Below are 53,907 nucleotides of genomic sequence, written 5' to 3'. Positions count from 1 at the left end.
CTCGATGCGCGGCTTGCCGGCGTCGTCCACGTAGGTGTGATAGACGAGGTCCCCGGGCATCAGGTCGACGGTGCCCTCCACGCGCTCGAACTTGCCGCCCACGGCGCGGGCGAAGGCGCGCAGCACGGTGGTCTTGCCCACGCCCACGTCGCCTTCGAGCAGCACGTGGCCGCGCGCGAACAGCGCCACGTTGATCATGCGCAGCGCCTGCGGCTGGCCGATCACCGCGCGCGCCACCGCGGCCTCGACGCGCAGCGCGCGCTCGCGCCAGCCGTGCAGCATCTCCTCAGCGTGGGTCATCGAGGAGGCAGCTCTTGCGCGCCTGCGCCTGCAGCTGGCGGAACTTGCGGATCTGCACCTGCAGGGGCTCGACGTCGCGGATGTAGGAGCCGCGCTCGCCGCCGATGCTGGTCGCCTTGGCCGCCGTGCTCATGGTCACGAAGTCGTCGTAGGGCACCTCGCGCGCGATCGTGTCGATCACGCAGGAGCACTTGTTCAGCATCTCGTAGTGCCCGCCGGGGTGGTCGTGCATGCACGCCTCGACGTAGACCACGCGCTCGGAGGTCGGGTAGTCGTGGGCCTGTACGCAGGCGGGGACCGCCAGCAGGGCGGCGGCGATCCAGTGGACGGTGGGGATGCGCATGCCTGGGTTCTCCCTGGATGGACGCCTAGTTGGAGGCGTCGATGGTGAGCGTGCGCGATGCGCGCGGTGCGGCGCCGGCGGCATCCCCCGGCAGCATGGCGCGCAGCTGGTACACGCCGCCCGGCACCGCGTCGGACAGCACGATCGCGTACTCGGTCGCGGCCTGGTCCTGGAAGCGGGCGCGGAAGGGATCGTCGAGGAAGGGGGCGATGCGCACCAGCCGCGCCGGCGCTGTCTTGCCGGCCCACGTAATGGTCGTCTCCGACACCGTGGCCGCGTCGGCGAACGACTGGCGGATGCGGCGGCGGAAGTGCGCCGCCTGGCCGGTGGTCGTGCGCTGCAGCCGCCGCACTTCGCCTTCGAGGAAGTACAGCACCACCGGATTGCCGCGCGCCTCGGGGATGTCGGGCAGGTTCACCGCCTGCGCGCCGGAGAGGTAGTCGCCGTGCACGTCGCAGCAGCGCCCCGCGGCGCCGTTGCTCAGGGTGATCAGCGCGCGGTCGGTCACGCGCGGCTTGCCCTCGGCCTCTTCCACGTACGCATAGCGCAGCGTGCGGGGCTGGCGCGTGTTGGCCAGGTGGTCCTGCTGGAACACCAGCCGCTCCGCCTCGGAGGGCGGCGGGGAGGGAGCCTGCGGCTGCGCGAACGCGGGCAGCGCGCCCACCGCCAGCAGGATCGCGGCCAGCCGCCGCTTCATTGGCCTGCCGTCGCGGTCGTCGGTTCCTCCACCAGCGGCACGCCGTACTCGCGCAGGATCGCGAGGATCTCGCCGCGGTGCCTGGCGAGCAGGTCCTCGATCTGCTTCTTCCACTTCGGCTCGCCGTAGCGCACGCCCATGGCCATCGAGAAATCGAACGGCAGCCCGGGCTCGGACTTCATCGGCGCGACCTGCAGTTCGGCGGACTGCACGCGGCGGGCGAAGAAGCTGGCGATGGGCCCCCACACGATGGCGGCGTCGATGCGGCCCTGCGCCAGCTCGCGTTCGATGATCTGGCCGGGGTACTGCTCCGGGTCGGGGCTCATCATGGGATAGGGCACGCCGCGGTCCACCAGGCCATGGCGGGCCAGCCACATCGAGGCGGGCGAGCGGTCGTACACGCCGATGCGCAGGGTGCGCAGGCGCTCCGGCGGCAGCGCCAGCAGGTCGTCCGAGGAGCGCACCTGGTCCAGGCCCTTGCCGCGCGCGAACACCAGCGCGTAGGTGGAGCGGTAGTACGGCTTGGTCGCGGAGACCTGGTCGAAGCCGGCGGGCACCCCCAGCACCACGTCGCAGCGGTAGGCCTCGTCGGGCAGCTTGTAGCGCAGCGTGTTGCGGATGAAGGCCAGCCGGTTCGGGAACGAGTAGTAGGTGACCGGCAGGCCGAGGTCGCGCCCGAACAGTTCGGCGATCTTGTTCTCGAACCCCTCGCCCGCGAGGTTGGAGAACGGCATGTTGTTCGGGTCCTGGCAGACGCGGAAGGCCGTGCGCGGCGAATCGTCGGGCAGGGCCTGCGCCCGCGCGTCCCCGCCCGTGCAGGCGAGCAGCGCGAGCGCCAGGGTGAGGACGGGACGTGCACCCATGTCAGCCCCCGGCCGCTTCCATCGGCTCGACCCTGGCGCGCGTGATCGCGCCGTCGGACCGGCCCTTGAGGTAGGCGTAGAGAGCGTCGATGTTCTTCATCACCGTCTCGTTGGTGGCGAAGCTGACCATGCCCTTGTCGAGCCGGCCGTCGCGCACCGTCTTGACGAAATCCTCCTTCGTGAGGGTCTTGAGGCTGTTGACCAGCGAGGGACCGACCAGCCCTTCCTGGTTGGCACCGTGGCAGCGGTCGCAGGCCGCGGCCCGCCAGGTGCGGAAACCGGTCATGGTGAAGGCGTCGACCTTGTAGCCGTCGACGACCTTGTAGGTTTTGTCGCCAGCAGCGGGCGCCGGGGCCTGGGCCGCGACGCTGGCCGCGGCCAGGGAAAGCGCCAGCAGGAGGGCGCGGGCAATGTTGGACTTCATGGTTGGACTCCGCCTTCCGGGGACTGCGTCGAAGCGAGGAAAGGCGATCGCGCGAACGAGTCGCGCGATCGCCTTGGCTGCGCCAGCTTAGTTCGGAAGCGTGAAGACGGTCAACGAGCCGCCCAGTTCCGTGTACTGGTTCAGTTCGCGGTAGCCGCCCACCGCGCCGAGGCCGTCGGTGTCCTTCTCGAGACCCGCGGCCATGCCGATGCCGGCCCAGCCACCGATGCCCGAGAACACGCCCATGTACTGCTTGCCCTTGTGTTCATACGTGAACACGTTGCCGATGATGCCCGAGGGCGTCTTGAACTTGAAGAGCTCCTTGTTGATGTTCTTCGCGTCCACGCACTTCAGGTAGCCCTCCAGCGTGCCGTAGCAGGACAGTCCGCCCGCGGTGTTGAGCGCGCCGCTCCAGACGGAGAACTTCTCGGCCTTGGTCTGCACGATCTTGCCGGTGCCGGCATCCCAGGCGATGTAGTTGCCCAGGCCGCCGTGGCTGCCGGGCGCCGGGTACATCGACAGGGTGGCGCCGACGTACGGCTGGCCGGCGGTGTACTCGACCTTGAACGGCTCGTAGTCCATGCAGACGTGGTTGGTCGGCACGTAGAACAGCTTGGTGTTCGGGTCGAACGAGGCCGGTTGCTGGTCCTTGGAGCCCAGCGCCGCCGGGCAGACACCCTTGGTGTTCACGTCCGGTCCGTTGGCCGCGGTCGAATACTTCTTGACCGCCATCGGGCGACCCGACTTCATGTCGATGCCGGTGGCCCAGTTCACCTTCGGGTCGTACTTCTCGGCGACCAGCAGTTCGCCCGTCGTGCGGTCCAGCGTGTAGCCGAAGCCGTTGCGGTCGAAGTGCACCAGCGCCTTGCGCGGCTGGCCCTTGACGTTGATGTCGGCCAGGATCATCTCGTTGACGCCGTCGAAGTCCCACTCGTCATAGGGCGTCATCTGGTAGACCCACTTGGCCTGGCCGGTGTCGACGTCGCGCGCGAAGATGGTCATCGACCACTTGTTGTCGCCGGGGCGCTGCGCCGGGTTCCACGTCGACGGGTTGCCCGTGCCGTAGTACATGGTGTTGGTGGCCTTGTCGTAGCTGTACCAGCCCCAGGTGGTGCCGCCGCCGATCTTCCATTGGTCGCCCTGCCAGGTCTTGAGCGACGAGTTCGGTCCGACCGGTGCCATGCGCCCGTCGGTCCAGGTCATCGTCTTCTGCGGGTCCATCAGCATCTCGGCGTCCGGGCCGGTGCTGTAGGCGCGCCAGACCTGCTTGCCGGTGTTGATGTCGTAGGCGGTGATGTAGCCGCGCACGCCCCATTCACCGCCGCTGATGCCGGTGATGACCTTGTCCTTGAAGACGTGGGGCGCGTTGGTGTTCACGGCGCCGAGCTTCGGGTCGCCGTTCTTCACCGACCAGACCACCTTGCCGGTGTTGGCGTCGAGCGCCACCAGCATGCTGTCGGCCTGCTGCAGGAACACCTTGCCTTCGGCATACGCCAGGCCGCGGTTCACCGTGTCGCAGCACATCTGCGGGATCACGGCCGGATCCTGCTTCGGCTCGAACTTCCACTTGAGCTTCTGGGTGTTCAGGTCCATCGCGAACACCTTGTTGGGGAAGGGCGAGTGCAGGTACATCGTGTCGCCGATCACCAGGGGCGAGCCCTCGTGGCCGCGCAGCACGCCGGTGGAGAATGTCCATGCGACCTGCATCTTGCCGACGTTGCCGGTGTTGATCTGCTTGAGCTTGCTGTAGCGCTGGTTGAACATGTCACCAGCCTGGGTCGCCCAGTTCTTCGGGTCGGCGATGTTCTTCTCGACGTCCGCGTTGGCATGGGCCAGCGCGGGCAGGACGAACATCGCGGCGGCGGCGAGGAACTGCCGCCACGGGACACGGGGTCTTGCCATCATGAGTATGTCTCCTTGGTTTGACGCGGACAGCGAGGGGGGTTCAGGCCTGGAACGGGTGGGCGGCGGTCGCCTTGCGCGCCACGACGTCGGCGGCCGAGGGGTCGTTGTTCACGGCGCGCTTGATCGCTTCCTTGGTGGCGCGGTAATTGAAGTCCTGGATCTTCTTGTCGTCCTCGGCCTGCCAGTGGATGAAGACGCCGACGCAGATGAACAGGTTGTCGGCCTCGTTCTTCGGGATCGTCTCGTCCTCGACGCAGTCCGCCACGGCCAGTGCCACAGCGTGTTGCGCGGGGCCGAACATCTGGACCGCCTGCTTGGCGCCCTTGATGGTGACCTTGTTGAACATCACCGTGGCCGGCTTGGTCAGCAGGTTGGGAGCCACCACCGCCAGCAGGGAGGTGAAGCCGTCCTTGTTGTTCACCAGGGCGTTGGCGAAGGCGGTTTCGGCGGGCGATCCGCGCGGCCCGATGATGAGGTCGATATGGGCGACTTCGTTGCCCTCGCCGACGAGGGATTCTCCAACCAGCATGCGGTCGATCTTGGCCATGTGCGTTCCTCCGTTCCGTTGTGGGGGATGGGATACGCCCGGCCCGAAGCCGCGGCGCACGAGTCCGCTCACATATTCCATGCCGGATCGACTCAGTAGAAACGCGGAGATGCCGGCTGCGCCTGCGTCAGGGCCGCGGCCAGCGCGACGGCCACGCAGAGATCCGCGCTCGTGCCGGGGTTCAGGCCGCGGGCCTTGAGCTGCTCGTCCCATGCGGCGAAGGCGGCATCCTCGTCCAGGACCGCCCCGGCGCGGGCCCGCGCGCGCCACTGCGCCGCTTCGCCGATGACACATTGCGCCACGGCGTCCCCGTGCTTTCGCACAATGTGTGAGTCGGGCATGCCGGCGACGAACTCCAGGAAGACGGCCTGCATGGCGCGGCCGGCCGCAGCGCCGGCACCCAGGCCCTGGGCGGCGCCGGCGCTGCGCGCCACCGTGAAGGCCGGCAGCCCCAGCTCGAACACGTCCGGATAGGCGTGCAGGTACTGCCAGGCGATGCGATCCCGGTGGGCCGCCAGCGCCATCGCCTCGCGCAGGCCCACGCTCGGCGCCTGCGCCACGTCCTGCTCGGGCGCGCTCCCCAGGCCGCCGGGGCGGGCGAGGGCGATCGCGCGGTAGGCGGCCCGGGCGTCCTCCACGTCCAGCGCTTCCAGCACCTGGGAGACCGCAGCGCGCAGCGCGTCGGGGCCGCCGGCGCCGCAGCGCTCGAAGGCGGCCAGCAGCGGCGCGCACAGCAGCACGATGCCCAGGTTGGTGTTGCAGCGCGTCGCCTGCCAGGCCGCGCGCACGGCCACTTCGATGCGCTCGCCGACCCGGGCACCGGCCGAGCTGATGGGGCCCGCGGCCGCCGCCGCACTGGCCTTGAAGTGGGCGGCCTGCATGCCGTGGCCGGGGGAGGCGATGCTCACGTTGCCGGGCTTGCGCACCTGCACGTCGAGCGCGCAGGCGCGCAGGAAGGCGCGCCGGCCGAATTCGGCCCGGGGGCAGGTGGGGAAGGCGTCGCCCGCCCTCACGCCTGCCGGCGCAGCGACAACCCCGGGCATTTGCGGTCCAGCAGGTCGCGCACGAGGGCCTGCGCGATGTTGAAGGGCGTGACACGCTGCAACCCCTGCCATGCGGCCACGCCGTTCACCTCGATCACCTGGGCGCCGTCGCCGGCGGGCAGCAGGTCGACGCCGGCGTAGTCCATGTCCAGGGCGCGGCTCGCCGCTTCGGCCAGGCGGGCCAGTTCCGGCCCGCGGCCTTCGGTCAGGGACTGCGGCTCGCAGCGCGCGCCCCGCGCCACGTTGTGCACCCAGTCCTCGCTCACGCGGCGCATCGCCGCCACGGCACTGCCGCCGACGACCAGCACGCGCCAGTCGTGGCTGGGCGCGGCCACGAAGCGCTGGAGGTACGCGAGCCCGCCATAGGCGCCCTCCAGCGGCGGCAGCGGCACGTGCACGCCATCGACCCAGCCGATGCGCTGCAGCCCCTGGCCCTGCGAGCCGAACAGCGGCTTGAGCACCAGCGAGCGGCCGGCGGCGCTTTCGCGGGTGACCAGTTGCTGCGCCGCGGCGGCCGATTCCGTCGCCCACGTCGGCGGCGTGGGAACGCCGGCCGCGTGCAGCAGCAGGCTGGTCATGGACTTGTCGACGCTGCGCTCGATGGCCCGCGCGTCGTTGTAGACCGGCACCCCGAACTCGCGCAGCGCATGGAGGATGCCCAGGCGCTTGGTCACCTGCTCGAAGCTGCCGGCGGCGATGCCGCGCACGATCACGGCGTCGGGCAGCGAGTCGCCGAACCCGGGCAGGACCAGGCCATGCCAGGCCTGGGAGGTCGCAATGCGGCACTGCGCCAGGTCGATGCAGCGGCCGGTGCAGCCGCGCTCGCGCAGCGCCCGCAGCAGCTGGCGGGTGTGCCAGCCGGTCTCGTCGCTCATGATCGCGACGCGCAGGCCGGCGCGCAGCGGCACGATAGGGGTCATGTGCTCTGCCACAGCTCGCGCAACAGGCCGATGCGCACGCCGCCGGCATGCCAGGTCTGGCCGGAGCCGACATGGCTGACCCAGACCTCCGCCGGGGCGAACAGCGCGCCATCGAGCTGGTAGAAATCGTAGCCGGCGGCCTCGAACAGCTCGCCGAAGGAGCGCCCGTAGTCGCGCGAATTCTCGGAAGGCAGCTTCAGCGCGAGCTCGCGCGCCGCATCGGCTTCGCCGGCGACCGTCAGGTGCACCTGCCCGCCGTAGAGGATGGCGTCGTTGGTGCGCGCCATGGCCTGCAGGCCATCGGCGCCGACGGCCGGCAGCGGCGCGCAGGCGCTGCCTTCCAGGATGTGGTGCACGGGAAATCCCAGGTCGTGCGCGCGGTGCAGGGCGACCTCCAGCACGCGGGCCACGACCTGCGTCGTGCCGGCCAGGCTGGCCGTGGGCGTGAGGACGATCGACAGGCCCGCCGGCTGCAGCGCGCAGTCGCGCAGCACCTTGTCGATCACCACCGGCGGCGGCGGCCGGTCGACTTCGAGCACCAGCACGCCGCTGTTGCTGCGGTCGCGATAGGCCAGCTCCTCGAACAGGGGCTCCTTGCACGCGAGCGCGCGGGCCGGCCCGGAGCCGAGCGCGAAGAACTTCTTGCCGCCCGTCTCCTCCTTGCTGGCCGCGAGGCTCCAGCCGGCGTACTGGCTGGCCAGGCAGGCCAGCACCGGCTGCGAGCTGCGCACGTGCAGCCAGGTCGGCCAGCCTTCGCGCGGCAGCGCCGCCAGGCGCACTTCGCCCAGGCCGCCCATGCACAGGGCGCCGACCTGCAGGCCTGCCGCGATGCTGCCCGGCACGGCGATGCCGGCGTCGACCAGGGTGAGCCCGGACGCCTCGCGCGTGACCGCGATGCGCAGGCGATCGGCCTCGGCCACGAGCCGCGCGAGCAGCGGGGCGGCGAGGGCATTGACGCTCGTGGGAGTCGTGTTCATGCGGCCAGCTCCTCGCAGGGACTCAGGCGCTGCAGCACCTGGCGCGCGCGCGCATCCAGTTCGGCCAGCACCGCTTCGCCGGTTGTGCCGCCCGCGCTCACGGTGCACACCGGTTCGCCGCGGCGCAGGCGCAGGCCGGGGGCCGGCAGGTCGTGGCAGTGGGGCGACTGCGCCAGTTCGGCCGCCAGCGCAAGGCCCACGCGGCATTCGCGTTCGGCGAAGACGGTGAGGCTGCCGCGCAGCCCCACCGGGTGCGTGGGCGGGGCGGCCGGCAGCTCGCCCCGCAGGGCGTGCACGTGGGCGCGCAGGAGCCCGCCCGGCCAGGCGCGCTCGTGCAAGGCCATGGTCGCCGACGGCCGTGCGTTGAGCTCCAGCAGCCAGGGCTGGCCTGCGTGCGCCAGGAAGTCGAGGCTGGCGAGGCCTCGCAATCCGAACGCCGGCACCAGGGCCGCCAGCATCCGTTCGAGTTCGCGCGCGAGCGCATCGTCGCGCACGGGGCCGACCGCACCCGCATACACGTAGGGCAGCCCGCCGAGCGGGCGCACGACCAGCCGGTTCAGCGCGACGAGCCGCGCGCGCGCGCCGTCGGCCAGGAACAGCGCCGACATCGGTTCGCCCGCCTGCTCCCGCTGCCAGTACACGTGGGCGCCGCCTGCGCTGTCGCGGGCGGGGCGGACCTGCCAGCCGCCGCAGCCGCGCGCGCTCTTGGCCAGCCAGCCCTCGGTGCCGAAGGGTGCCTGCAGGGCGACCTCGGGGTGGCGCAGCCCGAGCGCGTCCAGCCGGGCGAAGAAGAAATCCGGCTCGCGCACGCGCCGCAGCGCCGCCCCCGCCATGCCCAGCAGCGGCAATCCCGGGGCCTGCGTCTCCAGCAGTTCCGGCGCGGCCTCGAATCCGCTGCCCGCGATCCAGCCGATCGCGTCGGACTCGCGGGCGGCGCGCTGCAAGGCGTGGCGCAGCAGCGCCGGCTCGATCGTGCAGGTGCCCGGATCGCCGATGCGGTGCCAGCGCAGGCTGGCGCGCCGCGTGTCGGCGTCGCCGAACAGGTCGAGGGCGATCGCCTGCCAGCCGGCCTGCCGGGCAGACTCGGCGAGCAGCCGCGCGCTCAGGGACGCGACGACGACGGTGGTGCTCATTGGGTACCTCCCTCAGGATCCGTCCGCTGCGCGGACTCCTCCTCGCCCCTCCGCAAGCGGAGGGGGCGAGCGCCTTCGGGCGGCCGTGCGGCGCTCATTCCGCGGATTTCAGCGGTTCTTCTCGGCCACCACTTCGCGCGCGGTGGCGAAGGCCTCGGCGAAGCCGTAGGCGACCGGCTTGTCGGCCTCGCGCATGCGCGCCAGCAGCCGGTGCTGCACCTGGTACTTGACGTTTCCCACTGCCAGCGCGCCGATGCCCAGCGCCGACGTTCCGGCCAGCGGCTTGCCGTCGTCCATCGCGCCGAGCCCCGCGATGCCGGCCGGCGGCACGGCATTGATGTCCACCGCCACGCGCAGGCGCTTCGCCAAGGCCAGGTCGGCCTCGCTGGCCACCTGCACGCCGGCCGCTGCGACGCCCATCACCACGTCGGCCGTGGCGAGCGCCGCACGCAGATCCTCGGGGCTGCCGGTCGCCACGCCCTGCAGCGTCACGCCGAAGCGCTCGCCGGTCTCGCGCGCCGCCTGCTGCGCGTCGGGTCCCTTGCGGCTGCCCAGGCTCACGCGCGCGCCCTCGCGGGCGCACAGCACGCCGGCGATGCGGCCCACCGGGCCCGTTCCGCCCAGCAGCAGCACCTGCACGTCGGCGAGGCCGCCCTTGCCGCCCTGGCGCAAGGCGGCCTCGGTGCAGGCCACCATGGCCGCGGCCGTCGTGTACGCCCCGCTCGGGTCGGCGCAGACCGAGACGACGAAGGGCGGCACCATGGCCTTGCGCGCGCGGTCCAGCATCTGGTCGGCCAGCATCACGTCGCGCCCGCCGATGAACAGGCCGGTGCGGGTCGCGCCCTTGGGGCCGCGGGAGAAGATCGCGTCCTGCGTCAGCCCGGCGATGCCCTCCAGCGTGACGTGGCAGTAGGGCGTGAGGATCTGGTAGCCGGCGTCGGCGGCCATGTTGACGTCGAACGGGCTCATCTGCGGGCCCGGGGTGAACATGTGCAGGATGTAGGGGCGTTCCATGGTCTCATCCTCCTGCGCGCTGGTCGGCCACGACGGCGCCGTGGTTGCGCGCGCGGATCACTTGCACCTCGAGGGCCGGGTCGACCACGCCGGCGGCGCGGGCAGCGGCCAGCAGCGCGTGCGCCTGCGACTCGGAAGGCAGGAAGGCGAAGCCGGTCGGCCCCCAGGAGCTCTGGCCGATGCCGGTTTCGGTGTTGCGCGCGATCCAGTGCAGCAGCCGCCCCACCGCCTCGCTGGTGAAGGCGCGGCCTTCCTGCGCCGGCGCGAAATGCTCGCCCAGCAGTTGCTGCATGCGCGTGAGGCCGGCGGCGAAGGGCGCGAATTCGGCCCCGGCGGCGCCGGGCAGTACGCGCAGCAGCACCTCGTGGCAGATCTCGGCGGCCGCCGTGCGGGGCAGCGGGGCGATGCGCGCCAATGCCGCCTTCTCCTGCGCGCCGCTCAGCCCCTCGGCACGCGGGTCGAGCACCAGCAGCACCCGCCACTCGTCGGGCAGCGCGATGCGCGCCAGCAGGGCGGCCGGCGAGCCGTCCGCGCGCGGGCCGCCGTCGAGGAGCAGCCCGCCCAGGTCGAAGCCCGCCACGCCGACGCCGGAGCGCGCACCGCGTCCCAGCACGAAGGCCAGCTGCGGGGTGGTGATCGGGACGTCGAAGGCGGCGCAGAACGCGCGGCCGACGGCCAGCGCGAGCTGCGTGCCGGAGCCGAGCCCGGCGTGCGCCGGCAGCGCGCTGCGCAGGCGCAGCACCAGGGGCGTGTGGCAGCCGGTGGCGCGCCGCAGGGTTTCGACGTGGCCGCGCGCGCGCTCCAGCGCGGCGCCGCCCGCCAGGCCTTCGAAGCTGTCCGATTCCGCCCGCCCGATGTCGACCAGCGTCTGCGGCCCGTCGATCACGAGCCCCAGGCTGCCGAAACGTCGCCCCAGCGTGCCCGCCGGATCCAGGAAACCCAGGTGCAGCCGCGCGGGCGCCTGCACGCGCACGCGGCCGAAGGGCCAGGCGCGCCTGGCCGCCGCGACGCGGGTGTCGAATGCGCTGTGCATCGGTCGGCCGGGGCGGTCAGCGGCTGCCGGGCACCAGCCCCTGGCCGATCAGCCGCAGGGCGGCGCTGCGCGAAGGCAGCGGGCGCGGCTCGCGCCGGCGCTCGATCATCACGCCCACGGCGGCCGTGTCCTCGAACTTGCGCGGCTTGGCGATGCGCACCCGCACCCAGTGGGCATGGAATTCGTCGATCGCGATGCGGGCGATCTGCTCCGCCAGCGCCTCCAGCAGCCGCACGCGGTGGTCCTGCAGCAGGCCGCACAGGCGCTGGCGGAGCTCGCCGTAGTCGATGGTGTCGGCGATGGAGTCCGTCTCGCAGGCGCGCACGTGCGGCACGCCGGCGCACACGTCGATCGTCAGCGGCTGCGGCAGGTGCAGTTCGTTGTCGTGGATGCCGATCACCGTCTGGCCGGTGAAGCCTTCGATGAAGACCAGGTCCAGCGGCTGGGCCGCCGCCACGCCGTCCAGGCGCTCGCCGGCGGCGGCATGGTCAAGGGCTTGGAACATGGAGACCCCCCGCATTGCTTCGTGCTGCAGGGCGGAAGCAACTTGCGGGCCATTGGAAGGGGCCGTCGGCGGGGTGCCGCGCGACGGCACGAAGGTGCCGGTACGGAAGCTCACAAATTCCTAATGCAGTGCGCGACAGTCTGTTCCAGAATGCGAACGCACTGCCCGGGACACTCCGCAGGCAGCACGAGCAGGGGGAGACAAACTCATGCCGATCTCGGATGCTCTCGCGCATGCGCATCGTGTCAACGATGTGGTGCGCGGAGGGATGCTCCATATCACCAGCGATGCGGTGGCGCACTCGTGGGCGCGCTGCATCAAGGAGCACGGGCTCGACCCGAGCGAGCCCCGGCGGCCGGCCCTGGTGGGGAGCACCGACCTGCCCACGCGCCTGCGCCGCATGGCGGCGGTGATCGACTGCGCCCGCTACGAGATGACCACCCTGTACCAGCAGCTCGGGGACCCCGAGCTGGCCGTGGTGCTGACCGATACCGATGGCGTCATCCTGCACATGGTCACCTCGCAGGAGTTCGAGCGGCTGGCGCAGCCGCTGGGCCTGGAGGTCGGCGCCATCTGGAGCGAGGCGGAGGTCGGCACCAACGGCATGGGCACCTGCGTGGTCGAGGCCGGGCCGGTGGTGGTGCAGCAGGCCGATCACTTCCTGAGCCAGTACACGGGCCTGACCTGTTCCGCCGTGCCGATCTACGACCCCGCGGGCCAGATGACGGCGGTGCTGGACGTGAGCAGCCGCTCGGTGCAGCCGCAGAAGCACCTGCTGCTGCTCCTGGGCATGACGGCGCGCATGATCGAGAACCGCCTGATCGACATGCGCTTTCGCGACGCGCACCCGATCCACTTCCACAGCCGGCCCGAATTCGTCTACACGCTGCACGAAGGCAAGCTGGTGGTGGACGACGCCGGCCGCATCCTCGCCGCCAACCGCAGCGCGTTGATGCAGCTGGAGATGAGCCACGGCGAGCTGCGCGGCACCAAGCTCGAACAGATCTTCCAGACCACGCTGGACGACATGCTGGAGCGCAGCCACCGCGCCGCCTTCCACCCGATCGTCACCTACCGCGCCAACGCGGCCAACCGCTTCTTCGCGGTGGCGCGGCTGCCGGCGGGCGAGGAGAGCGGCGGGCCGCCCAAGGTGGCGGTTCCGGCGCGCCCGCGGCTGATGGCGCCGCCCGCGCCGGCTCCTGTCGTTCCCGCCGCGCGCATGAACCGGCTGTCCCCGGGCGCCGGGTTGCCCGCGGCCACCTTCGGCGACCCGCGGCTGGTGGCGCACCTGGCCACCGCACGGCGCGTGATCGCCGGCGGCACGCCGCTGCTGCTGCGCGCCGAGACCGGCGCGGGCAAGGAGGTCTTCGCGCGCGCCGTGCACGTGGCCGGCAACCGCGCGGACGGGCCCTTCGTGGCCATCAACTGCGCCAGCCTGCCGGAGACACTGATCGAAGCCGAGCTGTTCGGCTACCGGGCCGGCGCCTTCACCGGCGCGGAAAAGGGCGGCCGCCGCGGCAAGATCGTGCAGTCGGACGGCGGTACGCTGTTCCTCGACGAGATCGGCGACATGCCGCTGCCCCTGCAGGCGCGCCTGCTGCGCGTGCTGGACGAGCGCATGGTCACGCCCCTGGGCACGGACGAAACGCGGCCGGTGGACTTCCAGCTGATCAGCGCGAGCCACCGCAACCTCGCCGAGATGGTCGCGGAGGGCACCTTCCGCGAGGATCTCTTCTATCGCCTCGCCGGCATCGAGCTGCACCTGCCGCCCCTGCGCGAGCGCACCGACCGCGCCGACATCATCCGCAACCTGCTGGTGGCGGAAGGCCGGCCGGACGCGGCGGTCACGCCCGCGGCCTGGGATTTGCTGTTACGCCATCCATGGCCCGGCAATCTCCGACAACTGCACCACGTGCTGCGCAGCGCCGTGGCCCTGTCGGCCGGGGCTCCGCTCGGGCTCGAGCACTTCCCCTCGCTGGGCGTGCCGGCCGCGCAGGCGCCGTCGAGTCCCGCGGCACCCGCGCCGCAGGCACCGGTGCTGCCGCCCCATCTGGCCACGGAGCGGCAGTCGCTGGTGAACCTGCTGGAAGCGCAACGCTGGAACGTGAGCCACGTGGCCAAGTCGCTGGGCGTGAGCCGCAACACTCTGTACCGCCGGATGCACAAGCTGCTCATCCCGGTGACGCACAGCGGTTGAGCGGCGCCGCGCGCCCCGGCCGCTTCGCCTGGGGCCTGACCGGCTCCGGCCACGACCTGCTGGAGTCCATCGCGCTGGCCGAGCGCCTGCCGCGCGTCGACCTGTTCCTGTCCGCCGCCGCGGAGGAAGTGCTGCCGATGTACGGCATCCGCCTGGAGTCGCTGCGCGAGCGCTTCCGCCTCTTCCGCGACAAGAGTGCCAGCTCCGTGCCGGTGGGCACGCTGTACGAGGAGCATTACCACACGATGGTGATCGCGCCGGCCACCAGCAACACCGTGGCCAAGTGCGCGCTGGGCATCAGCGACACGCTGCCCACCAACATGTTCGCGCAGGCCGGCAAGCTGGGCATCCCGTGCTTCGTCTTCGCCTGCGACACCGAGCCGGTGGTGGTCACGCGCGCGCCGCACGACTGGGTGACGCTGCGGCCGCGGCGCATCGAATTCGACAACGTGGAGCGGCTGCGCGCCATCGACCATTGCAGCGTCGCCTGCTCGGTGGCGGAGCTCGAAGCCGTGCTCGATGCCCGCCTGCGCTCGCTGTCCCTCGCATGGAACACATCGTCTTCCTGACCGGCCGGCTGGCCGAGCCGGCGTTGCGGCGCGTGCTGGGGCAGGTGGCCCCCGAAGGCGCGGAGGCGCCCTTCACCTGGGAAGTGCGCGAGATCGGGCTGCAGGTCGCCGCGCTCATGACGGCGGACATGGTGCAGCGCCGCGTCCCCGCGCCGCTCGCCGCGGACCGCATCCTGCTGCCGGGGCGCTGCCGCGGCGACGTCGAGGCCCTGTCGGCGCATTTCGGCCTCCCGGTGCAGCGCGGGCCGGAGGAACTGAAGGACCTGCCGCAGTTCTTCCGCCGCCAGGCGCGGCCGGTGACGCTGGATGAATACGCCATCGCGATCTTCGCGGAGATCGTCGACGCGCCGCGCCTGCCGGTGGACGCGATCGTGGACCGCGCGCTGGCGTTCGCGGCCGACGGCGCCAACGTGATCGACCTCGGCGGACTGCCCGACACGCCTTTCCCGCACCTCGAAGACAGCGTCCGCGCCTTGAAGGAGCGGGGCCTGCGCGTCAGCGTGGATTCGCAGGACAGCCAGGAACTGCTGCGCGGCGGCCGCGCCGGGGCGGACTACCTCCTGAGCCTCACGCTGGACACCCTGTGGATCGCCGACGAAGTGGCCGCCACGCCGGTCGTGATCGCCCGCGACCCGACCGACGAAGCCTCCCTGTGGGAGGCGGTCGAAAGCATGCAGGCGCGCGGCCGGCCCTTCCTGGCCGATGCAATCCTGGACCCGATCCCCTACGGCCTGCTCGCCTCGCTGGTGCGCTACCAGCGCCTGCGCCAGCGTTTCCCGCAGGTGGCGATCCTGATGGGCGTGGGCAACCTCACCGAACTGGTGGAGGCGGACACGAGCGGGATCAACGCGGTGATGATGGGCATCGCCGCGGAACTGGACGCGAGCGCCATCCTCACCACGCAGGTCAGCCCGCACGCGCGGCGCGCCGTGCGCGAGGCCGACTGGGCGCGGCGCATCATGCATGCGGCCGTCTCGCAGCAGTTGCTGCCCAAGGGCCTGAGCGACCAGCTGATGACCGTGCATGCGAAGAGCCCCTTCCCGGACGCGCCCGAGGAGATCGCCGCCATCGCCAGCCAGGTGCGCGACCCGAACTTCCGGGTGCAGGTCTCGCAGCAGGGCGTGCATGTCTACAACCGCGAGGGCCTGCACGTGGCGCAGGACCCGTTCGCGCTCTGGCCGCAGCTGCGGCTGCAGGACGACGCGAGCCACGCCTTCTACATCGGCGTGGAAGTGGCCCGGGCGCAGATCGCCTGGCAGCTCGGCAAGCGCTACGTGCAGGACCAGCCGCTGGACTGGGGCTGCGCGGTGGAGCGCGAGCGCGAGGACCTGCTGCGCTGGAAGGCCCCGGGCACGACGATGACGGACAGGGGACCCCCATGAGCGAGCGCATCTTCGAGAACGTGATCACCACCTGCTCGCCCGCCGGCGCGGTGCACGTCGCACCCATGGGCGTGCGCTACCTCGATGGCGAGGTGGTGCTCAAGCCCTTCCGGCCTTCGCAGACGCTGGACAACATCCTGGCCACGCGGCGCGCGGTGCTCAACGTGATCACCGACGTGCGCGTGTTCGCCGGCTGCGTCACGCGCCGGCGCGACTGGCCGACGGTGCCGGTGAATGCGCCGGACGGCAGCACCGCCGCGCGCCTGGCCTGCGCGCATTCGCACGCGCTGCTGTGCCTGGCCGGCGTGGGCGAGGACGCCCAGCGGCCCACGCTGCGGCTGGTGCGCATGCACGAGGCCCAGCACTCCGCCTTTCCCGGCTTCAACCGCGCCCAGGCCGCCGTGATCGAGGGGGCGGTGCTGGTCAGCCGCCTGCACCTGCTGCCGCGCGAGAAGATAGCCACCGAACTGGGCTACCTGCAGATCGCGATCGACAAGACCGCCGGCGCCGAGGAACTGGAAGCCTGGGGCTGGCTGCTGGAGGCCGTCGCGCGCCACCGCGCCACGGCGGCGGAGGCCGCGTGATGCCGCGCCTGCTGGTGAGCGTGCGCGACGCCGAGGAAGCCCTGGCCGCCGCCGGCGCGGGGGCCGATTTCATCGACCTGAAGGAGCCGGCCGACGGCGCGCTGGGCGCGCTCGCGCCGGAGCGCATCGCGCAGATCGTGTCCGTGCTGCGGGTGCGCCATCCCGGCGCGCGCATCAGTGCCACGGTGGGCGACCTTCCCGCGCGCCAGCAACCCGAGATCCTGCGCCGGGTGGAGCGCGTGGCGTCCTGCGGCGTCGATTACGTCAAGGTGGGCCTCTGGCCGGCGCCGTCCGCGCCCGCGGCCGTGCGCGCCCTGGTCGATGCGCTGGCGGCGTGCCCGTGCAGCATCGTGCCGGTGCTGGTGGTGGACGCCGGCGTGGACGAGGCCCTGGTCGAACACGCGCTGGCCCATGGGTGCTTCCCGGCGCTGATGGTCGACACGGCGGAGAAGCGGCGCGGCAGCCTGCTGGAGCGGCTGCCCCTGCCGGTGCTCGCGGCCTTCGTCGAGATCGTGCAGGCACGGGGCGCGATGGCGGGGCTGGCGGGCTCGCTGCGCGCCGACGACGCGCCGGCGCTGCGCGCGCTGGCCCCGGACTTCGCGGGCTTTCGCGGCGCCGTGACGCGCGGCGAGCGCACCGCGGTGCTCGATCCGCGGCGGGTGGCGCTGCTACGCCGCCGGCTTGCGGCGGGGACGCGCGCCCCGCTGGCCGCCGCCGCGTGAGGACGCGGAAGCGACCACGCGCGCCAGCGCCACCGGCGGCCTGAAGGCCGAGCGCCCCAGCAGCGCATCGCGCACGTGCTCCATCGCGTCGCAGTCGACCACCTCGATCGGGAACGGCGCATCGCGCGACCAGGCGTCGAAGCGCGCATCCAGAACGCCCAGGGCCGACAACTGCGCGAAGGTGCTGCCGGCCGGCACCTTGCAGGCCTTCACCACGATCAGGCGCTCGGCGTTGAGCACGCGGGCGAGCCACAGCGCGAGGCTGTCGCTCGTCACGTCCCAGTTGGTGAGCAGGTCGGGCGCATCGCGCAGCAGGCCGAAGGGCAGCCACAGCGCCGGATGGCCGGCGTGCAGCGCGCGCCGGATGCCGGCCTCGTCGGCCGCCAGCGTCAGGCGCGGCTCCAGCGCGTGGTACAGGTGCGCGGTCTGCGCCATCGCGAGCACGGCCATGTTGTGGGCCGGCAGGTCGGCGAACTGCCAGTGCCGCTGCGACGTGCGCACCGCCTCGGCGAACACGCCGCCGCCGGGCACCACCGTCACGCGGCCGCCCCCCAGCTCCGCCAGCATGGCGAGCCACAGCACGACGCGCGGGTCATGCGCGAGGCTGCCACCCAGCTTGACGATCCACATCGCTCATTCCCGCGCGCTGGCCAGCAGCGCCACCGAGACGGCAGGCGCGCAGACGTCGGCCCAGGCGGCGAGCGCGGCGTCCTGCGGCGGCGCGGCCAGGGCGACCTGCGCATAGCGCAGGAAGGGCCGCTCGCAGCGACGCGCGATGTCCGCGGCGAGGAAGACGCCGCAGCCGGCGCCGACCAGGGGCGCGTCGGCGGGCAGACCCGCAGCGTCGGCGACGCGTTGGAGCTGGGCCTGGATCTCGCGCACCTGCGCATCCTTCCACCAGCGCGCGAGCGCCAGCCATTCGGCCTCGCTGGCGTCGCAGGCGTCGCGGCCGACCATGCGTGCGAGGCGCTGGCGCGTGGCTGGAGCGTCCTTGCCGCGGCCGTCGGCCGTTCCGGCCTGGTCGTGGGCCGGATCGAGTTCGCCGGCCAGGCGGTGCACGTCCGCCGTGGTGGCGAAGAACTCGTTCATCACGTTGGCCGTGCCGCCCCGCCAGGGCACCCGCGGCCCGAGCGCGCACAGGGGCGTGCGCACGACGCCCTGGTAGACCAGCTCGCCGGTGACGAGCCGCTCGGCGTCGCTCGTGCCCTGGGCGGCCACGCGGCCGGCGCGCAGCGGGATCAGGTCGGTCGTGGTGCTGCCGATGTCCACGAGGATGGCGTCCGCGATGCGGGGCGCGAGCACCCGTGCAGTCGCGGACCAGTTGGCGGAGGCGATGCCGCGCCAGTTGGCGCCGGCGTCCCGTGGCTCGCACCAGACGCTGTCGGCATCGAACAGCCGCAGCGAGGGGCCGAGCGAGCGCGCGAGGCGCAGCGCGATCTGCGCCACCCCCTGGGCGCGGTCCTCGAACAGGTCGACCATCTCGCCGGTCATGGTGGCCGCATGTTCGACCCCGGCATTCCAGGCCTGCGACCAGCGCGAGCGGGCCTGGACCAGCGCCGCGTCGAGGTGCTCCATGCCCTGCCACAGCGGGCAGGGCCACTGCGCGATGTCGCGCAGCGCGCCGCCTTGCAGCAGGCAAGCCTTCACGTGGGCACCGCCGATGTCCCAGCCCAGCAGGAGCCTGTCCTCACGCCGGGACATCGGCGGCCACCTCCCCGGACCGGGCCGCGGCGTGCAGCGCCAGGATCTCCTGCGCCACGTTGCGCCGCAGGAGCGCCGAGAGGCCCACGTACGCGCAGGTCACGCGGGGATTGACTTCGATGACCACCGGTCCTTCCCTTTCGTTCCACACCACGTCGATGCCGACATAGCCCAGCAGGCCCGGGATCGCCGAGGCCACGCGCGAGGCCAGGGCATGCAGCGTCGCCGTCCGCGCGTCGGCGGCGGCGATGGCCGCCGGCTGCACGCCCAGGTCATGCAGCCAGCCTTGCGCATCCATCGCCAGCCGCTGCCGGTTGATTGCCAGCGGCCGTGCAAGATCCGGACCGGCGATCATGGAAATCGACAGCGCCTCGCCTTCGACGAACGCCTGCGCGACGGCGTGCCGGCCGGCTGCGCGGCGATGCTGCACATCGTGCTCGGCGGCTGCGCGCGTCGCGTGACGGCGCGTCTCCAGGGTGCCGGCGCCGTCGTCCGGCTTCACGATCCAGGGGCCGCGATGGTCCTTTGCGAACGCGAGCGGCGTGGCGACACCGGCCGTGGCCAGAACAGCGCAGGTGGCCTTCTTGCTGGAGGCGACGCGGATCGCCGCGGCGCTGCAGCCGATCCAGCGGGCGTCGCCCACAGCCTCGCGCAGGCGCAGGAGCAGGCCGTCGGACTCGGGCGCGACGATCCAGCACAGGTCGTGCAGCAAGGCCTGCCGGCGCACGAAATCGATCGAGCTTTCGGGCGCGGCACGGCGAACCGTGCGCAACGCATGGCCTGCCTCTTGCTCGCCCGTGGCGACGGTCACCGCGAGCCCGGCGATGCGCGCCAGGTCCGCCGCGACGGCATCCCGCATGCCCCGGCCGGCCGCGAGCATCTCCTCATGCGCCGGGGTGCCGCGTCCCAGCGCCTGCGTGGTCCCGGGGTCGTCGGCGCTCAGGGGTTCATAGACGAAGATGCGAGTCATGCCTTCTCCCCGCAATGCGCCTGCCCAGGTCATCCCGGTCGTCGACCTCATGCACGGCCAGGTCGTGCGCGGCGTGCGCGGCGAACGCCATGCCTACCGGCCCATCGTCTCGCGGCTGGCCGACGGCAGCGCGCCCTGCGACATCGCCCGCGGCCTGCGCGCGGCGGCGCCGCCTGCGCCCGGGCGCCAGCCGGTCCTGTACGTGGCCGACCTCGACGCGATCCAGGGAGGCGCAGCGCAGGTGGGCGTGCTGGCCGACCTGCTGCAGGCGCAGCCTGACCTGTGCCTGTGGCTCGATGCCGGCTTCGCCGAACCGGCCGCGGTGCGGGCCCTGCGGGCGGCGATCGGCCCCGCTGCGACGCGGATCCGCCCGGTGTACGGCAGCGAGTCGCTGGCCAGCGCCGCCGCGCTGGACGAACTCGCGCAGGACCCCGAGGCGATCCTGTCGCTCGACACGCGCCTCGCATGTCCGCTCGATCCTTCGGGCAGCTGGCAGCGTCCGCAGGCCTGGCCGCGCACCGTGATCGTGATGACGCTCGACCGCGTGGGCGCCGGCACCGGCCCCGACCTGGATACTTTCGTTCGACTGCGGGCGATGGCGCCGGACCGCAGCTGGATCGGCGCCGGTGGCGTGCGCGATGCCGCGGACCTGCGCGCAGCCACCGCCGGCGGCGCCGCCGGCTGGCTGGTGGCGAGTGCCCTGCACGACGGCACCTTGCACTTCACCTGAATCCGGATGCCCCGCCATGCGCAGGGCGAATCAGGAACCGTGCCATGCCTTGGGCAGCGGCCCGGCGAGGCGCAGCGCGTCACACAGTGTTCCATGCCCGCAGGGCAGACTGCGCTTTCGTCCTCGGCACGCCCGGCCGGGCGGCTTGGCACACGCCTTGCGGACGATGGGCCCGTGGAGCCCGACTGGACCTGCCCCTTCTGCTCGCTGCTGTGCGACGGCTTCGCGCTGGAGCGGGCAGGCGAGGCGCTCGTGCTGCAGGCCAGCGACTGTCCGCGCGCCCGCGCAGGGCTGGCGGCGCACGCGCGCAGCGAAGCGCCGGCCGCCTTCGTCGACGGCAGCGCCGCGCCCATCGACGAGGCCGTCGCCGAAGCGGCGCGCCGGCTCGCGCGCTGGCGGCAGCCGCTGTTCGGGGGACTGGCCACCGACATGGCCGGTGCGCGCGCGCTGTTCCGGCTGGCGGCCCGCACCGGCGCCGTCTACGACCACGGCGACGGCGAGGCGCTGGCGCAGGGGCTGCGCGCGCTGCAGGACCGCGGCCAGTGCTACACCACGCTCGCCGAGATCCGGGCCCGCGCCGACGTCGTGGTCTGCGTCGGCACGCAGGCCGTCGCGCACTACCCGGAGTTCTTCCGCCGCTGCGGCCTGGACCGGCCCGACACGCCCTGCCAGCACCTGGTCTTCCTCGGTGTCGAGCCGCCGGCGCGGCTGCCCGACACGGTGCCCGTGCAGTGCATCGCCGGCTCGGGCGACCTGCTGGCGGACCTGCAGCAACTTGCTGCGCTGTTGGCAGGCGCGCCCTTGCGCGGCGCCCCTGCGGAGATCGCGGGCCTCGCTGCCACGCTGCGCCAGGCGCGCTACGCGGTGCTGGTGTGGGAGGCCGCGACGCTGCCGGCCCACGGCGCCCTCGTCGTCGAACTGCTCCATCGCATGGCCACCAGCCTCAATCGCGCAACGCGCGCGGCCACCTTCGCGCTGGGCGGCAGCGATGGGGCCTATGCGGTGCAACAGGTGTTCACGTGGCTGTCGGGCCTGCCGCTGCGCACGCGCGCCGCGGCGGGTGGCCTGCAACATGACCCGGTGCGGTTCGCCGCCCAGCGGCTGCTCGATGAGGATGCCGTCGACGGCCTGCTGTGGGTCTGGAGCTATGCCCCCGACCGCCTGCCGCCGTCCACCAAGCTGCCGCGGATCGTGCTCGGTCCCCCCGGCATGGGACCCCTGCTGCGGCAGGCCGACGCCGCGCAGCGCTGCGTGTTCCTGCCGGTGGCCACCCCCGGCCTCAACGCCGCCGGCCACCTGTTCCGCACCGATGGCGTCGTGGTGCCGTTGGTGGCCGCGCGCGACGACGCGCTCCCTGGCGTCGCCCAGGTGGTGGCGCGGCTGCTCGAACGCATGGAGCCCGCGGCATGACCACGCGACGCCTGCGCGGAGGCCGCGTCTTCGATCCCGCCAACGGCGTCGACGGCGAGGTCCGCGACGTGGTGATGCGCGACGGCCGCATCGTGGCGCTCGATGCGCGCGAGCCGGTGGACGAGGAGATCGACGCGGGCGGCTGCATCGTGCTGGCCGGCGGCATCGACCTGCACAGCCACATCGGCGGCGGCAAGGTCAATCTCGCCCGCCTGCTGCTGCCCGAGGACCACCGGCGCGGCTTCCAGGCGCTGCCGGTATCGGACAACGCGCTCGAACTGCCGTCCTGCGGCCACTGCACGCCCGGCACGCTGGCCACCGGCTACCGCTATGCGGAGATGGGCTACACCTCCGTGTTCGAGCCTGCGATGGCGGCCAGCAACGCGCGCCACGCCCACATGGAGATGGGCGACGTCCCCATCGTGGACCACGGCGCCTACGTGATGCTCGGCAACGACGAGCGCTTCCTCGAACTGCTCTCCAAAGGTTGCGAGCCGCAGCGCCTGCGCGATTACGTGGGCTGGGTGGTGCACGCGACCAAGGCGCTGGGCGTGAAGGTGGTGAACCCCGCGGGCATTTCCGCCTTCAAGTTCAACCAGCGCAGGTTGGACGTGGACGAGCCGCACGTGCACTGGCAGGTCACGCCGCGCCGGGTGGTGGGGGCGCTGGCGCGCGCGGTGCACGAACTCGGGCTCGCGCATCCGCTGCACATCCATGCAAGCAACCTGGGCGCAGCGGGCAACATCGCGTCCACGCTGGCGACGATGGAGGCGCTGGAAGGCCTGCCCGGGCACCTGACGCACGTGCAGTTCCACTGTTACGGCGCGGAAGGCCCGCGCAGCTTCTCTTCCGCCGCACTGGCGCTGGTCGAGGCGCTGGACAGGCACCCGAACTGCTCGATCGATGTCGGCCAGGTGCTGTTCGGGCAGACCGTCACTGCCTCCGGCGACACCATGCGCCAGCACGTGAACGCGGAGCTGGCCCACCCGCGCAAGGGCATCATCGCCGACATCGAATGCGACTCGGGTTGCGGCGTGCTGCCGTTCCGCTACCGCGAGCAGAGCTACGTCAACGCCCTGCAGTGGAGCATCGGCCTGGAGCTCTTCCTGCAGGTGCGCGACCCATGGCGCGTGGTGCTGACCACGGACCATCCGAATGGCGCGCCCTTCACCAGCTATCCGCACCTCATGCGCCTGCTGATGGACAAGCCCTTCCGCGACGAGCAGCTCGCGCGCCTGCATCCCGACGTGGCGGCGCAATCGGCGCTGAAGCACATCGCGCGCGAGCTGACGCTGTCGGAAATCGCGATCATGACCCGCGCGGGTCCGGCGCGGCTGCTCGGGCTGCGCGACCGCGGCCACCTGGGCACGGGCGCGGCGGCGGACGTGGCCGTGTACCGGGAGCAGGGCGATGCCGAGGCGATGTTCTCCCGCGCCGCCTGGGTGTTCAAGGACGGCGAGCCGGTGGTGCGCGAGGGCAGGGTGGTCGCCACGCCGGTCGGCGCCACGCATTTCGCCCGGCCGGTGTTCGACGACGGGGTCGAGCGCCTGCTCGACGAACGCCCGCTGGGCGTGCACAGGCGCTATGCCGTGATCGGCCACGACGAGCTCTGCGCCTGCTGCAACGGCGGCCGGCTGCTGCCCTCGGCGTGCGAGGCGCGGAGCGTGTGATGCGCATCAACGGCGTCGCCATCGACGACAGCTTCGCGGAAGCCTTCCCGATGAAGGCCACGCGGCTGGTGATCACGGCGCACGACCGCACGTGGGCGATGCATGCCGCCGTCAGCGCCACCGGGCTGGCGACCTCGGTGATCGCCTGCGGCTGCGAGGCGGGCATCGAGCGCGAGCTGGCGCGCGAGGAAACGCCGGACGGCCGCCCGGGCGTCGCGATCCTGCTGTTCTCCGTCTCCGGCAAGGAGCTGGCCAAGCAGGTCGAGCGCCGCGTCGGGCAATGCGTCATGACCTGCCCGACCACCGCCGTGTTCGCCGGGCTGCGCGAAGGCGAGCCGGTGGCGCTGGGGCGCAACCTGCGCTTCTTCGGCGACGGCTGGCAGATGGCCAAGGTGATCCAGGGCGTGCGCTACTGGCGCGTGCCCGTGATGGACGGCGAATTCGTGGCGCAGGAAACCACGCCGGTGACCAAGGGCGTGGGCGGCGGCAACCTGCTGCTGCTGGCGCGCGACACGGAGACCGCGCTCGCCGGCGCCACCGCCGCCGTGCAGGCCATGCGCGGCGTGCCGGGCGTGATCATGCCCTTCCCGGGCGGCGTGGTGCGCTCCGGCTCCAAGGTGGGCAGCAAGTACGCCGCGGTGGTCGCCTCCACCAACGATGCGTTCTGCCCCTCGCTCGCGCGCCTGAGCCCGCGCAGCGAGCTGGAGGAGGACGTGCACTGCGTGCTGGAGATCGTGATCGACGGGCTGGCCGAAGGCGACGTCGCCGCGGCCATGCGGGCCGGCATCGCCACCGTGGTGGAGCGCGGCGCGCAGGCCGGCATCACGCGAATCTCGGCCGGCAACTACGGCGGCAAGCTCGGGCCCTTCCATTTCCGGCTGCATGCGCTGGCGCCGCAGGGGGAGGCGCGATGAGGCACACGCTCGCCACGCGCGGGGCCCCTTCGCTGCGCATGGCCGCGCACGCGATCGTGCCGGCGGCACTGTGTGCGCTGACGCGCGAGGAGGTGCTGCGCCTGCCCCTGCCGCACGGGCGCGAGTCCGTCCCGCTGGGCGAGTGGTTCGAGGTGCGCTCGGAAAGCACCGACGATGCGAGCCCCTGGCTGCGGCTCGAAGGCGAGCTGGCGCGCTTCGACGGCCTCGGCGCCGGCATGGCCGAGGGCGTGCTCGAGGTGCACGGCGCCGTGGGCCACAGCGTCGGCATCGGCATGACGGGCGGCACGCTGCGGGTGCACGGCAGTGCCGGGGTGCTGGCCGGCTGCGCGATGGGCGGCGGCTGGCTCGAAATCGACGGTGACGTGGACGATTTCGCCGCCAGTGCCTTGCCCGGTGAAATGGAAGGCATGCGCGGCGGCACGCTGCTCGTGCACGGGCGTGCCGGCGCGCGACTGGCCGACCGGATGCGGCGCGGCACGGTCGCCGTCCACGGCGACGTGGGGGATTTTCTGGCGTCTCGCATGGTCGCGGGCACGGTGGCCATCGGCGGCCGCTGCGGCGCGCACGCCGGCTGGGCGATGCGCCGTGGCACGATCGTGTTCGCGGGGGAGGCGCCCGCGCCACCCGCCACCTTCGTTCCCGTGCACTCGGACGCGCAGGTGATCTGGCAACTGCTGGCGCGCGATCTCGCCCGCCTGGGCGGCCGCTTCGAGGGCCTGCCGCGGCGTGCGGCCGCGCGCTGGGCGGGCGACCTCGCGGTGCAGGGCAAGGGCGAGTGGCTGGTGCCGCGCTGAAGCCGGCCGATGCCGCCCATGGACATCGCCCTGTTCGACCTGGACCACACGCTGATCCCCTTCGACAGCGGATCGGTCTTCACGCGCCACCTGGCCGAGCGCGGTGCCCTCCCGCCCGACTTCGAGGAGAAGTATCTGGAGTACTGCCGGCGCTATGCCGAGGGCACGGTGGACATGGTGCAGATGCACCGCTTCACGGTGGGCGCGCTGGGCGTGCACGAACCGGCCACGCTGGCGCGCTGGCTGCGGGAGTTCCGCGCGACGATCGCCCCGCGCATTCCGCGCCGCGCGCGGCAGCTCGTGCAGCACCACCAGGCCGCCGGGCGCGACTGCGCGCTCGTGACGGCCACGACCCGCTTCGTCGCCGAAGCTTTCGGCGCGGTCCTCGGCCTCGACACGGTGCTCGCCACGCAGCCGGCGCTGGGGCCGGACGGCCGCTACACGGGGGAAATCGTGGGCCAGCCCTGCTTTCGCGAACACAAGCGCACGCACGTGCAGGAGTGGCTGGCGCAGCGGGGCACGCGCTGGAGCGAGGTAGGGCGCAGCTGGTTCTATTCGGATTCGGCCAACGACCTGCCGCTGCTGGAGGCGGTGACGGACCCCGTCGCCGTCGACCCGGACGCCCGCCTGCTGGCCGTGGCGCAGGCCCGGGGCTGGCCCGTGGTCAGCCTGCGGGATGCCTGAAGAGGCTCAGCGCTGCACCGGGTTGGCTTCGCCGTGCTCGCAGTGCACGTGCAGCATCGAAGCGCCGACCGGCAGGTACGCCCCGTAGCGCAGGATGTACTCGCGCTGCACGGCATACGCCTGGTGCTCCCACTGGATCGACTGCTCGCACGACGGGGCGATGTTGAAGGCCACGCCGCCCTTGAGTGCGTCGTCGCCGCGCGCCACGCCCTGCAGGTAGTGCACCATCTCGTGGACCACGATGGAACTGGCGAACAGGTTGTTCTCCGGGTCCAGCGTTTCGTCGACATAGACGTTCTTGCCGCCGGCGTACCAGCCGAGCACCTTGCATTGCTGGCCGTGGCAGGCTTGCTCGACGAAGAACTCGTGCGGCTTGGAGACGACCACCGGCGGTTCGGCCGGGGCGGGGTAGCCGGAGAGGGTGACGGCCCAGGACAGCAGCGTGGCGAAGAGATCAGCAGTCATGGGATTGACTCTATAGGGTAAACCCATGATGAGCTGGCATCCGTCTGTCAGCCAAATGGCTGAAATTGAGACAGACGAGGCGCCGACCGGCGCTGGCGGACTAACGGTCGGGGCGGTTGGGGTTTTCGGCCTGGGCCAGGCCTTTGGCTTCCGCCAGGCCCTTGGCCCCCCGCAGCACGGTGCCGGACAGGTCGGCTTCCGTGAAGTCGGCACCGGCCACGTCCGCGCCCGAGAGATCCGCCCCCGCCAGCTTGGCCCGGAACAGGTTGGCGCCGCGCAGGTCCGCATCGCGCAGGTCGGCGAACGACAGCAGGGTGCGATTCAGGTCCGCGCCCGCCAGCTTCGCGCCCGCCAGCTTGGCGCTGGTGAGGTCGGTGCGCATCTGGCCCATGCCCTGGTTGCGGATGTTCACGCCGATGCGTGCCTGCGAGAGGTCGGCGCCGCTGAGGTCGGCGCCCGGCAGGTCCGCGATCATGCGCGCGCCGCGCAGGTTGGCCGACTTGAAGATCGGCATCTTGCGCACCGCACCGCCGAGGATCACCACCGACAGCAGGCTGGCGTCGTGCAGGTCGGCGCCGGTGAAGTCCGCTCCCATCAGCCAGGCGCCGTTGAGGTTGGCGCCGGCCAGGTCGACGCCGCGCAGGTCGGCGGAGACGAGCTTGCTGCCGAAGAGGCTGGTGCCGCGGAAGCTGGCCCGGCGCAGGTCGAGGTTGCTCAGGTCGATGTCGGAGAGGTCCTTGCCGTCGAAGACGGCACGCTCGCCCGAGGGCTGTGCCAGCAGGCGCTCGACCTGTTCACGCGAGAGATCGGCAGCGTGCGCCGACGGCAGCACGAGCAGCAGGGCAAGGACGCAGGGCCAGGGGCGCATGGTGCAAACACAAGCATGCGCCGTGCCGACCCGGCCTTCCTCAACCTGCCTTGCGCGCTCGCGCGATCGCCAGTTCCTCGTCCACCAGCGTGCGCAGCTGTGGATAGCCGAACGAAGGCAGGGGACGACCGTTGACGAAGTACTCGGGCGTGGCCGACACGTTCAGGGTGTTGGCATCCGCCATGTCCTGGGCGATGACTTGCGCGACCTCGGGGGACTGCATGTCGACCTTGACCCGTTCGACGTCGATGCCCGCGCGGGCCAGGGGGGCCCAGATCAGGTCCGGTTGCGCCTGGTGCTGGATCACCCAGACCGGCTGCGACTCCAGCAGCGCCTCCAGGGCGGGCCAGAACTTGCCCTGCCGGCGGCTCGCCTCCAGGGCCTTCACCACCTGGTCGGAGCCGCGGTGGAAGGGCGCGTAGCGCAGGACCAGCCGGATGTCCTCGCGATGCTCCGCCATCATCTTCTTGACCAGCGGATAGAACTCGGCGCAGGTCCCGCAGGCGGGATCGAAGAACTCCACGATCTGCACCGGCGCTTCGGTGCGCCCCAGCGCCTGCGAGTGCACCCGCACGAGCGCTTCGCGGTTCTTGCCGGAGATTCCAGCCTCGTCCGCGCCGGCGCGGCCGAAGAACTGCCATCCTCCAAGGAGGACTGCCGCGACGACGAGGGTCGCGGTGATGATGAGACTTTTCCTGTTCATGGTGGCCCACAGCGTAAGCAGCAAGCCCGTGGCCGCGGTTGACAGGTGTCAACCGGAACCGAAAACGATGAAAGCAGGTGGTGCCCGCCTGCTCCTCACGGAAGCCGGGTGTACACCGCCAGGCCACCTTCGCGCAGGGCGGCCGCGGTGACGCTCCCGAGCAAGGCGGATTGCAGCGCGCTGCGCCCGCGCGTCGTCATGGCCAGCATCGAATTGGGATAGTTGCGCACGAACTCGGGGATCGCCTTCTCCGGGTCGCCATGCAGGACTTCCCAGCCCGCGTCGATGCCGTGCGCCTGGGTGATCGCCGCAGCCCGCGCCTGCACGTAGTTGGACTCCATGACGTCGCCTGGCGCCGCGCCCGCTGCGCCGGCCGCGCTCGAGGCGGCCGGATCGAGCACCGAGACCACGACCACGCGCGCCTTGAGCCCGCGTGCCAGCTCCACCGCCTGCGGGATGATCGATTCGGACAGGGGGCTGCCATCCAGCGGGATGAAGATGCGTCCGATCGGCCCGCCCGCCGCCGCCGAGCCGGCAGGCTGCTCCTGCGGGCGGTAGACCACGATCGGATGGCCGCCGGTGCGCAGGACGTTCAGCGCGGTGCTACCGAGCACCGCCCGCATGACGCCGGAGCGGCCGTGCGAGGTGATCGCCACCAGGGTGCCGGGGACGCGGGCGGCTTCCCCGAGAATCGCTGCGGCCACGTCGCCGCGCACCTCGGCGCAGATCGCCTGGGCACCATGGGCATCGGCGAGTGTCCGCAAGGCATTGCTCACCTCCGCGAGCTGGTCGCTCTTCTCGACCGCCCGGTACACGGCGAGCTGGGCGCCGGTGGATCGGGCGATCGTGCGTGCGAGCGGCAGGATCTGGTTCGAGAACGAGGAGCCGTCAACCGGGACGAGGATGCGGGTGTACATGATTCCCCTGGGCGAAGTAGCCGAAGGAGATTGCCCCAAAGGCCCAGGCTGGGCAAGTACGTGGGTGACATCGAGCTCGACGACGCCGCTGGAGGAGCTGCAGCGCCGCCATCCCGGCGACCAGGACGGACGCGTGCCTACCGCGAGAGATCGGCAATGAGGCTCTTCATCTCGGCGATCTCGCGTTCCTGTGCTCGGATGATTCCGTCGGCGAGCTTGCGCACGCGTGGGTCTTCGATATGCGCGCGGCGGCTGGTCAGGATCGCGATCGAGTGATGCGGAATCATGGCACGCATGTACGCCACGTCATCGACGGTCGCCTGCGATCTGACCAGTGCAAGTCCTGCGGTGAACAGGGCAGCCGCAATGCCCAGAACGGCTCGCCGGGCTCGCGGGGCGGGGTACATCTTCCACATGAACAGGATCATCACGGCGGTCATCACTCCGCCCATGATCATCGCCATGAACACGCGAGTCCAACTGAAGAACACGTGATCCAGTTGGTACGTGTTCAGGTACATCGCGCCCCATCCGACGATGGTCGATGTCGCCACCATGGCCCAGAAACGCGGGTAGCTCCCCGCATGCATGGGCCCATCGTGCCGCATCTCGCCGGCTTGAGGGGTGTTGTCCGAAGTCCCGCGCCGCGGGAGGTCAGGGTGGGTGCTCGCATTGGTGTTCATGGCGGGAGGCGGTTCGTCCAGGATGTTGCGACAGCAACCGTGCGGTAGGGATTGAGGCAGGCAGCGTGCGACGATGATCCTCCGACGCCTCGTTGCGGCCCTGCAGGTCGGAGTCTGAAATCGACATCGCCAGGCAGGCGCCCGAGCGGGTCGAAAAGGTGATCGGCGCGTCGTGGTCGTGCGCAGCCTGCTTGAAACGGGCCCGCTCCTTCTGGCCGATGCCGCCGCAGCGACAGCTTGCATTCTCGGTCCCGGAAGCGGACGTGCTCGTGGCGCTCAGGCCACCGAGCACCGGCGCAGGCGCCACGAGGAATGCGTGGAACCCGGGTTTCATGTCGGTCTCCTTCTGGTGCGCCGATTCTCTGCTCGTGCGCTCCCGGGTTCACATCAGGGGAACCAGTGGTCGTCGGTAGGAGTGTGCCTACCGCATCTCCTGCGCGAGCGGCGTGCCGTCGCGGGCGCATGGAAGCCGCGGTGGATGCGGCCTCCCGCCGGTTCCGCGACCGGGAGTCCGCGCGACGGAACGGCGCGTGATGCGTGCGTCCGTACGTGGCTTTCCGTACGGGAGCGATGGCCAAGGCGGTGCGCGCATACATTTGCGCCAATTCAATCGCCGGATGATTCCTTCCTGCTGCGTGCCTGCGTCCTACGCCGGCTGCCTATCGGCACCCACTTCGCGGTCGGTGCGGACCGCTTATGCTGCGCGCATGTACACCGACCCACGCAAGACAAGCAAGGAAGTGCCGAGGCGCACCCCGGCCAAGGACACGCCTGCTTCCGGTGAAGAGCACTGGGGGCAAGGGGCTGCCTCCGCGCTCGCGCGGATGCGTCACCAGGAGCGCGCGAAGGCGGAGGACCGCCGTGCGCTGCGCGACCGTCAACGTTGACCGCCGGGGGCGCCGGGCGGAAACGGGTCCTCCATCGGGCCGACGGACGCAGCCCTTCCATCACTCCGGAAGGCCGCGCCTCGGGGCGTAGTCTGTCGCGGCGCCGGAGGAGTGCAGTCCCAGCTTGGGCATCACCCGCCTGCGGGATGCGCCGACCGTCTTGGCCCTTGTTCCCCGCCGGGGGAGGGTGGTGGCGTAGCGCCCTTTCCTAGCGCAGTGGGCTGCGCAGCGCAAGGCAGACGGCCGCCGCCACGGCGCCGAACAGGACATGATCCGCGAGGGTGACGGCGCGAATCGAGTCACCGAACCAGGGAAAAGCGCTGGGCGCGATCAGGCCGAAATTCACCACGTACAGGACCAGCCCGACCAGCGCTCCCGTCAGCACGCCGGGGCCCGTGCGGCGTGACCACACGAGCACCGACACGATCCGGCCGAACACCATTGCGAGCGCGAAATGGATGATCAAGGCCATTCCCAGCATCGTGAACGTGAACTCTGCAGGCGGCGGCGCGGCGTCCGGCCCCATCAGGATCGCGGCGATGCGCTGCAGCGGTTCGGCGGCTCCGCCCGGTCGCGCAGCGGCGGTAAAGGAGACCTGGGCCACCAGGTACGCAGCCCCGGAAACAAGGCCGCCGATCACGCCTGCCACAGGCTCCGAAACTGCCGTTGCGGGGCCCGGTGTGGCATTCCGGTCGAGATGTTCCATCGTCTTCTCCGGTGTTCGCGCCGCTCGCCGCCGGCAAGGGCGATCCATCGCAGTATATGCATTTGCACGAATGCAGCAAGGCTCGCCAGCTCACCGCCGCTTGCGGCTCCTTTTCACTGGTTTCGCAGCGCTGCGGTCCGAGCATTGGCGCGTTCTCCGCGCGTCGCCTGCATCGTTCGAGGCACTCGCGGCGCGCTTCCGTACGGGCTGACCCGTGGGAGAGTTCGATTCGCGCGTGAATGCCTTTCCGCGCGCTCAGGCGGCGTCCTACGGCTGCGCTTCGAGTGCGGCGCAACCATGCGACCATGGCTCTTCGCATCACGCTACCCGTACCGGCACGGAGTTCATTTGGGGAAATGCATTGCGTACCGGACGATGACGGATCGACGCCCCGGGAGGACCGGAGATGAAAGGGGTTCCGGCGCTCTCCGATCTCGCGCAATTCCTTGTCACGCCCGGAGCGCCTTATCCGCTGGGCGCCACCCCGGACGGGGAAGGGGTCAACTTCGCGCTCTATTCGGAAAATGCAACGGCCGTCGAGGTGTGCCTGTTCGACGCGGCCGGCCACGAGTCGCGGGTGGCATTGCGCGAACAGACGGCCTTCGTGTGGCATGGGTACGTGCCCGGACTGCGTCCGGGGCAGCGGTACGGCTATCGCGTCCATGGACCTTACGATCCCAGGCGCGGGCTTCGCTTCAATCCGAAGGTCGTGCTGCTCGACCCGTACGCCCGCGCGATCGATGGTCTGGAGGATTTCGCCCGCGGCGGCTTCTCGTACGTGCCGGGAGGCCGCGACGCGGACCTGGTTCCGGCGGACGTCGAGCAGCGCGCCGCACCGCTCGCGCTCGTGGTCGATCCCGACTTCGACTGGGGCGACGATCGCGGCCCGAACACGCCGTGGCACGGGACCGTCATCTACGAGGCCCACGTGAAGGGGCTGACCATGCGCCATCCCGACGTGCCGCCGGAACTGCGCGGCACCTACGCCGGACTGGGCCATCCTGCGATGCTGCGCTACCTGAAGAAGCTTGGCGTCACGGCGGTGGAGCTGATGCCGGTCCATGCGCACGTGGACGACCCCTTCCTGGTCGACAAGGGCCTGAGCAACTACTGGGGCTATTCGAGCCTGGGCTACTTCGCCCCCGATCTCCGGTACAGCGCTTCGTTCCGCCGCGGCGACGCTGCGGCAACGGTTCCGGAGTTCAAGCAGATGGTGAAGTCACTTCATGCCGCCGGACTGGAAGTGATCCTGGACGTCGTCTACAACCATACAGCCGAGGGCAACCACTTGGGGCCGACCCTCAGCCTGAAAGGCATCGACAACCCGACGTACTACCGGCTGGTCCCGGAGGACCGCCGCTACTATTTCGACTACACCGGGACCGGCAACACCCTGAACGTGCGGCACCCGCAGGCGCTGCAGCTGGTGATGGACTCGCTGCGGTACTGGGTCACCACGATGCACGTGGACGGATTCCGGTTCGACCTGGCCAGCACCCTCGCGCGCGGGCTGCACGAGGTCGACCAGCTCTCGGGCTTCTTCACGATCATCCACCAGGACCCTGTCCTGAGCCGCGTGAAGTTGATCGCGGAGCCCTGGGACGTCGGTGAGGGTGGCTACCAGGTCGGCAATTTCCCCGTCAAATGGGCCGAGTGGAACGGGGTCTACCGCGATTCGATCCGTGCCTTCTGGCGCGGCGAGGGTGGCCGCGCGAGCGACCTGGGTTACCGCCTCACGGGCTCCAGCGACCTGTACCAGGGGGACGGCCGCAAACCGTCGGCGAGCGTGAACCTGGTGACCGCCCACGATGGCTTCACGCTGCGCGACCTCGTGAGCCACGAGCACAAGCACAACGACGCCAACGGGGAATCCAACCGCGACGGCCACGACGACAACCGCTCATGGAACTGCGGTGCCGAGGGCCCCACCAGCGATCCGCGCGTGACCGCCCTGCGCGCACGCCAGCAGCGCAATCTGCTGGCCACGCTGCTCCTGAGCCAGGGAACGCCGATGCTGGTGGCGGGCGACGAATTCGGCCGGACGCAGCGGGGCAACAACAACGCGTACTGCCAGGACAACGAAACCAGCTGGCTCGACTGGGAGGGCCTCGACGAATCGCTGCTGGCCTTCACGCGCCGACTGCTGCGCGTCCGAAGCAGCCATCCGGCCCTGCGGCGTCGGAGCTTCCTGTCGGGCCGCCCGATCCGCGGCAGCGGTGTCCGCGACGTGATGTGGTTCCGGCACGACGGCCAGCCCATGGCGGGCGACGACTGGAACAATCCGCACACGCAGTCGCTCGCCATGTTCCTCGCAGGCAACGGCCTGGAGGAGACGGATCGTGCCGGCCGTGCCGTCTGCGACGACCACCTGCTGCTGGTGATGTCCGCCTGGTCCCAGGATCTCGACTTCACCCTTCCGGACCTGGCGGGCGGCGAGCGCTGGGAAATGGTCGTGGATACTGCGCGCGACGGCGCGGAGGAGACGCGCATTGCGGGAGAGCGCACACTGCTGACGGCCCACTCGCTCAAGCTGTTTCGCTGTCCGCTTCCCGCGCCGGCCGCGGCGGGTTCCGTCTGCACATGAGCCCGCGGGCGATGCACGCCCCGCGGGCACGGCCGGGGCGCGCCTGCTCAGAACTCCGCGAGCAACTCCTGCCGGCGGTGCGCATACCACTGCCGCAGGCACGCTGCGTCGCGGCATTGCTCGCGCTGCCGTTCAGCGAGCTCGGACCGGCGCCGCATTCCTTCCGGGTCCTCGCTCACGGCCCCCGCCTGCAACCGCAAGCGCTCCAGATCGGCGGCGAGCTGGCGCAACTCCGGGTCGGATCTGTCGAGCGGTGCCGGCGAGCCCTGCGCGTCCTGCCTCACACGCGCGTCTGACGGTCCGCGGGCGCGCGGCTCTTCGACTGCAGGAGCCGCCGTTTCCCGCGCAGGCGCAGCGCGTGCCTTCTGCAACCTCGGCGGCCTGGTGGCCGTGAGGGGCTCCTGCCTGGCGGGCTGCGGTGCATCGATGGCGGCGATCAGGTTCTCGTCCAGGCCCGCGAGGCGCCGGTGCGCTTCGCGGCTGCGCGCCGCGTTGGGCCCGAGCGCCCTGTCATACGTGACCGCACTGACAGTCAGCACTTCGCGCGCGCGGGCGATCAGCTCCTCGCGCAGCCCAGGCGAATCCTCGTCGATCGCCGCGGCGCGGTAATGCTCGCCCAGCAGGCCGAGCACACGCGCCAGCGGCACGGTGGGTGCCTTCGACGCCTGCGCGTCGTAGCGGCAGGCGGCGATCAGCGCCACTTCGACGTCGCGCGCACGGCCGCTGGCGGCCGCACCTTGCGCCTTGCGCATGAACACCTTCGCCTTGGCGGCGGGCGACGCCGGGAAGGGGTGTTCCATCCGCAGCCGTCCATCCGCGGCGCTTCGCGGCGGGAGCAGGGGCGCGAAGTCGCAGGGGCCGCGCACCGCCAGCGCCTGCACCTGCGCCGGAGCGGCCACCGCAGCAGGTTCGCCGACATGCGCCTGGCGCAGTGCTTCCCGCCTTGCCACGGCGCCTGCCAGTGCGGCCTCGGGTGGAGATTTCCAGAACCCGGGATAGAACTGCCACACCAGCATCGCGCCCGCGGCGGCAATGCACATTCCAAGCAGCGCGTACCTGGCCTGCGACCAGAAGCCACGCGTCGGATTCGATGCCTCCATCCCCGGTAGACGCACGCCCGGTTCCGCAGTTCCTTGCCTGCGGGTGCATCCGTACGGGGGTGCCCGGGGCCACGACACCGAAAAGCGCGGGTGCCGCGCAAGACGGCCGTCGCGTGCGAGACCTCCTACCTCGATGCGGAATCATTCCTTCCTGGTGGCCCGCGCGCCCCGCTCCAAGGTACCAGGGTCACGACAGGAGAGAAAACGCATGAATCCCTCACAAGCACCTCGCACCTCGCGCCTGCTCTGGCCGGCAGTGGCGCTCACGCTCGCGGCGTCCCTGAATGCACACGCGCAGCAGCCGCAGGACTCCCCCACCCAGCCGCAGCAGCGCGCGCAGCAGCCGGCACCAGGCAGCGCGCGGTCCGCCGGCTCGTCATGGGTGCGTCAACAGGGCCTGCGCGCAAGCCGCGTGATCGGCAGCAACGTCCACAACCCGCAGGGCCAGGACATCGGGCAGATCGAAGACGTGGTCGTCAATCTCGCGACCGGGAAGGTACGCTTCGCAGTGTTGCGTTTCGACCCCGGCTTCCTCCAGCTGGAGCGCGTGTTCGCCATTCCCGTCGAGCGGCTGCGCATGGTGGATGACGAGGTGATCGTGGACATTCCCCGCGAGCGGCTCGAGCAGTCGGGGATCGAAAGCTCCGGCTGGAACAAGGACTATTTCAGCGATCGTGCCCGCATCGCCCGGCTGGACAAGGACTGGGGCCTGGGTGAGCGGGCGCCGGAGGACCTCGTGCGTGCGTCGGACCTGATGCGCAGCTCCATCGTCGCCGCCACCACGGGCGAGAAGATCGGCACCATCGAGGAACTCGTGTTCGCGCCGGGTCGGCAGCAGGTGCAGTATGTGGTGGTGGGATTCGACCGGGGCTGGTTCGGCTCAGACAAGCGCGCCGCTGTCGACATCGCATCCCTCCACCGCGGCAAGCGCCAGGACGCGCTCTCGCTGGTGGCCGACCGCTCCGCCGTGCTGCGGATGCGGCCCTTCACGGAAGACCGATACGGCTACTACGGCGACGGGCAGTTCGTCAATCGCGAAACCAGGCGCGCGATGGGCGCCCCGGCTGCCGGTGCGCCGGCTGCCCTGGCGCGCTGAACTTCGCCGACCGCCGCCGGCCGACCTCGTGTCCGCCGCGGGGGAGGAACTCGCTGCCGTGCGGCGTCGCGCGGGTCGGCGCGTCGCTGCGGACGGACCGCGCGGGACCATCGCCGCGCGGCTTCGACGAGCCGGATCCCGAGCTTCCCGCCACGCCCTGGGACGCGCGGGTAGGCGGTGGGCCACGGCGACCGGTCGTCCGGGCCAGCGGCCTGGGCACGCATCGGGCACGGGGCTGGAGGGGCGGGATCGCAGGCACCAGGGTCGGCACGTACGTGCGCGCACCGATTGTGTTTTCGCGCACGCCTGATCGCACGCCGCGCGCGGGTTGCCGACTACACGCGCACTCGCCGGGCGCGCTTAGCCTGGACCGACTCGAGGAAAAGACCCGTGCCGCTCGCCCGTGCATTCCCGCCATTCCGCAAGCCGCGACCAGGCCTGTTCATCGGCGTGGCGGTGCTCGTCGCGGCGCTCGGAAGCGCCTGGGTGGTCTGGCGCCCGCCGTCCGGGGCACCGGGCGAGCAGCCTTCCGTGGTCGTTCGGGGCGCCCCGGAGGCGGCGCTGCCCGCGCCGGACGCCGGCGTGCCGCCACCGATCGTGCCGCCTCGCGTCGAGCCCGCGGTGCCTCGCGGCGACGTCGAGAGCAATGCGCAGGCGGACGCCGGCGAGTCCGCCGAGGCCATCCATCCGCCGGACGCTGCTTACGAGCCGGTGCCCACCAGCGACGACCCCGACCTGTCGCTGGCCCGCCGCGCGGGCCTGCACCGCGCACCCAATCCGCTGCACCTGACCGCCAGCGTGGCACTCGCCGTGGACGGCGAGACCGGCGAGGTGCTGTATGGACGCAATGAAGGGGCCATCCTGCCGATCGCCTCGCTCACCAAGCTGCTGACGGCCATGGTGCTGCTGGACGCGCACCTGCCGATGTCGCAGCGCATCCGCATCGTTCGCGAAGACATCGACACGCTGCGGCACAGCCGGTCGCGGCTGCGCGTGGGCACCACCTTGACGCGCGCGCACGCGCTGCAGCTGGCCCTCATGTCCAGCGAGAACCGCGCCGCCCACGCGCTGGCCCGTACGTATCCCGGCGGTGTGCCGGCCTTCGTCGCGCAGATGAACCGCAAGGCGGAGGAACTCGGCATGGACCACAGCCGCTTCGCCGACCCTACCGGACTGTCGAACGACAACCGGGCCACCGCCCACGACGTGGCGGCGCTGGTGCTGGCCGCGTCGAACTATCCCGAGGTGCGCAGGTACACGACGGCCGGGCGCCACCTGGCCGTCTTCCCCGGGTACAAGGTGCAATACCTGAACGCCAACCGCCTGGTGCGCCATTCCGGCTGGGCGATCGCGGTACAGAAGACCGGCTACATCGTCGAAGCGGGGCAATGCATGGCGATGCTCACGCGCACGGCGCAGGGCCGCAGCCTGGTGCTGGTCGTGCTGGATGCCGGCAGCCTGTCCACGCGCGCCGAAGACGCCCGGAAACTGCGCCGCTGGGCCGGGCCCGAGATCGAGCGCCGGCACACGGCACAGCACGCGGTCCGGCTCGTGGAGAAGGCAAGTTGAGGAGCTATCTGCATTTGTGCAAATCAACCGCGGTGCAACCTGCCCCCGCGCCGGGAAATTCATTTCTGGCAATATGGGCGGCCCCATGCAGTGCGTAGGACCCGGAGGCTGCCATCTTTCTCAAGCGCGATGAATCGGCACGCATGCCGCACCTTCTCCAGCCCCGCGGCGAGGCGGCGATCGCCGACGCGATGCGGCGCTCGCCCCTGCTCGCATTCGACTTCGACGGCACGATCGCGCCGATCGTGCCGCGCCCGGAAAAGGCTCGCGTGTCGGCGTGCGTGGCCGGCAAGCTGCGCCGCCTGGCGGTGCAGCTGCCAGTCGCTGTCATCTCCGGTCGGCGCGCGTCCGACCTGCCTGACAGGCTCGGGTTCGAACCTCGCTACATCGTGGGCAACCACGGTGCGGAGATGGGGCAGAAGGCGTCGGATCCGCGCGGCGCGGAACTCGACCCCGTGCGCGAACTCCTGCGCGCGCGCGGCGCTGCGCTGCGCCAGGCGGGGGTGACGCTGGAGGACAAGGGCTTGTCGCTGGCACTGCATTACCGTCTTGCGGCGCAGCCGGCCGTGGCTCGCGAGCTCATTCGCGAGACGCTGGGGGAAGTGCACGCGCAGTGCTGGACCTTTCCCGGCAAGATGGTGGAAAACGTCGTGCCCGTGGGTGCTCCGGACAAGGGGCGGGCCTTGCACCTGCTCGTGCAGCAGTCCCGTTCGGACTGCGCGGTGTTCTTCGGGGACGACGTGAATGACGAGCCGGTGTTCGAGTCCGCGGCCGACGACTGGCTGACCGTCCGCATCGGCCGCGAGGACCGCAGCTCGCGCGCGCGCTTCTTCCTGGACCACTCCGCCGAACTGGGGTTGGTGCTCGAACGCATGCTTGCCCACCTGGATGCCGCCCGGGTGAAGACCGATTCCGGTGACGCGCGTGCGTGAGCTCCTGCGGGCACAACTGCAGGCCCGGTGCTTCCCGCCGGGTGTCTCGTTCGAGTGGCCGGGCCCGAGGAGCTCTCACGATCCGAGCAGGTCCTCCAGTACGTTCTCGTGCGGATTCGGGATGGCTCCTCCAAGGATTTCGGCGGTGCTCACATCCCTGCCGTAGTACGCCCGGTTGGCTTGCGCGTCCGGCACGATCTGCGTCATGCCCACGCCGGCTCCGGCGTAAGCGCCCCGGGTGCCGGACCAGACGACCACGTCCTGCACCTTGCCTTTCGACGATTGCCACTGCTGCGAATCCGGCCCCAGCGTCACTGCGGAGAAGGCATCGAACGATATCTGCCGAACGGTACGGAATTGCTGCACCGCGATTTCGGTCATCAGGAGGTACGCGGTGACGCCGCTCGCTGCACCTGCCTGCAAGCCGAGGCTGCCGCCTTCCATGCGATAGAAGGCGGGAGCACTGAAGCCCTTGTCGGTGCGGGTCACGAGCACCCCCTGGCCGGCCCGCACGCCCAGGACGACGCCCGCGCGGCGATACTGGGGAAACAGGAGCACGCCATGGGCACGGCGCACGAGCATATCCATGCGCGGATCCTGCTTCATGCGCCGCAGGACATCGGCTGCCCGGCTGATGCCTTCCATGGCCTCGCGCTCCTCCGCATCCCAGCCTGCACTGCGCCCGGCAGCGCTGGAGCGCACCTCTTGCTGCGATGTCCGTGCGTCCGCTGACGCGCCGGGCATCGGCGGTTGCAGGTCGCGCGGTCCCGGTTGCTGGTCCTCGTGCAGCAGCTTGCGCGCGGCCTCCAGGTGCCGCGCGACGGCCGGCGAGGCCTGCTGCGCGAGACGGCGCAGGCCAGGCTCGCCGACTGCGTGGCGCAGGAGTGAACGGTACAGGGAGAGCTCGCGCTCCTGCACTTCCACGCCGAAGTGCTTCAGGAACAGCCGGTCGAATTCCTCGCCGCGCAGCGAACGTAGCCGCCCGATGGCGGCGCGGTCCCGCGTGTCGGGGCGGGAGGGCAGTGGCACCTGCGTGCGCAGCGAGAGCAGCGCAAGTCGCCTGCCCGTCTTCTGCCGGCGGTTCATCAACTGCCTGCCGAACGCACGAACCTCCGGCGTGCTGCCACGGATGGATGCGAGCTTTCCGGCGATGACCTGGGAGTGTGCAGCAGCGGCAGCCCGGCGCATGAACTGCCATTGCTGCAGCCGTGCATCCTTTCTGCCGGCCACCAGGCTGATGTCGGCGGCCGCGTCGCGCGGTGCAGCCGGGGCGGGCAGCCCCTGTACCAGGGTGAGAACCAGCAGGACGATCCTGGGCCAGCGCAACCACATGGGTGGCAGCTACTTCCTGCCTGGGCCGGCGCCGGGCGCCGAGCCCGACGCAGCCGCGGCCGGGCCCGCGCCAGCGGCGCCGCCGGCGAGGCCGCCGTCGAGACCCACGCCCGGCCTTCGTGCCTCCGCCGGCGGGGATGCGTCGCCGGTGGCCCCTTCGGGAATGAGGCCGCGCGAGCCGCCGATGCCCGGCGACTCCGTGATGCTGCCCGGCATCACGGGCGCAACCTGGACAACCGGATTTCCGGTGCCGGGCCGACCGGGGGCGACCGGGTTGGACGTTGCACCTGGTTCCACGCCCTTGCCGCACCCCTGCAGGCCGGTGGCTGCGGCCAGCAGCAGTGCTGTCGGCCAGACGCGGCGTCGATACAGGCCACGGGGGCCGCGCACCCCGCAATATCCTTGCGTGTTCATGCCTGGCATGCTTGCCAGGACTTCTCCCGGTGGACATCAGGACAAGGGGCGGACCGCGGTAGGAGCATTCCCACTGATTTGCGCAAATTCATTGCGGTTCCCCCGACGCGCCGTGTTCCGGCACCGTGTCACCTCCTGACGTCCTGGAGCACCTCGAGAGGCGTCCCGCGCGCCGGAATCACGCTGAAGGAGCCGTCGCTCTCCAGCACCACGGCGGCGGCCTCGGCAAGGCGGCCCAGCCCTGCCTGCCGGATCGCGGCCAGCACCTCGCCACGGGTGACGCGCTCCTGGCGGAGCGCGTCGTGCAGCAGTTGCCCCTGGTCGACGAGCAGTCGCGGCTGCGCCCGAACGAGCCCCGCGAACCGGGGCGACAGCACCGAGATCTTCGCCACCGCGTACTGGGCAAGCACGAGCACGAGGAACCCTGCCGTCCCCTGGGCGACGCTCACTTCGGACGAGAGCAGGGTGGTTGCGAGCGTGGATCCCATTGCCACCGTCACCACCAGATCGAAGGCGTTCAGCTTCGAAAGCGTGCGCTTGCCGGACGTGCGCAGGAGGAGCACGAGCAGTACATAGCTGGCGAACCCGGCGACGAGTACCTGCGCCGCGGCGCCCCAAGACTTGAACCACATACCGCCGCCTCCTCGCACGTTGCGCCTGGAACCGATTCTGCTCCGCCCGTCTTCGTGAATGGGCGTCTTCGATCAGCCTGCTGGTTCCGTCTCCGCAGAAACCGGGCCGGAACGCCCCACCTTCAGCAAGGCGCGTCGAGTGCTCGTTGACAAGACGGAGAGCAGGCCAGCCCTGGTCCCGCGCGCAGTCGGATCGCTTTCGTCGCTTTGCAGGAGTGGCGCGCGCGGCTCATCCTCGTCAAGCTCCTGCACGCGATGGCTTGCGCGTTCGGCTCATGGCCATGGCGCGCTCGCCGTCCGGCAGGGCGCAACGGCCGAAAGCGTCCGCCAGCTCGTCCTGTCTAACAATGAGCCGCTTCATGATAAATATATTGGTCCGAAGGTACTTCGGTGCGGCAAGAATGCCGGGGAGCGGGCCGGTACATACATCCCAACAATACAGGAGCCCACAATGTTGCTGCATGCATTCGCTGCATTCGCGCGCGCGTGCCTTTCGCTGCCCGGCCTGGCACCGGGCAGGAGACTGGCGGGCATCGCCCTGGCGGGCACGGCCTGTGCGGTTTGCGGCGCGGCCACGACCGCCAGCTTCGCGCCCGACACCCCCCCGGGCGAATGGCACATGCAGTCGCGTGACTATGCGAACACCCGCTACAGCGTGCTGACGCAGGTCAACGCGTCGAATGTCGCGAAGCTGCGGCCCGCGTGGACCTTCTCCGATGGCACGCAGAACGGGCACGAGGCCGCGCCGCTGGTGGCGAACAACACCATGTACCTGGTGACGCCGTTCCCCAATATCGCCTACGCACTGGATCTCACCAAGCCCGGTGCCCCCATCAAATGGTCGTTCGCGCCGGATCCGTCACCGGTGTCCATCGGCAAGGCTTGCTGCGACACGGTCAATCGCGGCGGCGTGCTGGTCGACGGCAAGCTGATCTACAACCTGCTGGACAACCACACCATCGCCGTCGACGCCGCCACCGGCAAGGAGTTGTGGCGCACCAGGATGGGCGACGTCACGCGTGGCGAGACGATGACGATGGCGCCCTTTGCCGTCGGCAAGCGCGTCTACGTGGGCAACAGCGGCGGCGAGCTCGGCGTGTGGGGCTGGATCGCGGCGCTCGACGTCGTCACCGGCAAGGAGCTGTGGCGGGCCTACAGCACGGGCACGGACGAGGAGGTGCGCATCGGCGCCGGATTCCGGCCCTTCTACGACTGGATGAAGGGCAAGGACCTCGGCGTGAGCACCTGGCCGCCGGGAATGGCCCGGCGCGGTGCGGGCGCCGTCTGGGCGTGGATCTCGTATGACCCGGAGAGCGACACGATCTATTACGGCACCAGCAATCCGGGCCCGCGCGTGCCGACGCAGCGCCCGGGCTACAACCTGTGGACCAGTGCCGTCTTCGCCCGCGATGCCGCCACCGGGATGGCGCGGTGGGCCTACCAGTTCACCCCGCACGACCAGTGGGACTACGACGGCGTGAACGAGAACATGCTGCTGGACCTCGACTTCAAGGGGCAGCGGCGCAAGGTGCTGGTGCACTTCGACCGCAACGCTTTCGCCTACACCATGGACCGCACCACCGGCGAGGTGCTGGTGGCCTCCCCCTTCGCGTACCAGAACTGGTCGAAGGGCATCGACCTGAAGACGGGCATGCCCATGGTCGACCCGGCGATGGAGCCCAAGCCCAACGTGAAACTGCCCAAGGTCTGCCCGCCGGACATCGGGGGCAAGGACTGGCAGCCCTCGGCGTTCTCACCCAGGACGGGGCTGGTGTACGCGGGGATCTTCAACATCTGCATGGACCTGACGGACCACCCGCAGTCGTACATCCCGGGCACGCCCTACGACGGCATGGAGATGAAGCGCTACGCCGGGCCGGGGGACAACTGGGGCGAGTTCATGGCCTGGGACCCGGTCGCCGGCAAGAAGGCGTGGTCCGTCCGCGAGAAGTTCATGACGATGAGCGGCGCGCTGGCGACCGCGGGCGACGTGGTGTTCTACGGCACGGCCGACGGCTGGTTCCGGGCCGTCGACGCACGCTCCGGCACGGTGCTCTGGTCGTACAAGCTCGGCTCCGGCGTGGTCGGCCAGCCCATGACCTACCTCGGGCCGGATGGCCGGCAGTACATCGCGATCTATTCCGGCGTCGGAGGCGCCGCGATGGTGAGTTCGAGCATGCCGGGATTTCCGCCGCGCGGCAGCACGCTCTACGTGTTCTCCCTCGGCGGCGATTCACCTCACGGCAGCGCCGGCATGCTGACCACCGAAGGCGGCGGGCCGGCCTCGCGCCCGGACCACGGCATGGGAGGCAAGCAGTGACCTGCCCCGGCGGGCAGCGTGCGGTGGCCGTGGCGCTCTGCGCCTGCGGCTGGCTGGCCGGCTGCCAGCGCATGGAAGGGGGGAGCACCACCAGCGCGCCGGCGCAGGCGCGACCGGCGATGCAGCAGATCCTGGCGCTGCCGCTCGGCGACGTCGCCGGGGGCCAGGAGACGCCGCCGGGCGCGCTGCAGCGCAATCCCTACGGCGGCAACCCGCAGGCCGTCAGCCAGGGGGAACAACTGTTCCTGCACATGAACTGCGCGGGTTGCCACGGCTACGGCGCGAAAGGCGGCATGGGCCCCAACCTCACCGACCACTACTGGCGCTACGGCGGCACGCCGGTGCTGGTGTTCAAGTCGATCTACGAGGGGCGGCCGCAAGGCATGCCGGCCTGGAATCCGGCGCTGCCGCCGGACGACATCTGGAAGCTGGTCGCCTACATCCAGTCGCTCGGCGGCACCTTCCCGGCCGAGGACTACCAGGCCTGGTTGCAGGGCGACCGCGCCGGCATCAACTTCCCGCCGGAGGTGGCGCGCACCGTGCAGCAGGGTGCCAGTGCACCTGCGCCGGGAGCCGAGACGGCCACCACCAGCCCTGCCGAAGCCCGGCCGGACGCCGGCGGCAAGCCATGAAGGCGCGACGCGCGGCGTGGGCGTTCGCCGCCGGCGCCTTTGTGTCCCGCGTCGCAGGTGCGGGGGCACCCCTGTCGTATGTCCACACCTTCGGGGACTCGGCGGATCCGGTCACCACGCTGGGCTGGGGCCTGGCGATCATCTCGGTGATCGTGTTCGCGGCCGTGTTCCTCCTGCTCGCCGGGGGCGTGCTGCGGCGCCGTCCACCGGCCGCGCCAGGGGCCCTGGCGGTGCGCACCGATGCCGGCGGCCTGCCGTGGATCTACATCGGCGTCGGCATCACGGTGGTCGTGCTGGCGGGCTGCGCCGTGTGGACCATGCTGACGCTGCGCGCCACCGCCATGCCGGCCGGCGCCGGGCAGCTCACCCTGCGCGTCTCCGGGGCGCAGTGGTGGTGGCGCGTGCACTACCGCGACGACGCGGCGGCGCGCGGCTTCGAGACCGCCAACGAGATCCACATCCCCGTCGGGCGGCCGGTAAGGGTGGAGCTGGCCAGCGAGGACGTGATCCATTCGTTCTGGATCCCGCAACTGGCGGGCAAGATCGACATGATCCCGGGCCAGACCAACGTGTTGTGGCTGCATGCAGCCCGGCGCGGGACCTATCGCGGCCAGTGCGGCGAATTTTGCGGCGCACAGCACGCGCACATGGCCATGCAGGTCGTCGCCGACGAGCCCGCCGACTTCGCACGCTGGCGCGACAACCAGCTGCGCGCCGCGCCGGCGCCGGCGCCCGCCACTGCGCAGGCCGGGGGCGCACGCGAGTTCGTGGCCCATTGCGGGGCCTGCCACACCGTGCGCGGCACCCCGGCCGGCGGCATCGTGGGCCCGGACCTCACCCACCTGATGTCGCGCAACACCATCGCCGCCGGCGCCTTGTCCAACACCACCGGCAACCTCGCCGCGTGGATCGCCGACCCCGGTGCCATCAAGCCCGGCACGCGCATGCCCGCCCAGACCGTCAGCCCCGCCGAACTGCAGGCCATCGTGGGCTTCCTGCAGACGCTGCACTGAGGAGAACGCCGCTTGAACAGCCCCGTGCAAGCTTCCATGCGCCAGCCCGCGACGGCGCGGCCCGCCGACGACCCGCGCATCGCCGAACGGCTGCAGGCACTGTGGGAGACGCGCCCCGGCGTGACCGGCTGGTTGTCCTCGGTCGACCACAAGGAGATCGGGCTGCGCTACCTGGTCACGTCGTTCCTGTTCCTGCTGGTCGGCGGGCTGGAGGCGGCGGTGATCCGCGTGCAACTGGGGCACGCCGACAGCACGCTGCTGACCCCGGAACAGTACAACCAGCTGTTCACGATGCACGGCGTGACCATGATCTTCCTGTACGCGCTGCCGGTGCTCTCCGGCTTCAGCAACTACCTGTGGCCCCTCATCCTGGGCTCGCGCGACATGGCCTTTCCCCGCCTGAACGCGCTGTCGTACTGGATCTTCCTGGCCTCCGGGCTGTTCCTGTACGCCAGCTTCCTGCTCGGACGCGCCCCCGATGCGGGCTGGTTCAACTACACCCCGTATTCCGGCAGGAAGTACAACCCCGGCGTCAACATCGACATGTACGCGCTCGGCATGGTGCTGATGGGCGTCTCGACCACGGTGGGATCGATCAACTTCGTCGTGACGCTGTTCCGCACGCGGGCCCCCGGCATGTCGATCAACCGCGTGCCGATCCTGGTGTGGGGCACGCTCACGGCTTCCGTGGGCAACCTGCTGGCGGTGCCGGCAGTCAGCCTGGCCTTCTTCATGCTGTGGCTGGAGCGGCAGTTCGGGATGCACTTCTTCGACGCCACGGCAGGCGGACAGCCCCTGCTGTGGCAGCACCTGTTCTGGATGTTCGGCCACCCGTGGGTATACGCGATCGTGCTGCCGGCGATGGGCATCGTTTCGGACGCGCTGCCCACCTTCTGCCGGCGTCCCCTGGTGGGCTACACGCCGGTGGCCCTGTCCACGGTGACCACCATGGTGCTGGGATTCGGTGTCTGGGTGCACCACATGTTCGCCACCGGGCTGCCGCCGGTCTCGCTGTCCTTCTTCAGCGCCGCCAGCTTCGCCATCGTGGTGCCGAGCGCCGTCGCCGTGTTTGCCTGGCTGGCGACGATCTGGACCGGCCGGCCGGTGTTCAGGACGCCCTTCCTGTTCTTCGCCGGCTTCGTGCTGCTGTTCGTGGTCGGCGGGCTGTCCGGTTTCATGACCGCGTCGGTGCCGGTGGACCGGCAGCTGACCGACACCTACTTCGTGGTGGGGCACCTGCACTACGTGATCATCGGCATCAACGTGTTCGCGGTGGTCGGCGGCACCTACTACTGGTTCCCCAAGATGACCGGCCGCATGATGAACGAGCGGCTGGGGCGCTGGAACTTCTGGGTGATGTTCATCGGCTTCAACGTCGGCTTCTTCCCCATGCACATCGCCGGCCTGCTGGGGATGCCCCGGCGCATCTACACCTATCCCGCGGGCATGGGCTGGGACGCGGTGAACGCGGTGATCTCCTGGGGCGCCTACCTGTTCGCCTTCGGCGTGCTGCTGTTCCTGGTGAACATCTTGCGCAGCCTGCGCAGCGGCGAGCCGGCAGGGCCCAATCCGTGGGACGCGGCCACGCTGGAGTGGGCCACGTCCTCGCCGCCGCCGCCCTACAACTTCGCGGTGATCCCCACGGTAGGCAGCCGCAGTCCGCTGTGGGAGGACCGGCTCGAGGGCGTCCGCACGCGCTCGCAGGTCGACCAGGGGCTGTTGCTCGATCACGGCCGCGAGACGATCGGCACGACGGTGCTCGACGCCGAGCCCGACGTCATCTTGCGCATGCCGGGCGATTCGCCGGCGCCCCTGCTGCTGACACTGGCGCTGGCCGGCGCCTTCACCGCCGCCCTGCTGCATCGCTGGATCGCGCTGGGTGCCTGCGCCGCGCTGGCGCTGCTGGTCATCGTGGCCTGGCTGTGGCCCGAGACCGAACTCGGTCAGACCGCGGAGTTCGCCCATGACGGAAGCTGAAAGCCAGGTGCTCGACCTGCGCCGGCCCTTGGTGGTGGGCAGCCGCGGGCGCCTGTCCTCCGGCTGGTGGGGCATGTGGAGCATCCTCGCCACCGAGGCGGCCTTGTTCGGGTACCTGCTTTTCAGCTACTTCTACGTGGCGGCGCAGGCCCATGCGCCGTGGCCGCCGGGCGGTCCGCCGAAGCTGGGCATCGCGTTGCCCGACACCGCGATCCTGCTGGCGGCCAGCGCCACCATGTGGTGGGGCGAGCGCGGCATCCGCCGGGGCCGCGCCGGGCCGCTGCGCATCGGGCTGGCTGCAACGATCGTGCTGGGGGTGGTGTTCCTGGGGCTGCAGCTGATCGAGTGGCGCAACAAGTCGTTCACGCCTTCGACCGATGCCTACGGCTCGCTCTACTTCACCGTCACCGGCTTCCACATGGCGCACGTGCTCGCCGGGCTGGTCATGTTGCTGTTCCTGCTCGTCTGGGCCTTCTTCGGCTACTTCGATGAACGCCGGCATTCCGCCGTTTCCATCGGTGCGATCTACTGGCACTTCGTGACGGCCGTGTGGGTGGCGGTGTTCGCCACCATCTACCTCTCGCCCTACCTGGGAGTGCAAGGATGACCGCGCCACCCGCGAGCGCCGAAGCACCCGGCCAGGCCGAGCACCCGGCGCCGCATCGGCACGTGGTGTCGCCGTTCCTGGTCTGGGCGTGCCTGCTCGCACCGCCGACCGCGTGGTTCGTGCAACTCGCCGTCGAAGAAGTGATCAGCAGCCGGGCCTGCTTTCCGCAGGACGTCCCGCTCGCCGCGGCACGGCTGGCCGTGACACCGCTGCTGGCCGCGTGCGACGCCACGGCCATGGCGATCGCCGCGGTCGCGGCGCTCGTCGCCTGGCGCAACTGGCGGCAGACCGCGCGCGAAAAGCCCGGGGGCGGCAAGGGACTGATGGAGAGCGGCGACGGCCGCACCCGCTTCATGTCGATGGCGGGCGTGCTCACCAGCGGGCTGATCCTGCTGGCCGCCAGCTATGCGCTGGCGAGCCATCTCGCCCTTTCGGGCTGCGGGACATGAAGCGGGCCGCCTTCGGGTTGTTGCTGGCACTGGCGGGCGTGTCTGCGCTGGCGCAGGCGCGGCACCAGCCGCCGGCCTATGAGGTGCCGGGCGGGGACGCCCGCCGCGGGCGGGAGCTCATGGGGGATTTCGGTTGCGGCAACTGCCACGCGATTCCGGGCATCCGCGGCGCCCGCGGCAACGTCGGCCCGCCGCTCACGCGCATCGGGGACCGGGTGTTCGTCGCCGGCGTGCTGCGCAACACTCCCGAGAACCTGATGCGATGGCTGCAGCACCCCCAGCAGGTGGTACCCGGCAACGGCATGCCCGAGATGGGCATCACCGAACCCCAGGCGCGCGACATTGCGAGCTACCTGTACACCTTGAGATGAACATCCCCCGCGGCCTGGCAGGAGGACGCCGGCGTCAGCGCGCCGCCGCGGCGACGGGGCCGCCCAGCGCGCGCGCCCGGTTCTGCGATCGCTCTTGCGGCGTGTCGCCCAGACGCCAGCCGGCATCGGGCATGTAGACGTACGCATCGTTCGCATCTGACGGCCTGGGGGTCCAGCCGGGAACCGCGCTCGGGATCGCCCCTCCCATGATCCCGTCCGGTGCGCGTGCCCCCAGTACCGGCGATCTGGTGATCTTTCCGGTCGCGCCGCCGGTCCCGTCGGGTCGCGGGGCCAGAGCTTGCACCTGCGCAGGGGCTGCCCGGTCATGGCCGGCTCCGCTCCGATCGAGCGCGTGTGCGGACTGGGCCGCCCAGCCGATGGCGAGCAATGCAAGCGCAGCTGCGCAACGCATCGACGGCTTCCGGTGCACGTGTGCATGGTCTGACATGGAGCCTCCGTTTGGTTCACAGGCGCGAATGCCCCTGCAGCGATATCCATTCGATACCGGTCCGGCTCCCGCGCCAGCCCCTGCAATCGCGTCCCCAGGTCGGCCCTGTCCTTCGCCGCCTGTGCACACTAGCCACGTTCGTTCCTGCTCGTGTCAGGGGCTCCACATCCGGTCGCGGTACGCGAGCGAAAGCGCCGGGGCGGCGCGGCTGTCGGTGGGTTTGGCGGTGATCCGGAAATCGATCACCTCCCGCGGCAGGAAGTTGTAGCTTCCCACGTAAGAGACGCGGCCTCCCTCGCGCACCTCCCGCATCTCGATCTGCTGGCGCACACCCGACAGCGACCAGGCTTGCGCTTCCACGCGTGCGGGTATGGGATGCAGCAAACCCTCGTCCGTCCGGGCGAGCAGCACGTTGAGGACGCCCACGTCCGGGGCCTGATCGATGCCGTGGCGGCGCGCCGTGGCCTTGTCGATCGTGACGCTGGCGACTGTCGAACTGCGTAGCGTGAGCTTGCCCCGGGTGGCTTCGTGTGGCTGGGCCGTCGCCGTGGTGGCCACTACGGCAAGCCATAGCGCTGCGGACAGCTTCGGACGTGATGCGAATGCGAATGTGGTCATGCCATCTCCCAGGCTGTCGAAGTGATGTCGCGTCAACTTGCGTGCCGGCCGGACTCAGATGGCCAACACGAGCCCCAGCACGTTCGGATGCGGGTTGTCCACCAGTCCGCCGAGAATCTCGTTGGGCGTGACGTGCCGGCCGTAGTAGGCGCGGTTCGCCTCGGCGTCTGCCACGATGTCCGTCACCCCCAGCGCAGCCCCGGCATACAGCCCGTCGGTCCCCGACCAGACGATCACATCCTGCAGCCTGCCTTGCGACACCTGGTGCCGCGCGGAGTACGCCGCGATCGTCAGGCCTGCGGCGGCGTCGAGCGACAGCCTGCGATTGGAGCGGAACTGCTGCACGGCGCGGTCCGTCATCAGCAGGAGCGCCACCGGCCCGCCGGAGACACCCGCCTGCAGTCCGAGGCTGATGCCCGCCAGATCGAAGAACGCCGGATCGCTGTAGGTGCGACCGTGGCGGGTGACGAGCACCCCCTCGCCAGCCTGGATGCCCAGGCCCAGCGCAGCACGCCCGTAGTCCGGCAGCACGAGCACGCCATTGGCGTCGCGCAGCAGTCGGGCGACGCGGGGGTCGCTCTTCATGTCGTGGACGACCTGAACGGCCTGTCGCAGGTCGATGCGGGCGTCGCTCACGCCCGCGGCCGCCAGTCCGCGAGAAGGCGGGGCGGTGGGCGGCGGCGAACCAGCGGCCTGGCCCGCTGCGAGCACCAGGGCGGCGGCGAGCGGTGCGCAAGCGGTGCGGACGAACTTCATGCCACATCCCTCCTTTCGGCCAATGTATTCGTCCAATTGCATTTGCGGCGGCGGATGCGACCGACAGCGCACGTAGGAGGGTCCCGCCGGGGGAGGAATCCGCCGGCCTCAGGCGCTGGTCTTGCCCAGCCAACGGGCGACCGGAACGTCGCTGGAGGAATGCACCACGATCGACACTGCCACCACGACGGCGGCCAGGGCGAACACCGATTCGGCGCCTGCCACACCTGTCCGCAGGACCAGGAAGGCGTATACGACCGAGGCGAAGCCCTTCGGCCCGAACCAGCCGGCGGCCGCACGCTCGCGGCCTCGCAGCCCGCTGCGCCACAGGGCCGCAGCCATGGCCAGGGGGCGTGCAAGCAGCAGCGCTGCGCCCACGAAGACCCAGCCGCCCCAGCTGACGCCGGCGAAGAGCGCAGGGGTGAGCATCGCGCCGAATGCGAGCAGGGTGGCGAACTTGAGGAGTTCGCAGAGGTGCTCGCCGAGCGGGGCGAATTCCTCGGTCAGGGTGCGCGGACCGCAGGAGGCGAGGGTGGCGCCGGCGCAGAAGGCCGCGATGTACTCGTTCGTGTGCGTGAGCTTTGCGACGGCGTAAACGAGGATTCCGACCGCGAGGGTGAACAGGGCCGTATAAGCCCCTTCCAGCCGGCTGCGCGCGGCGGCACGCACCCGATCAGCCGCCCATGGCACAAGGACACCCAGCGCTGCGCCGCCCATCACGTCGAGGACCGGTGCCGCGAACCCGCCATGGGAGCCGTCCAGGATCGCCAGCATGCCGACGACGATGGGCAGCGCCAAGCCGTCATTGACACCGCTCTCCACATTCAGGAGCCTGCGCAGCCCCATGGAGACCTCATCGCGCTTCACCATCGACGCAGCGAACACCGGGTCGGTGGGGGTGAGCACGGCCGCCAGCAGCACCGCCTGTGCCCAGGCCAGCCCTGCAGCCCAATGCGCCAGCAGTGCCAGAGCCAGCAATGAAAGCGGGAACCCGAGCAGCAGGGCGCGACCCGGCAAGCCCCAGTCGCGCCGCAAGCCGGCGCCCGTGATCCGCATGCCGTCGGAGAACAGCACGGCGCTCAGTGCGACGTCCGCGAACACCGTGACAGTGCTGCTTTGCGCGGATACGCGAATCCACCCCAGCTGGCCCGCCACGAAGCCCACCGCCAGGAACAGCACCGAAATGGAAAGCGCAGTGCGCTGCGCACGCGCGGAAAGCAGCGCCGCCACGAGCAGGGTGGCCGCGAAGAGCAGGACGGCCGTCATGGGACCAGGACCGCGGTTCGCGCCGCGCGGCCGGCGCGCACGCCGAGAGAATCAGCCACCCGAGCCCACCGGCGGCAGCATCCGCGCCCCTTCCTGGTCAGGGAGCACCGGTGCGTCGACCGCCGGCGTGCCGGACTGCCGCGCGTTCTCGCGCTGCGGGAGTTCCATGCGGGGATGCGGATCGGCCCATGCAAGCCCGCCTGCTGCGCCATGCGGGAAGAGGGGGCGGCCCAGGTCGGCGGACGCCGTGCGCAGAGCCCCGGCGCCGCAGCCCGCAAGGCAAAGGTAGGGAAGGTCGCGGCGATTCAAGGTCTGCTCCCGGTCACGTGTCGCAGTTGGATCGCATTGGCAGGAATGCGTTCACATGCTACATGGCCGTGAGCTGCTGCGGGCCGAAATCGCGCCTGCCCACGCCTGTGCGGTGCCACCCTGCTGGCGTTTGCGCAGCAGGTGCAGAGCTTGAGCGCCGGCGCTACTGCAGGTGCGGGGCGATGAACAGCTTGCGGCACTGGCGCCGCAGGCGGGCTATGCACCTCTGGTGTGACTGCAACCGGGCGAGAGGTGCATGGCGTGCGCGAGCCTCTCCGGGGCGGCCCAGTTCCGCCAGAAGGCGGTGATGCGAGAGCAGAAGCGCGATGGCATCGACGCACAGCTGCGGAAGGCGCATGCACCGGCTGCAGGCAGCGCGGACTTCGGCATCGGCTCGCGCGAAGTCGCAAGCCTGCGCATCACCGTCCCGGAGGAAAGCCAGGTCCGATTCGTACTGGTCCAGGGCGGCGGCCGCCTCGAACGCGATCGCGTGGGCGCAGTGCATGGAAGGACTCGCGGTCGTTTCCAATATACGGCTGCAGGCCGCGGCCGCGGTTCGCACCACGGGATGACCCTTACGTGCAGCTCCGTGGAAGTCCGGTGGTGCACTGCTGCGTGGGAGCCGTCTGCCATGCGCTATATGGCTTCGTCCGAATGCAAGTGGGCCAGGCAGCACGATGATTCGGGGATGTGGCGAGGGCCACCGCGGGTCGCGATGCCCGCAGTCCCTCCCCGCAGGTCATCAACTTGTGTAGAGGAGCAGTCATGTTCACCAGAATCAAGGTTCTTGCAGCATTGGTCGCGACGCTGGCCTGTGCCAGCCAGGCGCAGGTTCCCGGTGCCAGGCTCACGATGCAGCCGCCGCCTTCGGTCACGATGGCACCGGTGCCTGCCACCACTTCCGCGGCCATGCAGCGTCTGGAGGCAACGGGCCAGGAACTTCGGGAGGCGATCCAGTCGCTTGCGGGCAAGGTGCCGGGTCCGGAGCGCGACATCGCGATTGCAAAGGCGCAGGAAGCGCTCTTGAAGACCCAGCAGGCGATGGTCGATCTTCCGCCCGAGTACCGGTCCACCGCCGCGACTCGCATGCATGGAAGCGGATACGACCAGTCCGTCCGCGCACTGATGGCGGCGGCCGATTCCCTGCGGCAGTCCGTCCACGCCATGGCGAGGGAGCCGGCGGGTGAGCGGCGCAACCAGGCGATCCGGGATGCGAATCGGGCGTTGCTGGCCACGCAGGTGGCCATGGCCAATGCCTACGATGCAACCGCGTTCGCGCCGCAGACGGCGACCATGGGGGCAGCTCCCCTGCAATGCGTCTGGCTGGGGACCATGTGGGGCTGCTCCTGAGGGTGCGCTGACACCGTGCCCGGGCGTGGCACATGCATGATGGGAGAACAGTGGCCAGTCGGTCTTCCTGCTCGGCCGCGGGAAACGCATTCGTCCCAAAGCAAGGGGATGTCCCGGACTGGGCGTGGCATGGCGGGGTGCGTTGCCGACGCGATCGCGCAACAAGTGTGTCTGATGCGATCACTTGCACCGGCACCGATGAATATGATGTGGTGCAGCCTGCTGATGCCCCTCCCACATGTCGACGAGATCCACCAAACCTGTCTCCGCATCCGTCGCGAAGCGGACCACCAAGGGCGCCAAGGCGTCCAGGAAGGCAAGTCCATCGAGTGAGCCGGACAGCAAACACCCTGAGAAGGCGGCGCGGGTGCTGCGGAGATTCCGGGTGATCTTCAACGCAGTGAAGAACCATTTCCGGTCGGTGGAGCGCAAGGCGGGCGTCACGGGGGCGCAGCTCTGGGCCCTGAGCGTCATCAATTCCAAGCCGGGGGCCGGCGTCAATGAGCTGGCCGCTGCGATGGACATCCACCAGTCCACCGCAAGCAATCTGGTGCGCGCGCTGGTTGAGTCCAAGACGGTGGTGACGGCACGCGAGGCCGACGACCGCCGCTTCGTGCAGCTGTACCTCACGGCCAAGGGCCAGAAGGCACTGGCCAAGGCTCCGGGTCCGTTCGCCGGCGTCTTGCCCGATGCACTCATGCATCTGGATCCCCAAACCCTGTCGCGCCTGGAACGCGACCTGGAAGCCGTGGCCCAGCAGATTCGTCCTGCGGCTCACGGACGCAACCTGCCGCTGGGAGACAGCTAGTGTCCTGTCCCGCAAATATCTAGGCTCTCGTTCGGTGCAGGCG

Annotated in this window: 57 protein-coding genes (1 of these 57 only partly in view); 25 read left to right on the top strand and 32 right to left on the bottom strand. The window is 70.8% G+C overall.

Translation table 11 applies throughout. The annotated features are described in order from the left end of the window. The 14 genes from WG923_RS20915 to WG923_RS20850 form a co-directional block, all read right to left on the bottom strand. Positions 1-300 carry the beginning of an AAA family ATPase gene (locus tag WG923_RS20915; RefSeq protein WP_340352932.1) on the bottom strand. It extends 726 nt beyond the left edge of the window, so 300 of the gene's 1,026 nt are visible here — the first part of the coding sequence; it begins with the start codon at positions 298-300; its stop codon lies off the left edge, out of view. Further along, the gene (locus WG923_RS20910; protein ID WP_340352931.1) at positions 287-643 is read right to left on the bottom strand and encodes a hypothetical protein; all 357 of its coding nucleotides are present in this window, start codon (positions 641-643) and stop codon (positions 287-289) included. Before WG923_RS20910 ends, WG923_RS20915 begins: the two co-directional genes overlap by 14 nt. Before the next feature lie 25 nt (positions 644-668). Further along, a complete protein-coding gene (locus WG923_RS20905; RefSeq protein ID WP_340352930.1) occupies positions 669-1,340 on the bottom strand; it encodes a hypothetical protein in 672 nt (223 codons plus the stop codon). Beyond that, complete coding sequence (locus WG923_RS20900) at positions 1,337-2,203, bottom strand: substrate-binding domain-containing protein (protein WP_340352929.1); 867 nt, start codon at positions 2,201-2,203, stop codon at positions 1,337-1,339. Before WG923_RS20900 ends, WG923_RS20905 begins: the two co-directional genes overlap by 4 nt. 1 nt (position 2,204) lies before the next feature. Further along, positions 2,205-2,627: a c-type cytochrome gene (locus tag WG923_RS20895; RefSeq protein WP_340352928.1), complete on the bottom strand. Its 423-nt coding sequence runs from the start codon at positions 2,625-2,627 to the stop codon at positions 2,205-2,207. A gap of 87 nt (positions 2,628-2,714) precedes the next feature. Continuing rightward, positions 2,715-4,481 (bottom strand): methanol/ethanol family PQQ-dependent dehydrogenase, encoded by a 1,767-nt coding sequence (locus tag WG923_RS20890; RefSeq protein WP_340353008.1) that lies wholly within the window; start codon positions 4,479-4,481, stop codon positions 2,715-2,717. A 91-nt stretch (positions 4,482-4,572) separates the two neighbouring features. Further along, complete coding sequence (fae, locus tag WG923_RS20885) at positions 4,573-5,079, bottom strand: formaldehyde-activating enzyme (RefSeq protein WP_340352927.1); 507 nt, start codon at positions 5,077-5,079, stop codon at positions 4,573-4,575. Between the two features lie 92 nt (positions 5,080-5,171). After that, positions 5,172-6,122, bottom strand: coding sequence for a triphosphoribosyl-dephospho-CoA synthase (locus WG923_RS20880; RefSeq protein ID WP_340352926.1), 951 nt, complete (start codon positions 6,120-6,122; stop codon positions 5,172-5,174). After that, positions 6,089-7,042, bottom strand: coding sequence for an ATP-grasp domain-containing protein (locus WG923_RS20875; RefSeq protein ID WP_340352925.1), 954 nt, complete (start codon positions 7,040-7,042; stop codon positions 6,089-6,091). Before WG923_RS20875 ends, WG923_RS20880 begins: the two co-directional genes overlap by 34 nt. Then, a complete protein-coding gene (gene mch / locus WG923_RS20870) occupies positions 7,039-8,019 on the bottom strand; it encodes a methenyltetrahydromethanopterin cyclohydrolase (RefSeq protein ID WP_340352924.1) in 981 nt (326 codons plus the stop codon). The genes WG923_RS20875 and mch overlap by 4 nt, the downstream gene beginning before the upstream one ends. Next, positions 8,016-9,152 (bottom strand): ATP-grasp domain-containing protein, encoded by a 1,137-nt coding sequence (locus tag WG923_RS20865; protein ID WP_340352923.1) that lies wholly within the window; start codon positions 9,150-9,152, stop codon positions 8,016-8,018. Before WG923_RS20865 ends, mch begins: the two co-directional genes overlap by 4 nt. Before the next feature lie 108 nt (positions 9,153-9,260). After that, complete coding sequence (locus WG923_RS20860; protein WP_340352922.1) at positions 9,261-10,166, bottom strand: NAD(P)-dependent methylenetetrahydromethanopterin dehydrogenase; 906 nt, start codon at positions 10,164-10,166, stop codon at positions 9,261-9,263. 4 nt (positions 10,167-10,170) lie between these two features. Next, positions 10,171-11,199: a beta-ribofuranosylaminobenzene 5'-phosphate synthase family protein gene (locus tag WG923_RS20855; protein WP_340352921.1), complete on the bottom strand. Its 1,029-nt coding sequence runs from the start codon at positions 11,197-11,199 to the stop codon at positions 10,171-10,173. A gap of 16 nt (positions 11,200-11,215) precedes the next feature. Further along, positions 11,216-11,704, bottom strand: coding sequence for a dihydroneopterin aldolase (locus WG923_RS20850; protein WP_340352920.1), 489 nt, complete (start codon positions 11,702-11,704; stop codon positions 11,216-11,218). A gap of 268 nt (positions 11,705-11,972) precedes the next feature. On the opposite strand from WG923_RS20850, the gene WG923_RS20845 reads away from it, so the two are divergent. Genes WG923_RS20845 through WG923_RS20825 form a run of 5 tightly spaced genes read left to right on the top strand, consistent with a single transcriptional unit; the run spans position 11,973 to position 17,158 of the window. Continuing rightward, the gene (locus WG923_RS20845; RefSeq protein WP_340352919.1) at positions 11,973-13,901 is read left to right on the top strand and encodes a sigma-54-dependent Fis family transcriptional regulator; all 1,929 of its coding nucleotides are present in this window, start codon (positions 11,973-11,975) and stop codon (positions 13,899-13,901) included. Then, a complete protein-coding gene (locus WG923_RS20840; protein ID WP_445322956.1) occupies positions 13,898-14,470 on the top strand; it encodes a flavoprotein in 573 nt (190 codons plus the stop codon). Before WG923_RS20845 ends, WG923_RS20840 begins: the two co-directional genes overlap by 4 nt. Beyond that, complete coding sequence (locus tag WG923_RS20835) at positions 14,449-15,852, top strand: DUF6513 domain-containing protein (RefSeq protein WP_340352918.1); 1,404 nt, start codon at positions 14,449-14,451, stop codon at positions 15,850-15,852. Before WG923_RS20840 ends, WG923_RS20835 begins: the two co-directional genes overlap by 22 nt. Beyond that, positions 15,849-16,436 (top strand): DUF447 domain-containing protein, encoded by a 588-nt coding sequence (locus WG923_RS20830; protein ID WP_340352917.1) that lies wholly within the window; start codon positions 15,849-15,851, stop codon positions 16,434-16,436. Before WG923_RS20835 ends, WG923_RS20830 begins: the two co-directional genes overlap by 4 nt. Beyond that, positions 16,436-17,158 (top strand): (5-formylfuran-3-yl)methyl phosphate synthase, encoded by a 723-nt coding sequence (locus WG923_RS20825; RefSeq protein ID WP_340352916.1) that lies wholly within the window; start codon positions 16,436-16,438, stop codon positions 17,156-17,158. The genes WG923_RS20830 and WG923_RS20825 overlap by 1 nt, the downstream gene beginning before the upstream one ends. Here the strand turns inward: WG923_RS20825 and WG923_RS20820 are convergent. Genes WG923_RS20820 through WG923_RS20810 form a run of 3 tightly spaced genes read right to left on the bottom strand, consistent with a single transcriptional unit; the run spans position 17,105 to position 19,862 of the window. Then, a complete protein-coding gene (locus WG923_RS20820) occupies positions 17,105-17,788 on the bottom strand; it encodes an aspartate kinase (RefSeq protein WP_340352915.1) in 684 nt (227 codons plus the stop codon). The two genes, WG923_RS20825 and WG923_RS20820, sit on opposite strands and share 54 nt — an antisense overlap. 3 nt (positions 17,789-17,791) lie before the next feature. Next, entirely contained in the window at positions 17,792-18,859 is a 1,068-nt protein-coding gene (locus WG923_RS20815) for a hydantoinase/oxoprolinase family protein (protein WP_340352914.1), read from the bottom strand. Beyond that, complete coding sequence (locus WG923_RS20810; protein WP_340352913.1) at positions 18,846-19,862, bottom strand: ATP-grasp domain-containing protein; 1,017 nt, start codon at positions 19,860-19,862, stop codon at positions 18,846-18,848. The genes WG923_RS20815 and WG923_RS20810 overlap by 14 nt, the downstream gene beginning before the upstream one ends. Here WG923_RS20810 and WG923_RS20805 point away from each other — a divergent pair. The 6 genes from WG923_RS20805 (at position 19,828) to WG923_RS20780 (ending at position 26,052) form a co-directional block, all read left to right on the top strand. Then, the gene (locus WG923_RS20805) at positions 19,828-20,559 is read left to right on the top strand and encodes a HisA/HisF-related TIM barrel protein (RefSeq protein ID WP_340352912.1); all 732 of its coding nucleotides are present in this window, start codon (positions 19,828-19,830) and stop codon (positions 20,557-20,559) included. The two genes, WG923_RS20810 and WG923_RS20805, sit on opposite strands and share 35 nt — an antisense overlap. 174 nt (positions 20,560-20,733) lie before the next feature. Continuing rightward, positions 20,734-21,969 (top strand): formylmethanofuran dehydrogenase, encoded by a 1,236-nt coding sequence (locus WG923_RS20800; RefSeq protein ID WP_340352911.1) that lies wholly within the window; start codon positions 20,734-20,736, stop codon positions 21,967-21,969. Then, entirely contained in the window at positions 21,966-23,639 is a 1,674-nt protein-coding gene (locus WG923_RS20795; protein WP_340352910.1) for a formylmethanofuran dehydrogenase subunit A, read from the top strand. Before WG923_RS20800 ends, WG923_RS20795 begins: the two co-directional genes overlap by 4 nt. Then, positions 23,639-24,553 carry a formylmethanofuran--tetrahydromethanopterin N-formyltransferase gene (fhcD, locus tag WG923_RS20790; protein ID WP_340352909.1) on the top strand — a complete coding sequence of 305 codons (915 nt, stop codon included), beginning with the start codon at positions 23,639-23,641 and terminating at the stop codon, positions 24,551-24,553. Before WG923_RS20795 ends, fhcD begins: the two co-directional genes overlap by 1 nt. Further along, positions 24,550-25,368 carry a formylmethanofuran dehydrogenase subunit C gene (locus tag WG923_RS20785; RefSeq protein WP_340352908.1) on the top strand — a complete coding sequence of 273 codons (819 nt, stop codon included), beginning with the start codon at positions 24,550-24,552 and terminating at the stop codon, positions 25,366-25,368. The genes fhcD and WG923_RS20785 overlap by 4 nt, the downstream gene beginning before the upstream one ends. Positions 25,369-25,386: 18 nt before the next feature. Then, a complete protein-coding gene (locus tag WG923_RS20780; RefSeq protein WP_340352907.1) occupies positions 25,387-26,052 on the top strand; it encodes an HAD family hydrolase in 666 nt (221 codons plus the stop codon). 6 nt (positions 26,053-26,058) lie between these two features. Here WG923_RS20780 and WG923_RS20775 read toward each other — a convergent pair whose 3' ends face one another. The 6 genes from WG923_RS20775 to WG923_RS20750 form a co-directional block, all read right to left on the bottom strand. Further along, on the bottom strand, positions 26,059-26,517 hold the full coding sequence (locus WG923_RS20775) for a hypothetical protein (protein WP_340352906.1): 459 nt from the start codon (positions 26,515-26,517) through the stop codon (positions 26,059-26,061). Between the two features lie 100 nt (positions 26,518-26,617). Continuing rightward, positions 26,618-27,385, bottom strand: coding sequence for a pentapeptide repeat-containing protein (locus WG923_RS20770; protein WP_340352905.1), 768 nt, complete (start codon positions 27,383-27,385; stop codon positions 26,618-26,620). A 40-nt stretch (positions 27,386-27,425) separates the two neighbouring features. Further along, positions 27,426-28,088 (bottom strand): DsbA family protein, encoded by a 663-nt coding sequence (locus WG923_RS20765; protein ID WP_340352904.1) that lies wholly within the window; start codon positions 28,086-28,088, stop codon positions 27,426-27,428. 95 nt (positions 28,089-28,183) lie between these two features. Further along, positions 28,184-29,005 carry a universal stress protein gene (locus WG923_RS20760; protein ID WP_340352903.1) on the bottom strand — a complete coding sequence of 274 codons (822 nt, stop codon included), beginning with the start codon at positions 29,003-29,005 and terminating at the stop codon, positions 28,184-28,186. 137 nt (positions 29,006-29,142) lie between these two features. Beyond that, the gene (locus WG923_RS20755; RefSeq protein WP_340352902.1) at positions 29,143-29,688 is read right to left on the bottom strand and encodes a DUF305 domain-containing protein; all 546 of its coding nucleotides are present in this window, start codon (positions 29,686-29,688) and stop codon (positions 29,143-29,145) included. Further along, a complete protein-coding gene (locus tag WG923_RS20750; RefSeq protein WP_340352901.1) occupies positions 29,660-30,022 on the bottom strand; it encodes a hypothetical protein in 363 nt (120 codons plus the stop codon). The genes WG923_RS20755 and WG923_RS20750 overlap by 29 nt, the downstream gene beginning before the upstream one ends. Before the next feature lie 373 nt (positions 30,023-30,395). Between WG923_RS20750 and WG923_RS20745 the strand changes: the two genes are divergently transcribed. Further along, positions 30,396-30,575 (top strand): hypothetical protein, encoded by a 180-nt coding sequence (locus tag WG923_RS20745; RefSeq protein WP_340352900.1) that lies wholly within the window; start codon positions 30,396-30,398, stop codon positions 30,573-30,575. A gap of 208 nt (positions 30,576-30,783) precedes the next feature. On the opposite strand, the gene WG923_RS20740 is transcribed toward WG923_RS20745, so the two are convergent. Beyond that, positions 30,784-31,281: a hypothetical protein gene (locus WG923_RS20740; RefSeq protein WP_340352899.1), complete on the bottom strand. Its 498-nt coding sequence runs from the start codon at positions 31,279-31,281 to the stop codon at positions 30,784-30,786. Between the two features lie 406 nt (positions 31,282-31,687). On the opposite strand from WG923_RS20740, the gene glgX reads away from it, so the two are divergent. Beyond that, a complete protein-coding gene (glgX, locus tag WG923_RS20735; protein WP_340352898.1) occupies positions 31,688-33,865 on the top strand; it encodes a glycogen debranching protein GlgX in 2,178 nt (725 codons plus the stop codon). Between the two features lie 47 nt (positions 33,866-33,912). On the opposite strand, the gene WG923_RS20730 is transcribed toward glgX, so the two are convergent. Next, on the bottom strand, positions 33,913-34,881 hold the full coding sequence (locus tag WG923_RS20730; protein ID WP_340352897.1) for a hypothetical protein: 969 nt from the start codon (positions 34,879-34,881) through the stop codon (positions 33,913-33,915). A 292-nt stretch (positions 34,882-35,173) separates the two neighbouring features. On the opposite strand from WG923_RS20730, the gene WG923_RS20725 reads away from it, so the two are divergent. The 3 genes from WG923_RS20725 to otsB all read left to right on the top strand — a co-directional run bounded on the left by WG923_RS20725 (position 35,174) and on the right by otsB (position 38,562). Then, on the top strand, positions 35,174-36,061 hold the full coding sequence (locus WG923_RS20725; RefSeq protein ID WP_340352896.1) for a PRC-barrel domain-containing protein: 888 nt from the start codon (positions 35,174-35,176) through the stop codon (positions 36,059-36,061). Between the two features lie 390 nt (positions 36,062-36,451). Then, positions 36,452-37,630 carry a D-alanyl-D-alanine carboxypeptidase family protein gene (locus tag WG923_RS20720; RefSeq protein WP_340352895.1) on the top strand — a complete coding sequence of 393 codons (1,179 nt, stop codon included), beginning with the start codon at positions 36,452-36,454 and terminating at the stop codon, positions 37,628-37,630. Between the two features lie 143 nt (positions 37,631-37,773). Beyond that, positions 37,774-38,562, top strand: coding sequence for a trehalose-phosphatase (gene otsB / locus WG923_RS20715; protein ID WP_340352894.1), 789 nt, complete (start codon positions 37,774-37,776; stop codon positions 38,560-38,562). Between the two features lie 75 nt (positions 38,563-38,637). Here otsB and WG923_RS20710 read toward each other — a convergent pair whose 3' ends face one another. The 3 genes from WG923_RS20710 to WG923_RS20700 form a co-directional block, all read right to left on the bottom strand. Beyond that, complete coding sequence (locus WG923_RS20710; RefSeq protein WP_340352893.1) at positions 38,638-39,894, bottom strand: DUF4142 domain-containing protein; 1,257 nt, start codon at positions 39,892-39,894, stop codon at positions 38,638-38,640. A 9-nt stretch (positions 39,895-39,903) separates the two neighbouring features. Continuing rightward, the gene (locus WG923_RS20705; protein ID WP_340352892.1) at positions 39,904-40,308 is read right to left on the bottom strand and encodes a hypothetical protein; all 405 of its coding nucleotides are present in this window, start codon (positions 40,306-40,308) and stop codon (positions 39,904-39,906) included. Between the two features lie 128 nt (positions 40,309-40,436). Continuing rightward, the gene (locus tag WG923_RS20700; protein ID WP_340352891.1) at positions 40,437-40,940 is read right to left on the bottom strand and encodes a DUF421 domain-containing protein; all 504 of its coding nucleotides are present in this window, start codon (positions 40,938-40,940) and stop codon (positions 40,437-40,439) included. A gap of 451 nt (positions 40,941-41,391) precedes the next feature. Between WG923_RS20700 and WG923_RS20695 the strand changes: the two genes are divergently transcribed. Genes WG923_RS20695 through WG923_RS20665 form a run of 7 tightly spaced genes read left to right on the top strand, consistent with a single transcriptional unit; the run spans position 41,392 to position 48,309 of the window. Then, entirely contained in the window at positions 41,392-43,260 is a 1,869-nt protein-coding gene (locus tag WG923_RS20695; RefSeq protein ID WP_340352890.1) for a PQQ-dependent dehydrogenase, methanol/ethanol family, read from the top strand. Further along, positions 43,257-43,892, top strand: coding sequence for a c-type cytochrome (locus WG923_RS20690; RefSeq protein ID WP_340352889.1), 636 nt, complete (start codon positions 43,257-43,259; stop codon positions 43,890-43,892). Before WG923_RS20695 ends, WG923_RS20690 begins: the two co-directional genes overlap by 4 nt. Continuing rightward, positions 43,889-44,905 (top strand): cytochrome c oxidase subunit II, encoded by a 1,017-nt coding sequence (coxB, locus tag WG923_RS20685; protein ID WP_340352888.1) that lies wholly within the window; start codon positions 43,889-43,891, stop codon positions 44,903-44,905. The genes WG923_RS20690 and coxB overlap by 4 nt, the downstream gene beginning before the upstream one ends. Before the next feature lie 36 nt (positions 44,906-44,941). Next, positions 44,942-46,882 (top strand): cytochrome c oxidase subunit I, encoded by a 1,941-nt coding sequence (ctaD, locus tag WG923_RS20680; protein WP_340353006.1) that lies wholly within the window; start codon positions 44,942-44,944, stop codon positions 46,880-46,882. Beyond that, complete coding sequence (locus tag WG923_RS20675) at positions 46,869-47,489, top strand: cytochrome c oxidase subunit 3 (protein ID WP_340352887.1); 621 nt, start codon at positions 46,869-46,871, stop codon at positions 47,487-47,489. Before ctaD ends, WG923_RS20675 begins: the two co-directional genes overlap by 14 nt. Next, positions 47,486-47,938, top strand: a complete 453-nt coding sequence (locus WG923_RS20670; protein ID WP_340352886.1) for a hypothetical protein — start codon at positions 47,486-47,488, stop codon at positions 47,936-47,938. Before WG923_RS20675 ends, WG923_RS20670 begins: the two co-directional genes overlap by 4 nt. Next, positions 47,935-48,309 carry a c-type cytochrome gene (locus tag WG923_RS20665; RefSeq protein ID WP_340352885.1) on the top strand — a complete coding sequence of 125 codons (375 nt, stop codon included), beginning with the start codon at positions 47,935-47,937 and terminating at the stop codon, positions 48,307-48,309. The genes WG923_RS20670 and WG923_RS20665 overlap by 4 nt, the downstream gene beginning before the upstream one ends. 601 nt (positions 48,310-48,910) lie before the next feature. On the opposite strand, the gene WG923_RS20660 is transcribed toward WG923_RS20665, so the two are convergent. The 4 genes from WG923_RS20660 to WG923_RS20645 form a co-directional block, all read right to left on the bottom strand. Next, positions 48,911-49,375, bottom strand: a complete 465-nt coding sequence (locus tag WG923_RS20660) for a DUF4426 domain-containing protein (RefSeq protein WP_340352884.1) — start codon at positions 49,373-49,375, stop codon at positions 48,911-48,913. 54 nt (positions 49,376-49,429) lie between these two features. Continuing rightward, on the bottom strand, positions 49,430-50,131 hold the full coding sequence (locus WG923_RS20655; protein ID WP_340352883.1) for a lipid-binding SYLF domain-containing protein: 702 nt from the start codon (positions 50,129-50,131) through the stop codon (positions 49,430-49,432). Between the two features lie 108 nt (positions 50,132-50,239). Then, positions 50,240-51,397, bottom strand: a complete 1,158-nt coding sequence (locus WG923_RS20650; protein ID WP_340352882.1) for a cation:proton antiporter domain-containing protein — start codon at positions 51,395-51,397, stop codon at positions 50,240-50,242. A 472-nt stretch (positions 51,398-51,869) separates the two neighbouring features. Next, positions 51,870-52,211: a hypothetical protein gene (locus tag WG923_RS20645; RefSeq protein WP_340352881.1), complete on the bottom strand. Its 342-nt coding sequence runs from the start codon at positions 52,209-52,211 to the stop codon at positions 51,870-51,872. A gap of 260 nt (positions 52,212-52,471) precedes the next feature. Here WG923_RS20645 and WG923_RS20640 point away from each other — a divergent pair, with 260 nt between their 5' ends. Together WG923_RS20640 and WG923_RS20635 are read left to right on the top strand one after the other, a co-directional pair. Next, positions 52,472-53,056, top strand: coding sequence for a hypothetical protein (locus WG923_RS20640; RefSeq protein WP_340352880.1), 585 nt, complete (start codon positions 52,472-52,474; stop codon positions 53,054-53,056). Between the two features lie 238 nt (positions 53,057-53,294). Next, complete coding sequence (locus WG923_RS20635) at positions 53,295-53,864, top strand: MarR family winged helix-turn-helix transcriptional regulator (RefSeq protein ID WP_340352879.1); 570 nt, start codon at positions 53,295-53,297, stop codon at positions 53,862-53,864. The last annotated feature ends 43 nt before the right edge of the window (positions 53,865-53,907 follow it).

This window comes from Ramlibacter sp. AN1133, from assembly GCF_037890035.1.
Classification (GTDB): domain Bacteria; phylum Pseudomonadota; class Gammaproteobacteria; order Burkholderiales; family Burkholderiaceae_C; genus Ramlibacter.
The sequence above is the reverse complement of the archived record's forward strand: the minus strand, read 5'-3'. Positions and strand labels throughout refer to the sequence as shown.

What these genes read in the sequence shown, in the direction of transcription:
- glgX (WP_340352898.1), top strand. Translation starts at nt 31,688, where the DNA reads ATGAAAGGGGTTCCGGCGCTCTCCGATCTCGCGCAATTCCTTGTCACG.
- WG923_RS20655 (WP_340352883.1), bottom strand. Translation starts at nt 50,131, where the DNA reads ATGAAGTTCGTCCGCACCGCTTGCGCACCGCTCGCCGCCGCCCTGGTG.
- coxB (WP_340352888.1), top strand. Translation starts at nt 43,889, where the DNA reads ATGAAGGCGCGACGCGCGGCGTGGGCGTTCGCCGCCGGCGCCTTTGTG.
- WG923_RS20775 (WP_340352906.1), bottom strand. Translation starts at nt 26,517, where the DNA reads ATGACTGCTGATCTCTTCGCCACGCTGCTGTCCTGGGCCGTCACCCTC.
- WG923_RS20760 (WP_340352903.1), bottom strand. Translation starts at nt 29,005, where the DNA reads ATGTACACCCGCATCCTCGTCCCGGTTGACGGCTCCTCGTTCTCGAAC.
- WG923_RS20765 (WP_340352904.1), bottom strand. Translation starts at nt 28,088, where the DNA reads ATGAACAGGAAAAGTCTCATCATCACCGCGACCCTCGTCGTCGCGGCA.
- WG923_RS20895 (WP_340352928.1), bottom strand. Translation starts at nt 2,627, where the DNA reads ATGAAGTCCAACATTGCCCGCGCCCTCCTGCTGGCGCTTTCCCTGGCC.
- WG923_RS20795 (WP_340352910.1), top strand. Translation starts at nt 21,966, where the DNA reads ATGACCACGCGACGCCTGCGCGGAGGCCGCGTCTTCGATCCCGCCAAC.
- WG923_RS20835 (WP_340352918.1), top strand. Translation starts at nt 14,449, where the DNA reads ATGGAACACATCGTCTTCCTGACCGGCCGGCTGGCCGAGCCGGCGTTG.
- WG923_RS20770 (WP_340352905.1), bottom strand. Translation starts at nt 27,385, where the DNA reads ATGCGCCCCTGGCCCTGCGTCCTTGCCCTGCTGCTCGTGCTGCCGTCG.
- WG923_RS20905 (WP_340352930.1), bottom strand. Translation starts at nt 1,340, where the DNA reads ATGAAGCGGCGGCTGGCCGCGATCCTGCTGGCGGTGGGCGCGCTGCCC.
- WG923_RS20880 (WP_340352926.1), bottom strand. Translation starts at nt 6,122, where the DNA reads ATGCCCGGGGTTGTCGCTGCGCCGGCAGGCGTGAGGGCGGGCGACGCC.
- WG923_RS20820 (WP_340352915.1), bottom strand. Translation starts at nt 17,788, where the DNA reads ATGTGGATCGTCAAGCTGGGTGGCAGCCTCGCGCATGACCCGCGCGTC.
- WG923_RS20875 (WP_340352925.1), bottom strand. Translation starts at nt 7,042, where the DNA reads ATGACCCCTATCGTGCCGCTGCGCGCCGGCCTGCGCGTCGCGATCATG.
- WG923_RS20635 (WP_340352879.1), top strand. Translation starts at nt 53,295, where the DNA reads ATGTCGACGAGATCCACCAAACCTGTCTCCGCATCCGTCGCGAAGCGG.
- WG923_RS20865 (WP_340352923.1), bottom strand. Translation starts at nt 9,152, where the DNA reads ATGAGCACCACCGTCGTCGTCGCGTCCCTGAGCGCGCGGCTGCTCGCC.
- WG923_RS20810 (WP_340352913.1), bottom strand. Translation starts at nt 19,862, where the DNA reads ATGACCTGGGCAGGCGCATTGCGGGGAGAAGGCATGACTCGCATCTTC.
- ctaD (WP_340353006.1), top strand. Translation starts at nt 44,942, where the DNA reads ATGCGCCAGCCCGCGACGGCGCGGCCCGCCGACGACCCGCGCATCGCC.
- WG923_RS20825 (WP_340352916.1), top strand. Translation starts at nt 16,436, where the DNA reads ATGCCGCGCCTGCTGGTGAGCGTGCGCGACGCCGAGGAAGCCCTGGCC.
- fhcD (WP_340352909.1), top strand. Translation starts at nt 23,639, where the DNA reads ATGCGCATCAACGGCGTCGCCATCGACGACAGCTTCGCGGAAGCCTTC.
- WG923_RS20830 (WP_340352917.1), top strand. Translation starts at nt 15,849, where the DNA reads ATGAGCGAGCGCATCTTCGAGAACGTGATCACCACCTGCTCGCCCGCC.
- WG923_RS20695 (WP_340352890.1), top strand. Translation starts at nt 41,392, where the DNA reads ATGTTGCTGCATGCATTCGCTGCATTCGCGCGCGCGTGCCTTTCGCTG.
- WG923_RS20780 (WP_340352907.1), top strand. Translation starts at nt 25,387, where the DNA reads ATGGACATCGCCCTGTTCGACCTGGACCACACGCTGATCCCCTTCGAC.
- WG923_RS20750 (WP_340352901.1), bottom strand. Translation starts at nt 30,022, where the DNA reads ATGAAACCCGGGTTCCACGCATTCCTCGTGGCGCCTGCGCCGGTGCTC.
- WG923_RS20910 (WP_340352931.1), bottom strand. Translation starts at nt 643, where the DNA reads ATGCGCATCCCCACCGTCCACTGGATCGCCGCCGCCCTGCTGGCGGTC.
- WG923_RS20650 (WP_340352882.1), bottom strand. Translation starts at nt 51,397, where the DNA reads ATGACGGCCGTCCTGCTCTTCGCGGCCACCCTGCTCGTGGCGGCGCTG.
- WG923_RS20740 (WP_340352899.1), bottom strand. Translation starts at nt 31,281, where the DNA reads ATGGAACATCTCGACCGGAATGCCACACCGGGCCCCGCAACGGCAGTT.
- mch (WP_340352924.1), bottom strand. Translation starts at nt 8,019, where the DNA reads ATGAACACGACTCCCACGAGCGTCAATGCCCTCGCCGCCCCGCTGCTC.
- WG923_RS20700 (WP_340352891.1), bottom strand. Translation starts at nt 40,940, where the DNA reads ATGTGGTTCAAGTCTTGGGGCGCCGCGGCGCAGGTACTCGTCGCCGGG.
- WG923_RS20710 (WP_340352893.1), bottom strand. Translation starts at nt 39,894, where the DNA reads ATGTGGTTGCGCTGGCCCAGGATCGTCCTGCTGGTTCTCACCCTGGTA.
- fae (WP_340352927.1), bottom strand. Translation starts at nt 5,079, where the DNA reads ATGGCCAAGATCGACCGCATGCTGGTTGGAGAATCCCTCGTCGGCGAG.
- WG923_RS20845 (WP_340352919.1), top strand. Translation starts at nt 11,973, where the DNA reads ATGCTCCATATCACCAGCGATGCGGTGGCGCACTCGTGGGCGCGCTGC.
- WG923_RS20855 (WP_340352921.1), bottom strand. Translation starts at nt 11,199, where the DNA reads ATGCACAGCGCATTCGACACCCGCGTCGCGGCGGCCAGGCGCGCCTGG.
- WG923_RS20815 (WP_340352914.1), bottom strand. Translation starts at nt 18,859, where the DNA reads ATGTCCCGGCGTGAGGACAGGCTCCTGCTGGGCTGGGACATCGGCGGT.
- WG923_RS20900 (WP_340352929.1), bottom strand. Translation starts at nt 2,203, where the DNA reads ATGGGTGCACGTCCCGTCCTCACCCTGGCGCTCGCGCTGCTCGCCTGC.
- WG923_RS20645 (WP_340352881.1), bottom strand. Translation starts at nt 52,211, where the DNA reads ATGCACTGCGCCCACGCGATCGCGTTCGAGGCGGCCGCCGCCCTGGAC.
- WG923_RS20860 (WP_340352922.1), bottom strand. Translation starts at nt 10,166, where the DNA reads ATGGAACGCCCCTACATCCTGCACATGTTCACCCCGGGCCCGCAGATG.
- WG923_RS20670 (WP_340352886.1), top strand. Translation starts at nt 47,486, where the DNA reads ATGACCGCGCCACCCGCGAGCGCCGAAGCACCCGGCCAGGCCGAGCAC.
- WG923_RS20755 (WP_340352902.1), bottom strand. Translation starts at nt 29,688, where the DNA reads ATGAACACCAATGCGAGCACCCACCCTGACCTCCCGCGGCGCGGGACT.
- WG923_RS20850 (WP_340352920.1), bottom strand. Translation starts at nt 11,704, where the DNA reads ATGTTCCAAGCCCTTGACCATGCCGCCGCCGGCGAGCGCCTGGACGGC.
- WG923_RS20785 (WP_340352908.1), top strand. Translation starts at nt 24,550, where the DNA reads ATGAGGCACACGCTCGCCACGCGCGGGGCCCCTTCGCTGCGCATGGCC.
- WG923_RS20665 (WP_340352885.1), top strand. Translation starts at nt 47,935, where the DNA reads ATGAAGCGGGCCGCCTTCGGGTTGTTGCTGGCACTGGCGGGCGTGTCT.
- WG923_RS20730 (WP_340352897.1), bottom strand. Translation starts at nt 34,881, where the DNA reads ATGCTGGTGTGGCAGTTCTATCCCGGGTTCTGGAAATCTCCACCCGAG.
- WG923_RS20675 (WP_340352887.1), top strand. Translation starts at nt 46,869, where the DNA reads ATGACGGAAGCTGAAAGCCAGGTGCTCGACCTGCGCCGGCCCTTGGTG.
- otsB (WP_340352894.1), top strand. Translation starts at nt 37,774, where the DNA reads ATGCCGCACCTTCTCCAGCCCCGCGGCGAGGCGGCGATCGCCGACGCG.
- WG923_RS20725 (WP_340352896.1), top strand. Translation starts at nt 35,174, where the DNA reads ATGAATCCCTCACAAGCACCTCGCACCTCGCGCCTGCTCTGGCCGGCA.
- WG923_RS20705 (WP_340352892.1), bottom strand. Translation starts at nt 40,308, where the DNA reads ATGAACACGCAAGGATATTGCGGGGTGCGCGGCCCCCGTGGCCTGTAT.
- WG923_RS20890 (WP_340353008.1), bottom strand. Translation starts at nt 4,481, where the DNA reads ATGTTCGTCCTGCCCGCGCTGGCCCATGCCAACGCGGACGTCGAGAAG.
- WG923_RS20640 (WP_340352880.1), top strand. Translation starts at nt 52,472, where the DNA reads ATGTTCACCAGAATCAAGGTTCTTGCAGCATTGGTCGCGACGCTGGCC.
- WG923_RS20745 (WP_340352900.1), top strand. Translation starts at nt 30,396, where the DNA reads ATGTACACCGACCCACGCAAGACAAGCAAGGAAGTGCCGAGGCGCACC.
- WG923_RS20805 (WP_340352912.1), top strand. Translation starts at nt 19,828, where the DNA reads ATGCCTTCTCCCCGCAATGCGCCTGCCCAGGTCATCCCGGTCGTCGAC.
- WG923_RS20660 (WP_340352884.1), bottom strand. Translation starts at nt 49,375, where the DNA reads ATGACCACATTCGCATTCGCATCACGTCCGAAGCTGTCCGCAGCGCTA.